Origin of the sequence: Bacteroides sp. An279 (genome assembly GCF_002159615.1) — a bacterium.
Classification (GTDB): domain Bacteria; phylum Bacteroidota; class Bacteroidia; order Bacteroidales; family Bacteroidaceae; genus Phocaeicola; species Phocaeicola intestinalis.
Genome location: NZ_NFJA01000016.1, coordinates 1 through 54949, shown reverse-complemented (window position 1 = coordinate 54949; position 54949 = coordinate 1). Strand labels below are relative to the sequence as shown.

43 protein-coding genes are annotated in these 54949 nt (G+C 43.9%); 17 read left to right on the top strand and 26 right to left on the bottom strand.

Features of this window, described 5'->3' with window-relative positions:
- Nucleotides 1-242: 242 nt before the first annotated feature.
- The 9 genes from B5F78_RS04810 to B5F78_RS04770 all read right to left on the bottom strand — a co-directional run bounded on the left by B5F78_RS04810 (nucleotide 243) and on the right by B5F78_RS04770 (nucleotide 11715).
- A complete protein-coding gene (locus tag B5F78_RS04810) occupies nucleotides 243-1283 on the bottom strand; it encodes a glycosyltransferase family 2 protein (RefSeq protein WP_087406165.1) in 1041 nt (346 codons plus the stop codon).
- A gap of 76 nt (nucleotides 1284-1359) precedes the next feature.
- Nucleotides 1360-2379 (bottom strand): glycosyltransferase family 2 protein, encoded by a 1020-nt coding sequence (locus B5F78_RS04805; protein ID WP_087406164.1) that lies wholly within the window; start codon nucleotides 2377-2379, stop codon nucleotides 1360-1362.
- Nucleotides 2380-2724: 345 nt separating this feature from the next.
- Nucleotides 2725-3285, bottom strand: coding sequence for a serine O-acetyltransferase (locus B5F78_RS04800; protein ID WP_087406163.1), 561 nt, complete (start codon nucleotides 3283-3285; stop codon nucleotides 2725-2727).
- Nucleotides 3286-3331: 46 nt separating this feature from the next.
- Nucleotides 3332-4870 carry a lipopolysaccharide biosynthesis protein gene (locus B5F78_RS04795; protein ID WP_087406162.1) on the bottom strand — a complete coding sequence of 513 codons (1539 nt, stop codon included), beginning with the start codon at nucleotides 4868-4870 and terminating at the stop codon, nucleotides 3332-3334.
- A 20-nt stretch (nucleotides 4871-4890) separates the two neighbouring features.
- On the bottom strand, nucleotides 4891-5859 hold the full coding sequence (locus tag B5F78_RS04790; protein WP_239473408.1) for a glycosyltransferase family 2 protein: 969 nt from the start codon (nucleotides 5857-5859) through the stop codon (nucleotides 4891-4893).
- Nucleotides 5831-8245: a GumC family protein gene (locus B5F78_RS04785; RefSeq protein ID WP_087406161.1), complete on the bottom strand. Its 2415-nt coding sequence runs from the start codon at nucleotides 8243-8245 to the stop codon at nucleotides 5831-5833. The genes B5F78_RS04790 and B5F78_RS04785 overlap by 29 nt, the downstream gene beginning before the upstream one ends.
- A gap of 48 nt (nucleotides 8246-8293) precedes the next feature.
- A complete protein-coding gene (locus B5F78_RS04780; protein WP_087406160.1) occupies nucleotides 8294-9088 on the bottom strand; it encodes a polysaccharide biosynthesis/export family protein in 795 nt (264 codons plus the stop codon).
- A gap of 30 nt (nucleotides 9089-9118) precedes the next feature.
- The gene (locus B5F78_RS04775) at nucleotides 9119-10120 is read right to left on the bottom strand and encodes a transcriptional regulator (RefSeq protein WP_140400035.1); all 1002 of its coding nucleotides are present in this window, start codon (nucleotides 10118-10120) and stop codon (nucleotides 9119-9121) included.
- A gap of 398 nt (nucleotides 10121-10518) precedes the next feature.
- Nucleotides 10519-11715 (bottom strand): tyrosine-type recombinase/integrase, encoded by a 1197-nt coding sequence (locus B5F78_RS04770; protein ID WP_087406158.1) that lies wholly within the window; start codon nucleotides 11713-11715, stop codon nucleotides 10519-10521.
- 155 nt (nucleotides 11716-11870) lie between these two features.
- Between B5F78_RS04770 and uvrA the strand changes: the two genes are divergently transcribed.
- From uvrA to purT, 4 genes are all read left to right on the top strand, one after another.
- Entirely contained in the window at nucleotides 11871-14651 is a 2781-nt protein-coding gene (uvrA, locus tag B5F78_RS04765) for an excinuclease ABC subunit UvrA (RefSeq protein WP_162608489.1), read from the top strand.
- A 127-nt stretch (nucleotides 14652-14778) separates the two neighbouring features.
- Nucleotides 14779-17343: a xylan 1,4-beta-xylosidase gene (xyl3A, locus tag B5F78_RS04760; protein WP_239473358.1), complete on the top strand. Its 2565-nt coding sequence runs from the start codon at nucleotides 14779-14781 to the stop codon at nucleotides 17341-17343.
- A 95-nt stretch (nucleotides 17344-17438) separates the two neighbouring features.
- Entirely contained in the window at nucleotides 17439-21683 is a 4245-nt protein-coding gene (locus B5F78_RS04755) for a hybrid sensor histidine kinase/response regulator transcription factor (RefSeq protein ID WP_087406156.1), read from the top strand.
- Between the two features lie 115 nt (nucleotides 21684-21798).
- Entirely contained in the window at nucleotides 21799-22968 is a 1170-nt protein-coding gene (purT, locus tag B5F78_RS04750; protein WP_022039361.1) for a formate-dependent phosphoribosylglycinamide formyltransferase, read from the top strand.
- A gap of 118 nt (nucleotides 22969-23086) precedes the next feature.
- Here purT and ccsA read toward each other — a convergent pair whose 3' ends face one another.
- From ccsA to B5F78_RS04730, 4 genes are all read right to left on the bottom strand, one after another.
- A complete protein-coding gene (gene ccsA, locus B5F78_RS17995; RefSeq protein WP_087406155.1) occupies nucleotides 23087-25297 on the bottom strand; it encodes a cytochrome c biogenesis protein CcsA in 2211 nt (736 codons plus the stop codon).
- A 122-nt stretch (nucleotides 25298-25419) separates the two neighbouring features.
- Complete coding sequence (locus tag B5F78_RS04740; protein WP_430746756.1) at nucleotides 25420-27096, bottom strand: di-heme oxidoredictase family protein; 1677 nt, start codon at nucleotides 27094-27096, stop codon at nucleotides 25420-25422.
- A 100-nt stretch (nucleotides 27097-27196) separates the two neighbouring features.
- Nucleotides 27197-28465 carry an imelysin family protein gene (locus B5F78_RS04735; RefSeq protein ID WP_239473357.1) on the bottom strand — a complete coding sequence of 423 codons (1269 nt, stop codon included), beginning with the start codon at nucleotides 28463-28465 and terminating at the stop codon, nucleotides 27197-27199.
- A 46-nt stretch (nucleotides 28466-28511) separates the two neighbouring features.
- Nucleotides 28512-29858, bottom strand: coding sequence for a hypothetical protein (locus B5F78_RS04730; protein ID WP_087406153.1), 1347 nt, complete (start codon nucleotides 29856-29858; stop codon nucleotides 28512-28514).
- A gap of 157 nt (nucleotides 29859-30015) precedes the next feature.
- On the opposite strand from B5F78_RS04730, the gene B5F78_RS04725 reads away from it, so the two are divergent.
- Nucleotides 30016-30726, top strand: coding sequence for a DNA alkylation repair protein (locus B5F78_RS04725; protein WP_087406152.1), 711 nt, complete (start codon nucleotides 30016-30018; stop codon nucleotides 30724-30726).
- A 224-nt stretch (nucleotides 30727-30950) separates the two neighbouring features.
- On the opposite strand, the gene rlmH is transcribed toward B5F78_RS04725, so the two are convergent.
- Nucleotides 30951-31421, bottom strand: coding sequence for a 23S rRNA (pseudouridine(1915)-N(3))-methyltransferase RlmH (gene rlmH / locus B5F78_RS04720; protein WP_087406151.1), 471 nt, complete (start codon nucleotides 31419-31421; stop codon nucleotides 30951-30953).
- 99 nt (nucleotides 31422-31520) lie between these two features.
- Between rlmH and nadC the strand changes: the two genes are divergently transcribed.
- The 3 genes from nadC (at nucleotide 31521) to B5F78_RS04705 (ending at nucleotide 34987) form a co-directional block, all read left to right on the top strand.
- A complete protein-coding gene (nadC, locus tag B5F78_RS04715) occupies nucleotides 31521-32375 on the top strand; it encodes a carboxylating nicotinate-nucleotide diphosphorylase (RefSeq protein ID WP_022039369.1) in 855 nt (284 codons plus the stop codon).
- Between the two features lie 85 nt (nucleotides 32376-32460).
- The gene (locus tag B5F78_RS04710) at nucleotides 32461-33084 is read left to right on the top strand and encodes a DUF4923 family protein (RefSeq protein WP_087249659.1); all 624 of its coding nucleotides are present in this window, start codon (nucleotides 32461-32463) and stop codon (nucleotides 33082-33084) included.
- Between the two features lie 268 nt (nucleotides 33085-33352).
- Nucleotides 33353-34987, top strand: coding sequence for a glycoside hydrolase family protein (locus B5F78_RS04705; protein WP_204502351.1), 1635 nt, complete (start codon nucleotides 33353-33355; stop codon nucleotides 34985-34987).
- A gap of 27 nt (nucleotides 34988-35014) precedes the next feature.
- Here B5F78_RS04705 and B5F78_RS04700 read toward each other — a convergent pair whose 3' ends face one another.
- Both B5F78_RS04700 and B5F78_RS04695 read right to left on the bottom strand, forming a co-directional pair.
- A complete protein-coding gene (locus B5F78_RS04700) occupies nucleotides 35015-36082 on the bottom strand; it encodes a PspC domain-containing protein (RefSeq protein ID WP_022039373.1) in 1068 nt (355 codons plus the stop codon).
- A complete protein-coding gene (locus tag B5F78_RS04695; RefSeq protein WP_022039374.1) occupies nucleotides 36060-36425 on the bottom strand; it encodes a PadR family transcriptional regulator in 366 nt (121 codons plus the stop codon). Before B5F78_RS04695 ends, B5F78_RS04700 begins: the two co-directional genes overlap by 23 nt.
- 194 nt (nucleotides 36426-36619) lie before the next feature.
- Between B5F78_RS04695 and B5F78_RS04690 the strand changes: the two genes are divergently transcribed.
- Nucleotides 36620-37117, top strand: coding sequence for a GNAT family N-acetyltransferase (locus tag B5F78_RS04690; RefSeq protein WP_087249633.1), 498 nt, complete (start codon nucleotides 36620-36622; stop codon nucleotides 37115-37117).
- On the opposite strand, the gene B5F78_RS04685 is transcribed toward B5F78_RS04690, so the two are convergent.
- Both B5F78_RS04685 and B5F78_RS04680 read right to left on the bottom strand, forming a co-directional pair.
- The gene (locus B5F78_RS04685) at nucleotides 37107-38195 is read right to left on the bottom strand and encodes an endonuclease/exonuclease/phosphatase family protein (RefSeq protein ID WP_443104468.1); all 1089 of its coding nucleotides are present in this window, start codon (nucleotides 38193-38195) and stop codon (nucleotides 37107-37109) included. The two genes, B5F78_RS04690 and B5F78_RS04685, sit on opposite strands and share 11 nt — an antisense overlap.
- Before the next feature lie 20 nt (nucleotides 38196-38215).
- The gene (locus B5F78_RS04680; protein ID WP_087398209.1) at nucleotides 38216-39673 is read right to left on the bottom strand and encodes an aminoacyl-histidine dipeptidase; all 1458 of its coding nucleotides are present in this window, start codon (nucleotides 39671-39673) and stop codon (nucleotides 38216-38218) included.
- 139 nt (nucleotides 39674-39812) lie between these two features.
- Here B5F78_RS04680 and B5F78_RS04675 point away from each other — a divergent pair, with 139 nt between their 5' ends.
- The 3 genes from B5F78_RS04675 to trxA all read left to right on the top strand — a co-directional run bounded on the left by B5F78_RS04675 (nucleotide 39813) and on the right by trxA (nucleotide 41149).
- Nucleotides 39813-40049, top strand: coding sequence for a hypothetical protein (locus tag B5F78_RS04675; protein WP_087398208.1), 237 nt, complete (start codon nucleotides 39813-39815; stop codon nucleotides 40047-40049).
- Between the two features lie 25 nt (nucleotides 40050-40074).
- On the top strand, nucleotides 40075-40674 hold the full coding sequence (locus B5F78_RS04670; RefSeq protein ID WP_022039379.1) for an OmpH family outer membrane protein: 600 nt from the start codon (nucleotides 40075-40077) through the stop codon (nucleotides 40672-40674).
- 178 nt (nucleotides 40675-40852) lie between these two features.
- The gene (trxA, locus tag B5F78_RS04665) at nucleotides 40853-41149 is read left to right on the top strand and encodes a thioredoxin (RefSeq protein ID WP_022039380.1); all 297 of its coding nucleotides are present in this window, start codon (nucleotides 40853-40855) and stop codon (nucleotides 41147-41149) included.
- A gap of 3 nt (nucleotides 41150-41152) precedes the next feature.
- Here the strand turns inward: trxA and B5F78_RS04660 are convergent, their stop codons facing one another.
- Nucleotides 41153-42532 carry a transglycosylase SLT domain-containing protein gene (locus tag B5F78_RS04660; protein ID WP_087406150.1) on the bottom strand — a complete coding sequence of 460 codons (1380 nt, stop codon included), beginning with the start codon at nucleotides 42530-42532 and terminating at the stop codon, nucleotides 41153-41155.
- Nucleotides 42529-43140: a uridine kinase gene (udk, locus tag B5F78_RS04655; RefSeq protein WP_087249625.1), complete on the bottom strand. Its 612-nt coding sequence runs from the start codon at nucleotides 43138-43140 to the stop codon at nucleotides 42529-42531. The genes B5F78_RS04660 and udk overlap by 4 nt, the downstream gene beginning before the upstream one ends.
- A gap of 257 nt (nucleotides 43141-43397) precedes the next feature.
- Here udk and B5F78_RS04650 point away from each other — a divergent pair, with 257 nt between their 5' ends.
- The 3 genes from B5F78_RS04650 to tpx all read left to right on the top strand — a co-directional run bounded on the left by B5F78_RS04650 (nucleotide 43398) and on the right by tpx (nucleotide 44799).
- Nucleotides 43398-43700, top strand: a complete 303-nt coding sequence (locus tag B5F78_RS04650; protein ID WP_022039383.1) for a Dabb family protein — start codon at nucleotides 43398-43400, stop codon at nucleotides 43698-43700.
- A gap of 7 nt (nucleotides 43701-43707) precedes the next feature.
- Nucleotides 43708-44181 carry a PaaI family thioesterase gene (locus B5F78_RS04645; RefSeq protein ID WP_022039384.1) on the top strand — a complete coding sequence of 158 codons (474 nt, stop codon included), beginning with the start codon at nucleotides 43708-43710 and terminating at the stop codon, nucleotides 44179-44181.
- 111 nt (nucleotides 44182-44292) lie between these two features.
- On the top strand, nucleotides 44293-44799 hold the full coding sequence (gene tpx / locus B5F78_RS04640; protein ID WP_022039385.1) for a thiol peroxidase: 507 nt from the start codon (nucleotides 44293-44295) through the stop codon (nucleotides 44797-44799).
- Between the two features lie 72 nt (nucleotides 44800-44871).
- On the opposite strand, the gene B5F78_RS04635 is transcribed toward tpx, so the two are convergent.
- The 5 genes from B5F78_RS04635 to B5F78_RS04615 all read right to left on the bottom strand — a co-directional run bounded on the left by B5F78_RS04635 (nucleotide 44872) and on the right by B5F78_RS04615 (nucleotide 51601).
- Nucleotides 44872-45936: a mannose-1-phosphate guanylyltransferase gene (locus tag B5F78_RS04635; RefSeq protein ID WP_022039386.1), complete on the bottom strand. Its 1065-nt coding sequence runs from the start codon at nucleotides 45934-45936 to the stop codon at nucleotides 44872-44874.
- 252 nt (nucleotides 45937-46188) lie between these two features.
- Nucleotides 46189-47661, bottom strand: a complete 1473-nt coding sequence (gene xylE, locus B5F78_RS04630; protein WP_022039387.1) for a D-xylose transporter XylE — start codon at nucleotides 47659-47661, stop codon at nucleotides 46189-46191.
- Nucleotides 47662-47786: 125 nt separating this feature from the next.
- The gene (gene xylA / locus B5F78_RS04625; RefSeq protein ID WP_022039388.1) at nucleotides 47787-49103 is read right to left on the bottom strand and encodes a xylose isomerase; all 1317 of its coding nucleotides are present in this window, start codon (nucleotides 49101-49103) and stop codon (nucleotides 47787-47789) included.
- A gap of 260 nt (nucleotides 49104-49363) precedes the next feature.
- Nucleotides 49364-50851, bottom strand: a complete 1488-nt coding sequence (locus B5F78_RS04620) for a xylulokinase (protein WP_022039389.1) — start codon at nucleotides 50849-50851, stop codon at nucleotides 49364-49366.
- Nucleotides 50852-50863: 12 nt separating this feature from the next.
- Nucleotides 50864-51601, bottom strand: coding sequence for an NUDIX hydrolase (locus B5F78_RS04615; protein ID WP_087249623.1), 738 nt, complete (start codon nucleotides 51599-51601; stop codon nucleotides 50864-50866).
- A gap of 463 nt (nucleotides 51602-52064) precedes the next feature.
- On the opposite strand from B5F78_RS04615, the gene thiD reads away from it, so the two are divergent.
- Nucleotides 52065-52913 carry a bifunctional hydroxymethylpyrimidine kinase/phosphomethylpyrimidine kinase gene (gene thiD, locus B5F78_RS04605; protein WP_022039392.1) on the top strand — a complete coding sequence of 283 codons (849 nt, stop codon included), beginning with the start codon at nucleotides 52065-52067 and terminating at the stop codon, nucleotides 52911-52913.
- Nucleotides 52914-53064: 151 nt separating this feature from the next.
- On the top strand, nucleotides 53065-53949 hold the full coding sequence (fabD, locus tag B5F78_RS04600; protein ID WP_013618893.1) for an ACP S-malonyltransferase: 885 nt from the start codon (nucleotides 53065-53067) through the stop codon (nucleotides 53947-53949).
- Nucleotides 53950-54731: 782 nt separating this feature from the next.
- Here fabD and B5F78_RS17555 read toward each other — a convergent pair.
- Nucleotides 54732-54949 (bottom strand): hypothetical protein (locus tag B5F78_RS17555; RefSeq protein WP_206421919.1); only part of this gene is annotated, 218 nt, incomplete at its 5' end.

Below are 54949 nucleotides of genomic sequence, written 5' to 3'. Positions count from 1 at the left end.
TTATTGTTTGGTACCTTTAAAGATATAACATTTTTCCAATTGACCGGCTGATTTGAGATCTGAAGATGCTTATAACATTATTCTTGAATCAATTCAAAACAGTTTCTTACAAAATCAACAAAACTCTGATTTAAAATACAATCGATACATTTTTCTTATAATAAGACTCTACGTTGTATGCCAGAATTTGTTGCACCGCTTATACTTCTGCATATTAAACATCCACTAAAAATAATTCACTTTCATAACAAAACCAGATTTTTAATTCTTTTTCTCAATATACCAGCAAATCTTATCCATATAAATACCCATAGGAGGCTCTTATCTGATAAAAAACGACAAAAAATGAAATATTTGTGTATTCCCCACCAAATTGTTGGAACATAATACTTGTCTATTAACTTTTTTTGTGCCCTCACATCTGTAAGTATCGTCACATAATTTTTGTGATTCATATTTTTGCATGCCTTGAATAGAGGCACTAAAATTCTATGGAATACAATGCATCTCAATCGTTCATCAGGTATATTCTTTAAAAATCCACACTGCAGCAGTACCTTTAATCTTTCATACAAAGATTTTGAAAGGTATATCCATTCTTCAGAAGAATGAAACCTACGAACTAAAGAATCATTATTTCGCTGTATATAATGATAGGCCGCCGAAGATATTAACCGAACCTCTTTCACATAAAAAAGATAGGTCCACAAAAATAACACATCCTCTGCTATGGACAATTTTTCATCAAAATAAATCTGGTATTTCTTGATAAGTTGCACATTATAAAGTTTAGCAACAGGAGAGCTTCCTGGAATTAGCAAAGCAACATAAAAAGAATATTTATTTTTATAATCAACATCCAATACGGTGCAAAGATTAACTGACTTGCCTTTCTTATTTTCTTTATCAACCAATACTTTTTGAACTAAAAGAGTATTTTCGTTCAAGGAATCATCCATAAATGCAGACAAATAGTTTGTATCTACCCAATCGTCACTATCCACAAAACAAACCCATGGTGCCTGTGCATACTTCATACCTAAATTACGTGCTGCACTCACTCCTCGATTAAGCGTATGAAAGACCTTGATACGGGTATCCAAATCAGTATATTCATCACAAATCATTCCTGAACCATCTATACTTCCATCATCTACCAACAACAGTTCAAAATCAGTAAAACTCTGATCCAAAACACTATCAATACATTTTCTTAAATAAGGCTCAACGTTATATACCGGAATAATTACCGATATAGCAGGCTTCGTCACGTTACTATTCATTACAAACACTTAAATATTGATTATCAATACTTTAAAATCTATTCAATATAATTTGGCAAAATATGTTATAGGATTTTTATCCCAACACTCCTCGCAGCCTTTTCAGCCACAGATACCACTTGATAGTCAGCAAAATGAAACAGAAAGGAAATTTAAATAACAAAGTCAGAATTTTATATTTCAAGTTACATGGTCCACTTTTGTAAGGGAACAAGGATACAAATGTTTTTTGGGCTTGGGATAGTAGTCGAATTTTATCCGATTGACTAACTTGTTTGCTCTTAGCCAACGATAGGGCATAACCATATAGATTGTCCACACTATATGTAAACGGAATGATATGAATTCCAGCTTGATACTGCCTGAGGATGTATGTATATTTCTCTTGAAGAATAAACAACAGATCCTCAAGATCCTTTAATAACTTGCATTGGGTTGAGAGACTTCCGTCAGAACGAATCTTATAAATATATGTTTTTTCATAAACAGCAGCCATATAACGTGCTGTAGTAGCTATTTGGAATGAAAACAATATATCTTCTTGCAACAGCCCCTCTTTGAAAAATAGGTTGTTTTGCAACAGATATGCTTTTCTATATAAGTGATTCCATGGCATCACATACCATTTACCTGCAATGTAATCCTGCAATATATTCTCATTTCCTTTCACGCAAGAAGCGCAAGTCAAAAAATCAGGATTATTACCCTTACTGTTTGTTCCAAGTATTTTAAAGTTTCCTATCACAAAATCCACATCTGGATATTTTTCTATTTTAGCAACCAGTAATTCTATGCAGTTTGGAATTATTTCGTCATCAGAATCCAGAAAGTAAATCCAATCAGCCGTAGCCACCTCTATACCCGTATTGCGCGCAGCTGACACACCACGATTATACACATGGCTCACTACTTTAACCTCATAACGCTTTTGCAATTCCTCAATCCAAGGTTTTGCCTCTTCCATGGAATTATCAGGAGTTGCATCATTTACCAAAATAATTTCCAATTCAGAATATGTCTGATTTAACACACTCCGCAAACAATCTGCAATATAATCAGATACATTATAAATAGGAATTACAATTGATACTTTCATCTAAATCATTAAACATTATCATTAATGTCTCGTTAAAATAGGACAAGTTTAACAATTAATCAAATAGCCCCAGAATCAGGGGAATCACATAGATATTTGACATCATTGAAGCAACAATTTAGTAAGCACTCAATTTAGGGCATCCCTCTTTGAAAGGGCACTTTTCAGTGCCCTAAAACGAGTTTTTTGTTAATTAATTAGCTTTGAATTTAGCTGAGTCCACTTGAGAAAGTCATTCTTGACAGAAATTAACGCCCTACAGGTGCTTCTAAGAGGGGATAAAAATGAGAAAAGGGACTTTTTCAAGTAGACTCAGTAATAAACATTGAAGACATCCCAAATGATTTATCCACGTATCAGTGGTTCATTAGGATTCTTTCTTGATAGTATTTTGGCAGGAACACCACCAACAGTACAAAATTCTGTATCTATATCCTTCAAAACTAAAGCTCCAGCCCCAATAGTTACATTATTACATATATGGATTCCACCTAACACCTTACTTCCTAAACACATTGTAACATTATCTCCGATAGTTGGCACTTTATTCTTTGCATGCCCTATATTGCAACTCGCAGATATACCAAAATTCTTACCAATTGTTGCTCCACCATTAATTATGATGTTAAACCCATGCCATATACATAGTCCGGGGCCTATACAATTAAGGGGAATTTCACAACACCTTTTGGCACATCTTCTTTCATAGCTATAACGAAATAGACGTGAAAAAATCCTTTTAATGATATTTTTTCCTCTGGTGTTGTATATGTATTCCGCAAAACGCAAATGGATTTCCAATTTCCAAATATCATCGCCCAACAAACTAGGAAATGATTTTTTTACACCTAACGCTTTTTTATCACATTCCAAATAATACTTCAAATCTGACAGATTTTTTATCATTGCGTTTTTATTTAAACTTATAAGACAACTATTTACTTAATCTTAGTTAACGCCAAATCACTACTAACATCCTCTTAATAATATCTCGTGCTGCCTTATCGCAGCAACAGAACATACCCAAACTTATCAAAATGTAACTTCCAACTGTAATCAAAACAGAAAACGTCCATTTTCCAAAACTTAAACTTACCGTAGTCACATAAGCACCAACTAGCCATTTACAAAGCAACCAAGCTATCGCTATTAGGCACAACATTTTCGTATACCGCCACACATATTCCCCAACACTTTCCTTAAAACCATATCGATACAAGAAATAAGGTTTCCAGCCAACCACCATCACCAACAAACTAATCAATACACCAGAGAGAATACCTGTCAATCCATAAAAATAGCCCAATCCAACGGATAAGCCTAAATTCAATAACGTTTCGACTACTGGTGCCCCAATATCCTGAAAAATACCGTAAGCACTAATAAAGACCTCGTTTGTACGGGAAAGCTGGATAAAAGTAATACCTATCAACAGGATATATGCCGACTGTGGAAGTACATATTCCGCACCCACCCACAACGTAATGAATGAATGTCCTAACATATACAGTCCAAAACAGGCCACCGAAGCCAACCATAAGCGAAATACTGTCAGCTCCCAAAACACAGACCTGATACGCTCTTTATTGCCTTCTGCCACCAAATTACCCACACCGGACCAAATACCATTGAGCAACGCACCCATCAGTTGAGTGATACCATTAATAATCAACAGATAGTTTCCATACACCGCCACCAAAGTTAGCGAAGCGTATGCATAGATAATAAGCGGACTGGTCTGTGTCAAAACATAGGTGGCTATTTGATGGAAAAATATCTGCTTTGTTTTGGTGATAATGCTCGGATAGTGTTTCTGCAAGTCTGCCCCTTTACAGATCGCAGTCTGAAGCCAAGGATACACTTTCCTGACACAGCGGTCTAATACATAAGAGGAAAGGACAGCCATCAGCAATTCCAAGACTAACCACCACACATAACCGTGACTAAGGAAACGGACAGCCAGGATTTGCAGAATAACTTTGATGATGCGGACACTTTGAGTACTATAGGTAAGCCGGTATTGCTGCTGGTCTGCCGCAAGAACAATCTGACGGTAATTAACAAAATAGCCCAACAGCGAAGACACCAGCAAAACAGCAAAAGAACCGTAAGCATAGCCCAATGGCACCTGCGCCTTGGCAAAAATCCAAGGGAAAAAAAACATCAATACGCAAGCTCCAGCCAAGACCATATAAGCGACCCGCCGGTAGAGCCAACCCTGGATGGAAACAATTTCGTTGACGACTTGACGATTGCCCTCAAACAAGGGCTTATACAAATTATATGCCACTGCACTGCCAATGCCCAACTCAGCCAAGTTGAGAAACCCTAACAGATTCTGAGCCGTAGTGTTCAAGCCTAACACTTCGCTTCCCAAATAATCCAAAAAGATTTTACGGGAAAAGAACTGCAGCAGCAGGTTGAGGAAATAGAACAAGAGGGCAACCCAGGCATTCCGCAAGCTTTTGGCTGTCCGTGAATTGACAGGCATAAACAACTAACAGGATTTTATTACAACAGAGCCGAGTACGGACGAAATCGTCTCAATACCAGACTACTGAAACAGAATCTTTTCAGCCGGAATATATCACCGGACAAAACGAAATAGGGCCAATCCATCCAACTGAATTTTGTGAACGACATGTATAAAGCCTCCCATATTTTGATATTGTCCGTTTCTTTCCGTACCCTTCTGAGCACTTTCAGGTCAATATTTTCTCTCAGCAGTTTCATAGTTTCAGGACTCAGGTTCCTTTCCAGAAACAACCAGCGGGCTTTTTTTGTACTATCTGCCTGCACCTGATTTTCCGACCGTGTAATTTGTGTTGCAGAAAATCTATACATCAACAATTTTTCCGGAATATTATAAAAATCACCATAAGGAGCCAGATCCATCCAAAACTTATAATCCTCTGCACAAGGATAATCTGCATCATAACGAAGATGATATTTATCCAATATACTTTTACGCATCATAACAGCCGAATGTGCAAAACCTATTACTATAATCAAAATTTTCCGGAAAACATCCGGAGATGAAAAACATATATAACCGGCTCTAGCACGCTTTACTCTTTTTGGATCCCCAAAGAAACTAATATCCGTTCCACAAACAATAATATTCGGCGATTTTTCCATCACCTCCACCTGCTTTTCAAACCGTGTAGGCAATGAAATGTCATCCGCATCCATGCGGGCAATGTATTTACCCCGACATAAGTCAATGCCTCGGTTCAGCGTATAGACCAAGCCCTGATTGCCCTCGTTCTCGTAGTAACGAATTCGGTCATCGCGAACAGAGAGGATACGCTCACGTGTTGCATCTGTGGAACCATCGTTGATAACTACCAGTTCAAAGTGGGTATAAGTCTGAGCCAAAATGCTCTGGATAGCCTCAACAACAGTATCTTGTGCATTGTAAACCGGCAACAGGACACTGACTAAAGGCTTGTCATTTCTCGTTTCCGTATCCATATCCATAACCGTATTTTTTACCATAGCCGTATTTGCTATACTTTCCATAGCTATAATAATATCCGTTCTTACGCTTACTCATATCAATGCCATTGATAAGTACACACAGATTGGGCAGTTTCTTTTCCTGCTCTAACTCATTTATCAATTCGAAATCGTTTTTATGGGTATAACCGGCACGACATACGTACACACTCAAATCCGCTACACGGGCTATCAAACGAGTATCGGTTACCATGCCAATAGGAGCAGTATCAAGAATAACATAATCGAAATGTTGCTTCAAAAGGTCTATGGCTTGCTCTAACGATTTCCGAGCAACCAATTCGGTAGGATTGGGCGGAACAGCACCGCTCGGCAAGACATAGAGATTGGGCGAAACTGCCGTAGGCTGGCAAAGCGAAAGTAAATCGACCGATGAAGGAGAAGCCAAGAATTGAGTCATACCCGGAAGCTTACCCGAAAGACCGAAAATGTGATTCAGTTTCGGTTTGCGGATATCCATACCTACCACAACCGTCCGGCGGTCCATAAAAGCGAAACTGACAGCAAGGTTAGCGGCATTGAAACTCTTGCCTTCCCCCTGAACAGTAGATGTAAACAGAATCACTTTCTGCCCTTCCTGCAACATATACTGAATATTGGTCCGCACATTGCGGAACACTTCTTCCATCAAACCGTTCTCATTTTCCTTGATAACGACCGAATCAGTCTTCACATTATCAACTAACGGCACATCACCGATGACAGATACATTGGTAATCCGTTCCACATCCACACGGCTTTCTATCTTAAACCGTAACAAACGAACCAAATAAATACCCATAATAGGGAAAAACAATCCTAAAACTAAAGCTACAAAATAAATATTCAATGTATTCGGAGCCACCAAACCGCTTCGACGAGGTTCTTCGATGATACGTCCGTTATTGGCTGTAGCCGCTAGAGTTATGGCGTTTTCCTCACGTTTCTGCAACAACATCAGGTAAAGATTCGCCTTGATTTCCTGCTGGCGGGTAATACTGATAAGCTCCCGTTCCTGTTGCGGCGCACGGTTGATACGGCTTTGATACTTACCAGCTTGAAGGTCAAGGCTATTACGGGTAATCTGTAATCCTTTTTCTACATTTTCTACGGTCGTAAGTACCGTGTTTCGGGTAACCGCTATCGATGCGTCCAGATTAATCAGCATCGGATTATTTTCGTTAGAGCTACGAAGCAAACGTTTCCGTTCAACCAATAATTCATTGTACTGGGCTATCACATTCACCAACGCTCCGTCGGCCAACCCGACATTGGCTGGAATCACTTCGTAACGATTTTTAGGGTCATCAATATAGCTACGCAAAAAAGCGATAAGACGCAACTGATTGGTATTCTCGGCACGCTGTTTATCATATTCCGAACTTTCCTGCAACGCTAACTGGGCATCCGCACTCAGGTCTGTCAGTCCAGCCCGTTGCTTGTATTCAGCCAACTCACTTTCAGTAGAGCCTAACTCGGCATTAATGATGCGAATACGCTCATCAATAAATTGTGCCGTACGGGTAGCCACCTGATTCTTGTCTTCATTCGCCTCGTTATTATATTGGGTAACAAGCATACGGAGGAAATCTACCCCCCTACGTACACTGACATCTTCACAAGTCAACTTGACAATTGAAGTAAAATCCCCTACCGGCTCAGCCGTTAAATGCATTTTATACTTGTCTGCCGCAACAGAAGGTGATTCGATTGTAGCCGATAAAAACAAGGGGGAATTCAATCGCTTAGACACCGAATCTGTTCTCCACGAAAGATTCAGCGTACCTACAGGAGTAATAAATACGGCAGGCAACTTATCAAACGACTTTTCTAAAGAACAGGTTTCCTTACCTATCTGATAATGAAGTGCTGCATTCACTTTCCCTTGAGGCAAACACTCCATCTGTATCTGCAAAGCAGAAGGCAATCGGTCGGCTTCTTCAGGTGCCATCCAAACCTGTATAGGAGACGTTTGATACATTACCGGATCATAACCAAAACCTCCGTCTTCCGCATAATCGATATACAGCCCCAACGTAGTTACCACCTTTTTTATCAAGGTATATGACTGCAAAATCTCTAATTCATTTTCGAAATCGTTTGCTACAGAAAAAGAGCCAAAATCCTGAATAGAAGAAGCGAATGCAGAAGAACCCGATTTCGAATGATCGGCCTGCTTAATCAAAACCGTAGAACTTACACTATATACCGGCTCACAATAACGGAGGTAAATATACGCCCCCACGATAAAACAAACCAAAACTCCTACGATAACGGGCCAATAAAGAAGGTATTCGAAAAATATGGCTTTATAATCTACGCGTTTCCCTTCTTCTTGGTAAAAATCACTATATATATTTTCTTTCATAAGCAACTGTTTCTAAACAATTTCATGAGCTTTACAAAAGTATCGGTATTAATTAGTAATCACCATAATCAACGAGACAACTGTAGTAACCAAACTCAACATCGTAATCCATGCCGATGCATTTCCGGTAAATGTATTCGAATGGACTTTCGCCGGAGTAGGTTTCACATAAACCACATCATTTTGCTGCAGATAATAATAAGGAGAAAGGGCAATATTTGCTTCGGTCAAGTCCAGATGAATTACTTTACGCCTGCCTTGACCGTCTTCCCGAAGCAAATGAACGTCTTTACGGTCAGAAAAAAGCGTCATATCACCAGCTTCTGCCAAAGCCTGGAATATGGTAATCTTCTCATCATCCACCCGGTAAGTACCAGGACGGGCCACTTCCCCCAATACACTTACCTTATAGCTGGAAGAACGCACCGTAACATTGGGCACCTCATTCAGGTAAGCCTGCAATTTCTCACGAATGACCGCTTCACATTCACGAGTACTGAGTCCTGCTACGGATATCATACCTAATACCGGGAAATCAATATACCCTTCATTATCGACCAAATAGTCTAGTAACTTCGCATTATCCATCCCCTGTCCAATACCATTCTGCCCTTTAGTCATTCCGATTTTACGATAGAAAGGGGCTGATGCTTCGGGAGTTGTAGTACTTACTGTAATGGTCAACTCATCTTTAGGCATAATCCGATACTCGAAAAGAGAATATTTTTGCTTGACCGTATCAAGTATTTCGTCATTGCGTAAATACACCGAATCTTGATAAGAAGCACAATTACTCAACAACAAAATGACAAAAAGTAAAAACACATGTTTGATGAAATTCATAACTTATGATATTTATAATTTAAAGAAGATTCATTCATTCTTCAAAAATAAGAAAGGATAACAAACAGACAAATCCTGCCTCTCTGATACAATGCGTTGCTTTACATCAGCCGGTACTTCCAGATTTTCTGTCAATGCAGCTAATATCCGGTTAGCCTCCTGACATACAGACCAAATATCTTTTAATCGGCCCAGCTGAGAATTTGCATAATCAGAATGGAAATACAAACCTATCGTTTTCAGTATCAAACAGGCTACATCCATGGCATCCATATAATTTCCAGCATTCATCCAACGGTATGCTTCTGCTATCCAGCGATGAAGTCCATTTGCCATTACTATTACATCCAATTGGTTTTCAGGCTGGAAAAAATATTGCTTTATATTTTCACGCCAACAATCTGATGCATTTGCGGAGGAAGAAACGCTCATATTCTGTTCCTTCCTCCGCAACTGGGCATAAGTCTCTATATTCTCGAATGTCTCTTTATGGATACCACTGATAGCTACGGTAATATCGCCTACAGAAGTAACCAGGCACTTGTCGCGCGATATGCGGACTATATATCCTTCGAAACCGCTCAGAACTCCCGATGTAACCCGGACCAACGGATGACCTGTAGAATAATAACTTAAAGCATGAGGCATAAAACGGATACGGTTCTCATCCATTTGAGATACCTGAATGAAAGCCTGCATGACACGGTCGGGAATGACTGCCGTCCGATGAGTAGAACAATCGTTCATCAGATAAAGAGCCGGATCGATTTCGTGCAACATACGTTGGATGTCACAATTGTCGCCTTGTACAAAAAGCAAGCCTGAAATGGTAGGACGTTCTTCCTTTTTTACACGATTCTTGACTTGCTTATACACAATGCTCTTGTGTATAAACGTGTTAAACCTTTCTTTCAACTTTTCGTTCACCCGTTCCACCTTGGTATGATGAACAAAAAGATAGCACCATGTAACGATTGTACCGTTTGCTGAAGGCATAAATTCTCCCTTCCGGATTGACAGGTCGGTCTTCAATCCGTTCTCTACTTGCCCCTGGCATTAGAAAGAGTATCTGAACTATACAGTGACATCGATACCTCTATCTAAATATGTTCTGATTGGCATCCTCCTTCAAGCTCGAAAGAGGATGATTCCTTACTTCCGATGAACCCAAACAAAACTTTACACATAATAATATCTCTAATTTTATCTGTCTCTTAACAAGAGACGGACATTCATACCATTATAATATATAAATAAGGTATATAATATAAAAAGGTGTATTTTTTATCGGGCGGATTTCTATTTGCTTTTTTTATTCTACATATAAAATTAAATTACCAAAAATTCGTTATTTCATATCTTTTGTTTACATTTGCAGGCACAATCCGTCTCTTGTTAAGAGAACGGACATCCACTGAGCAGATGCCCTGCTACAAATCCCTTAATATTAACCGGTTTGCATGGTCAATAACTGCATTGTCCAACGAAGCCAAATAAATTTGCGTTGTGTTTTCAGAACTATGTCCCATCCCTTCACTGATTACAGCAAGAGGAATATGCTTGCTTTTGGCAACACTTGCCCAAGAATGGCGGGCTACGTACATGGTAAGCCTGATGGGAAGGCACGCCTGTAAAGAAACCTTTTTCAGATTATGATTTACCGCATGAAGCGCATTTTGATACTGTTTTCGCTCGTTTGCCTTTTCCTTGATTATCGGCAAAAGATAATCTGAATATGGCAAAGTATACTTGTCTACAATTTCCTGCATACATCTTTCCCATTTGATGAAAAGCAGTTGCCCGGTTTTCCGCCGCCGATATGTCAAGACACCATTCTGCAAATCTTTCTTTTTCAGATAAGCAATATCGACAAAAGACATGCCACGCGTATAAAAGCTAAACAAAAACATATCGCGGGCAAAATCCAAAGACGGATGAAGTGACAAATCCAATTGTTTGATACATTTTATAAACTTCAAAGGCAATGCACGCTTCAAAGTCTTTTCCACTCCCGTATAAACATACCGGAAAGGATAACACTGCCTGGCCAGCCCTTTCGCTACAGCCCGGTTATAAGTGGCACGCAAAATACGCATATAGAAAGAAACAGTATTCAATGATAATCCCCTGCCTTTTAAATGGCTTTCATACAACTCCATCAAATCCGAATCGATTTCATCCAGCCGGATATCGACTCCTTTCCTGAAACACATAAAATTACGGTATGCCATCGTATATGTTTCCGAAGTGCGTACCTTGCCCAACTCTTTCAGATGCACGATGACCTCTTCCATAAATCTTTCAAAAGAACCGGCGTATTCCCAAGCACGAAACCGAACCAGCACATCATCGGTAGTATAAATGCCTTGCCGGTCAAGACTGGCCACAATCTGAAACAACTGCTCCCGGTCTGTCTTTATACGACGGGCAACAGCCAACAACAACCTTCTTCTGGCTGAATCTGCCTTTTCCAACACCACCATTTCCGCCAGTTCATCCCACTCGGAAATCCACACCTTATAACCACTATCTATCTGACGGACGATACGATTATGAATCACTTGATACACCAGACTGCCTTCCATACCTTTCCCAGAAACCATAAGTTTGATTTTAATTGATGTCATTTGCTTTAACTTTAAAGTTACTTCTTAAATAAAACAGAATAAACGTACCACTATCTTGATTCAAAAATAGTTTCTTACTCAAATCTGTACGTTTCTTGCAATTATTTCATAGATTTTACCTAATTTTGTCCAGATAAACTTACGAAATCATTAGCATGTCTGAAACCAACTACATATCCATCAAAGGCGCCAGGGTGAATAACCTGAAAAACATCGACGTTAACATTCCGCGCAACAAGCTGGTAGTCATTACCGGTTTGTCGGGGTCGGGCAAGTCCTCACTTGCCTTCGACACGTTATATGCCGAAGGACAACGCCGTTACGTGGAAAGCCTTTCTGCATACGCCCGCCAATTCTTAGGGCGGATGAGCAAACCGGAATGTGATTTTATCAAAGGTATTCCTCCCGCCATTGCCATCGAACAGAAAGTCATCAGCCGCAACCCGCGCTCTACAGTAGGGACCTCTACTGAGATTTATGAATACTTACGCTTGCTTTTTGCCCGCATCGGAAAAACCTATTCGCCCATAAGCGGACAACTGGTGAAAAAGGATAGTCCAGAAGATATCGTGAACTGTATGCTCTCGTATCCTCAGGGTACACGCTATACAGTACTTACCCCCATTCTTCCCCGAGAAGGGCGCAATATGGCAGAGCAAATAGAGACGGATATGAAAGAAGGATTCACCCGTCTGGAAGTGAACGGAAAGACCATACGTATCGAAGAATACCAGTATAATCCCAAAGATACGGTTTACCTGCTGGTAGACCGTATGAGCTGTGACAACAGCAAAGATGCCATCAGCCGCCTGACCGACTCTGCCGAAACGGCTATGTACGAAGGCGACGGTGCATGCTTGCTCCGTTTTTATCAACCCGACGGTTCGACCAGCCTGTACCGCTTCAGTACCAAATTCGAAGCAGACGGCATCAAGTTTGAGGAACCAAGTGACCAGATGTTTTCTTTCAACTCTCCACTAGGGGCCTGTCCGACATGCGAAGGGTTCGGTAAAATCATTGGAATTGATGAACGCCTGGTCATTCCCAACCGCTCATTGAGCGTATATGATGGAGCTGTGATGTGCTGGCGAGGGGAAAAAATGAGTGAATGGCTGCAAGCATTCTTACGGGAAGCCCCAGAACACGATTTTCCCATATTTGCTCCCTACTATGAACTGACTCAAGCACAGAAAGACTATCTGTGGCATGGTCCGCGGGACAAAGTATGCATTGACTCTTTCTTCAGCATGCTGGAAGAGAATCAATACAAAATCCAATACCGCGTAATGCTTGCCCGCTATCGGGGAAAAACCACTTGCCCCGAATGCCACGGAAGCCGACTGAAGAAAGAAGCCCTTTACGTAAAAGTAGGAGGATATAACATTGCCGATCTAGTGGAAATGCCTGTCAGCAAGCTGAAAGAATTCTTCCGGAACCTGAAGCTAAACGAACACGATACACAGATAGCCAAAAGACTGTTGAGCGAAATCAACAGCCGCCTGACATTTCTGGAAGACGTAGGACTAGGCTATCTCACTTTAAACCGCCTGAGCAACTCGCTTTCGGGAGGAGAAAGCCAGCGTATCAACCTTGCCACTTCGCTAGGAAGCAGTCTGGTAGGCTCGCTCTATATCCTAGACGAACCAAGTATCGGACTACACAGCCGTGACACAGCAAAGCTGATTAAAGTGTTACGCCAACTCCAACAATTAGGCAACACCGTAGTGGTCGTAGAACACGATGAAGAAATCATCCGTGCAGCCGACTATATCATCGACATAGGTCCGAAAGCCGGACGGCTGGGAGGCGAAATCGTTTATTCAGGTGACCTGAAAGACCTGAAACGTGGAAGCAAAAGTTATACCGTAAGGTATCTGTTGGGTGAAGAAACCATCGAACGCCCCTTGCAACATCGCGCCTGGAACAATTACATCGAAATAAAAGGAGCACGTGAAAATAACCTGAAAGGGATTGATGTCCGTTTTCCGCTCAATGTCATGACGGTAGTAACAGGGGTCAGCGGTTCTGGTAAAAGTACGCTAGTGCGCGACATTTTCTATAAAGCCTTGAAACGGGAATACAGTGAAATAAGCGAACGCCCTGGCGAATTCGTATCATTGGAGGGTGACACATCAATGGTCAACGACATAGAATTTGTAGACCAGAACCCTATAGGCAAATCATCGCGCAGCAATCCTGTCACCTATGTGAAGGCATACGATGAAATACGAAAACTATTTGCCGACCAACCTCTTGCCAAGCAAATGGGATATACAGCCGGTTACTTCTCCTTCAATACTGACGGCGGACGCTGCGAGGAATGTAAAGGTGAAGGTACCGTCACCGTCGAAATGCAGTTTATGGCTGATTTGGTATTGGAATGCGAATCATGTCACGGAAAAAGATTCAAAAAAGAAATACTGGAAGTATATTATGAAGGAAAGAATATCTATGAGGTGCTGGAAATGACAGTCAACCAAGCCATTGAATTCTTTGATACACACGGACAAAAAAAGATTGTCAAGAAACTGCTTCCTCTTCAGGATGTAGGACTCGGATACATCAAATTGGGACAATCTTCCTCCACATTATCCGGAGGAGAGAACCAGCGTGTAAAACTTGCTTATTTCTTAAGCATAGAAAAATCGCAACCCACCATTTTCGTATTTGACGAGCCTACTACCGGACTGCATTTTCACGACATCAAGAAATTACTGGAAGCTTTTGACGCACTGATAGAACGAGGACACACCGTGGTTATCATCGAACACAACATGGATGTAATCAAATGTGCCGACTATATCATCGACCTGGGACCGGAAGGAGGAGAACAGGGAGGAAACATTGTAGTATGCGGTACACCAGAAGAAGTGGCGGCATGCGGGGCTTCATATACGGGACAATTCTTGAAAGAGAAACTACTCAATGAAAAATAAGAACCAAAGAATGAGGCTGTACGACACATTCCTTTATTCTTCATTTTTCATTAACAACAACAAAGGGTTAGTGTAATATTTAATGCTATTTGAAAACATGAAAAACAAAATGAAACAATGGGTGTGCATGGCAACATTTATCGCCGCACTTCCCATAATGGGACAAAAATATCCTTATCAGGACCAGACATTAACAGCCGAACAACGGGCAACCGATCTTGTCACCCGGCTGACACTGGAAGAGAAAGTCGCTTTGATGCAAAATGCCTCACCCGCCATTCCGCGCTTGGGCATTAAGGCTTATGACTGGTGGAATGAAGCTTTACATGGAGTGGGACGGGCAGGCACAGCCACCGTTTTTCCTCAAGCCATCGGCATGGCAGCTTCATTTGACGACAATCTGTTATACCAAGTCTTTACTGCCATATCGGAGGAAGCGCGGGCCAAATATGTAAAAGCACGAGAACAGGGAGAGCTGAAACGTTACCAAGGATTGACTTTTTGGACTCCAAACGTCAACATATTCAGAGACCCACGCTGGGGACGCGGACAAGAAACTTATGGAGAAGACCCTTATCTTACTTCACAAATGGGAATGGCTGTAGTGAGAGGCTTACAGGGTCCTGAAAACGCAAAATATAACAAGCTGCACGCCTGTGCCAAACACTTTGCCGTACATTCCGGACCAGAATGGAACCGGCATGAATTCAATGCAGAAAACATATCCCCGCGCGACTTATGGGAAACATATCTGCCCGCTTTCAAAGATTTGGTACAAAAAGCCCATGTCAAAGAGGTGATGTGTGCCTATAACCGGTTGGAAGGCGAACCCTGCTGCGGAAACAACCGTCTGCTAACCCAAATTCTACGGAATGAATGGGGATACCAGGGAATCATTGTATCCGACTGTGGAGCCATCAGCGACTTTTGGCGCAAAGGCGACCATGAAACACATCCCGATAAAGCACATGCCAGTGCTGGAGCCGTATTAAGTGGCACAGACCTGGAATGTGGGAACAATTATGCCTCTTTACCTGATGCCGTCCGTTCCGGCCTCATCAGTGAAGAACAGATAAATACTTCTGTAAAACGCTTGCTGAAAGCCCGTTTCGAATTGGGAGAAATGGACCAGAATGTATGTTGGGACAGTATTCCTTATTCGGTTGTCGACAGTGAAAAGCACAAAGCATTGGCCTTACAAATGGCACGTGAAAGCCTTGTATTGCTCCAAAACCGGAATAATGTCTTACCTTTAAAAAAAGACTTGAAAATTGCCCTTATCGGTCCCAATGCAGCAGATTCAGTCATGCACTGGGGCAATTACAACGGTTACCCTTCCCATACAGAGACCTTATATGAAGCAATGAAGAAACGTCTTCCCGCTGAACAACTGATTTACGATGCCGGCTGCGACCGTACAACTTCTGTTACACTGGAAAGCGTATTCAGCCAATGCTCCCTACAAGGAAAACAAGGATTCAAATCTACTTATTGGAACAACATCCGACAGGAAGGAACTCCTGCGGCAATAGTACAAACCACTACTCCGTTCCATTTTACGACTTTAGGTGCAACTGTATTTGCACCGGGAGTAAACATTACCGATTTTTCGGCACGCTATGAATCCGTATTCACAGCAGACAAGACAGAAAATATAGGTTTTCATTTCCAGACACAAGGCATCATACGCTTGTCGGTCAACGGCAAAGAAGTAGCCTCAGGCAAATATCTTCAAAATAATGCCAATCTTTATACCCTAAAAGCTGAAGCAGGAAAATCATACGATATCCGAATTGATTTCATCTTCAACAGCAAAGACCGTGCGGCTCAGCTGGATTTCGATATGGGACGAAATATCCCTGTAAACCTGCAGGCATCAGTAGAAAAAGTGAAAAATGCCGATGTAATTGTCTTTGCCGGTGGTATCTCTCCCACTTTGGAAGGAGAAGAAATGCCGGTCAATGTAGAAGGTTTCAAAGGTGGAGACCGTACCACCATCGAACTGCCTGCCATCCAAAGACAAATGATCCGAGAATTGAAAAAGCTTGGCAAACCTATTGTTTTCATCAATTTTTCAGGCTCTGCAATGGGGCTTGCTCCTGAAAGTGAAATCTGTGACGGTATCCTTCAGGCTTGGTATCCAGGACAAGCCGGAGGAACAGCCATCGCCGATGTCCTGCTAGGCGAATATAACCCTTCGGGCAAATTACCGATAACGTTCTATACCCGTACAGAGCAACTGCCCGACTTCGAAGATTATTCGATGAAAGGACGTACCTACCGTTATATGACCGAAGCTCCGTTGTTTTGTTTCGGACATGGACTTAGCTATACTCAGTTCGTTTATGGGAAAGCACGGATAAGCAGTCCGACATTCAGCAAAGGCAATACTTTGACACTGACTGTCCCTGTCACCAACAATGGGAATAAAGACGGAGAAGAAGTGGTACAAATATACCTGCGCCGTCCGGGAGACACCGATGCTCCTTCGCATACCCTACGCGCATTTCAACGTGTATATATTCCGAAAGGTGAAACCAAAGAAGTTGTCTTGACGCTTTCAGATGACAATTTCTTATGGTTCGATACTCAAACCAATGCGATGAATCTGATAGAAGGAAATTACGAACTTCTATATGGAGGAACATCGGACATCGACTCTCTGCACAAGATTCAGGTTAAAGTTTTATAACAACTCAAATGAACAGATGACAGCCAGCGGAGGAAAGTAATTTCCAATGCACACAATCCACTGGCTATCATTCATTATGACTATCATTTATACTTATGCTAAAAAAGATTCTATATACCGGTTTGTTTTACTGTTTTGTTGTAGCGGAAGCTTTTGCGCAAATTTCCGTTCTCTATTCAACTGATAATCAAATATCGAGTAGCCTTATCAACGACATCTATCAAGACAGAAGCGGGTTTATTTGGATATCAACAGAATATGGACTCAACCGTTTTGACGGAAACAAATTCAACACCTACAGACATCAGGACAATGATACTACCTCGCTAAATAATGACTACGTGCATCTGACTTTCGAAGACAGCAAAGGAAATATCTGGGTAGGCACTATGGGAGGACTGGTAAAATACAACCGGAACACCGATTCTTTCACAAACATACCGCTATATAAAGAAGAACGACAGATTTATACAGATGTAACCCACATCATCGAAGACCGAGAAGGCACTTTATGGGCATCGACTTCAGGAGAAGGTTTATTCCGTATTCATCCCGAAAAAGAACAGGGAGAATGCATCATGGCCATCAACCAATTAGGATTCCGGCATCTGAGCACAATACTGGATGACGGGAAAGGCAACTTATGGATTGGCGCAGAAAATGATGGACTTATCTGTTACAATATAATCAAAGAAACCATAAAGACATTCAAGACTCCTCTTATCAGCGAAAATAATATATCCAGCCTGGCTAAAGACCCGTACGGAAATATTTATATCGGCACTCTGACCGGCGGACTGAATATTTATAACAACTCGACCCGGAAATTCAGACAAATTCCCTATCAAGACAGATACAACCTGCCCGTAAAAGCTCTGACTTATGCCAACGGACAACTTTATATCGGTACTGATGGAGAAGGACTGAAAGTATATACGACGGAAAAACATGAAATAACAGACAAAGAATTAGAGGATACACAGTTCAATCTGAAAAACAAAAAGATACATACCATCCTTTTTGACCGTAACAATGACCTATGGTTAGGATTATTCCAGCAGGGAGTAGCTTTCATCCCGATGAGACATAATCCATTCCAATACCATGGATTCAAATCCATGCACGGAAGTCCTTTCGGCAAACAATGCGTCATGTCGATATTCCAAGACAATAAAAAGAATTTGCTTGTCGGGACCGACAACGACGGACTATACATCCTGGACAACCATTTTCATACGCTCCAACACCTGACACCGGACAAAGGACCGCATAGCGTAGCAAATACCATACTGAGCATATTCCAAGACTCGGACAATACGATATGGTTAGGCTCCTATACAAAAGGCGTTGCCCAACTAAATCCAAGCATGAATTCATGCACTTTCATACCCGAACTATATAACGAGCGGGTATTTGCCATTACCGAAGACCACGACCGGCACCTGTACTTCAGTTCATACGGCAACGGACTGTTTGTCTATCATAAAGAAACAAAACAGTTCACACAGTACAAGTCAACAGAAAAGAGTACATCTGCACATAGTTATGACGAATTGCCAAACAATTGGATTAACAGCCTCTATTGCGACAGTGAAGGACTGGTTTGGATTGGACACTTCAAAGGAGTGACTTGTTTCAACCCTAAAACTAAAAGTTTCATAAACTTCACACAAAAGAACTATATCCTGCAAGGATGTATCGGATATACCCTTACAGAAGACCATATGGGAAACATTTGGGCAGGTACCTCAAAGGGACTGTACAAATTCGATAAAAAAAACAAAAAACTGAAACGTTATTCCCAACAAGAAGGACTCAGCAACAACATCATATGCGGCATTTGCGAAGATAAACTGGGAAATATATGGGTAAGTACATTCAACGGCATCAACCGGCTTGACCAAAAAACGCAAACTTTTACAGTCTATCACTCTGGAGACGGACTGCAAGGCAACGAATTTACACGAGGCTCTTATTTCCACTCATCCGATGGTACCATCCATTTTGGCGGTATCAACGGAATCACCAGTTTCGTACCTGAACAAATCATCAACGAGCGTACTGTTCCACCCGTAGTCATCACAGATTTCAAGGTGTCCGGACAGTCTGTCAACACCAACACCTTATCGGGAGGACACCCCATCATCAATACTGCTGTAACGGATGCCAACCGTTTCAAGTTGAACTATACCGACAATACGTTCAGCATTTCGTTCTCTACCTTACAATTTGCACAGGCGGGACAGGTTATTTACAAATACCGCATCCATGAGCTGGATAAAGAATGGCAAACGACTGCACCCGGAACCAACTTTGTCACCTACAACAACTTGGCTTCCGGGAAATATACCTTCGAAGTCTATGCCATCGACCATGGATACCATTCGAACATAAAGACAATAAGCATTCTCATCACACCTCCCTGGTTCCAGTCATGGTGGGCATACTTGTTATATAGTGCATTGATTGTACTTATCGTGCTTGCCTTTATCGGCTATGCCCGCACACAGCTCAAACAACGGAAAGAAATGGTAGAACGCAAACATACAGAAGAAATCAATGAAGCCAAACTACAGTTCTTTATCAATATCTCACACGAAATACGCACACCGCTTACACTCATCATCAATCCGATGGAAAAGTTAATAGCCAACTGTGACAATCCGGAGTTAAATAAAACCTATTTAATGATCTATCGTAACTCGATACGCATCTTGCGGCTGATAAACCAACTGATGGACATACGCAAAATAGATAAAGGACAAATGAGTCTGAAATTCCGCGAAACAGACCTCGTCGGCTTCATCAATGATGTCGTCAACACATTCGGCTATCTGGCACAAAACAAACACATCACATTTACCTTTCATCATAACGATGAACGGCTTAAAGCATGGATAGATCTGAACAACTTCGACAAAGTACTGATGAATCTACTTTCAAATGCCTTCAAATATACTCCCGAAGGAGGAAGTGTAGACATTACCCTCACCGTAGGAGAAGATGCAGCTGCACCTGCTCCTCTAAAAAAATACATTGAGATAACAGTTTCTGATACAGGCATAGGATTGGATGATGCACAAATAGAACGTATCTTCGAACGGTTCTATCAGATAAACAATGACATTACCCGCAATCAGGCAGGTACTGGCGTAGGACTTCATCTGACCCGTTCGCTCGTAGAACTTCACCATGGAACTATCACTGCCTGCAATCGCACTGATTGCCAGGGCAGCAAGTTCATCGTACGCATTCCTCAAGGCAGTAATCATTTGAAGATGGAAGAACTGGATATCTCGCACAACAATCTTAATCTGAAAACCTTCAAACAGAACAAAGAAAAACAATATATCGGAAAGAATGACTCTGAAACATCTGAACCAGAAGCAGGAACAAAGAAAGCGAAAACGAAATGCAATCTTCACGTTCTAATAGTTGATGATGAAAAAGAAATACGCGAATATCTATGCAACGAATTGTCTGACGAATACAAAGTAGATACGTGCAGCAACGGATCCGAAGCATACGATTTCTTGCTAAACCATCCGGTAGACCTGCTCATCAGCGATGTAATGATGCCCGAAATGGATGGTATCACATTGTGCAAAAAGGTACGGTCGAATACGAATATCAACCACATCCCTATCATTCTGCTTACAGCCAAAGGAAGGAATGAAGAACAAGCGGAAGGCATCGAAACCGGAGCTGACAGCTACATCGTCAAACCTTTCAGCATCGAAGTGTTGCGGAGCACCATTACCAATCTGATAGAAACACGACGTTTACTGAAAAACAAATTCAGCGGAGCTCAAGAACAAAATGACAAGATGCAGGAAGTAAAAGTTCCATCATCCGATGAAATGCTGATGAGCCGCATTATGAAAATCATTAACGACAACTTAGCAGAGCCATCACTCAGCGTAGAAATGCTTGCCAACAGCATTGGTTTAAGCCGTGTCCATCTGTATCGGAAACTGAAAGAACTTACCAATCTTTCTACACGCGATTTCATTCGCAACATCCGTATGCAGCAGGCAGCCAAATTGCTGAAAGAGAAGAAACTGTCTATCTCGGATGTTGCCTATGCTGTAGGTTATAGCAACTTGTCTCATTTCTCGAATACTTTTAAAGATTTGTTTGGACAAACACCTAAAGAGTACATGCAGGCATTCCGTGATTTACCAGCAGAAGAGGAAGAAGAAAATGTAGACAACGAACTTTCAGAACCAGACGAAACCCAATCCGAACAGCCACAAAATGAACCGGATGAAAATGAAAATGATAAAAATAATGAAACATCATCTCAAAGCCAGACAGCCACACCAGAAGAAAGTGCATGACGCGATAACTAAGTCGGATACTCCATGAAAAGAATTGATACTGTTTTTTCATAGTTTCCATGCAAGCAAAGCAAAATTTGTGTTATCTTTGTCCACATAGAAAAAAGTTAATCGTATGACGAAGAAAATATTGTTGCTGGGTTCCGGCGAATTAGGAAAAGAGTTTGTGATTGCTGCCCAACGTTTGGGACAGTACATCATTGCGTGTGATTCGTATGCAGGAGCTCCTGCCATGCAGGTGGCAGATGCTTGTGAAGTATTCAATATGCTGGATGGCGATGCGCTCGACCGTGTAGTTGAAAAATATCATCCGGACATTATTGTGCCTGAGATTGAAGCCATCCGTACCGAACGGTTGTACCATTTGGAGAAAGAAGGCATTCAGGTGGTGCCCAGTGCGCGTGCCGTAAACTTTACGATGAACCGCAAGGCGATACGCGACCTTGCCGCAAAAGAATTAGGATTAAAGACCGCGAAATATTTCTATGCCAAATCATTCGACGAATTGAAGGAAGCGGCAGAAAAAATCGGTTTCCCCTGTGTCATCAAACCCTTGATGTCCTCATCGGGCAAAGGCCAGTCGGTAGCGAAAGGTCCGGAAGACCTGGAACACGCATGGCATTACGGTTGCGAAGGAAGCCGGGGCGATATCAAGGAACTGATAATCGAAGAGTTCATCCAGTTTGACAGTGAAATCACCTTGCTCACGGTGACGCAGAAGAACGGCCCTACCCTGTTCTGCCCGCCTATCGGACATGTACAGAAAGGCGGGGACTACCGCGAGAGCTTCCAGCCTGCACACATCGCTCCCGAACATCTTGCCGAAGCGCAACGCATGGCAGCAAAAGTAACCGAAGCATTGACCGGCTATGGTATTTGGGGAGTAGAGTTTTTCTTGAGTCACGAAAACGGCGTGTACTTCTCCGAACTTTCTCCACGTCCGCACGATACGGGTATGGTAACTTTGGCAAATACCCAGAACCTGAACGAATTTGAATTGCATTTATACGCTGTGCTGGGATTACCTATCCCAGGCATTACACAAGAGCATATCGGTGCCAGTGCCGTCATTCTTTCGCCCATAGCCAGCAAGGAAGCTCCGCGTTATCGGGGTGAAGAACTGGTCTGCTCACAACCCGATACGTACTTACGCATCTTCGGCAAACCGTTTACGAAGCTGAACCGCCGTATGGGCGTAGTGGTTTGCTACGACAAACCGGACGGCGACCTCGATGCCTTGCGCGACAAGTGCAAGTCGCTGGCTGCCAAGGTGGAAGTATATTGATATTGAATCCCCATCATACAAGACAATCTTTTATAGCAACAGAGGCCGGTGCTCGCGCATCAGCCTCTGTTTTCATTCTCAACAGAATGACAAGTAAAAACAAATGATGCTTTCTTTTTTAAGCATAGCTATGTATGCCGCCTAAGATGAAATTGACGCCAAAATAAGTAATCAATACGCTCAAAAACGCGACAACGGCAAACCAGTGAAAGAACATAGGCCGACGGAATGCGGGGAGCGACGAAGCATGCAAGGCTGCCGCATATATAAATAAGGTGATAAGCGCCCAAGTCTCTTTCGGGTCCCATCCCCAATAACGCCCCCATGAAACATTCGCCCACACGGCACCGATGAAAATGCCGAGCGCCAGGCAGAACACCGCCGGATAAAGAATAAGCCGGCTCATGACTTGCAGCCGGACAACGGCATCCTGATAATCCTTATGAATATAGCGCAACACAATTGCCATAATGCCGTTCAGCATGATAAATGCGGTAAGCGAATAGGCAATCATAATGGTCACCACATGAAGGCTAAGCAAGGGCGATGCCAATACCGGCATCAGTTGGGTAATAGGCGGATTTGCCTCGCCCAGCATCGCCACCAGCAATGCCAGCCCGCACAGCATATAGCCGAAAGCAATGACGGATTCGGACTTGCGGTAGAAAATAAAAGTGAGCAAGGTGGCGCACAATGCCAGAAACTGCATCGTCTCGTAGCCGTTCGACAGCGGGAGGTGTCCGCTGACGAATCCCCTCAGGCCGATAAGCGACAAGAGATAAACCGCAATGATACCCAATGCGGCAAGCAAAAAGACATTCACACGGGTCTTGCCGCATACCGGACGGTTCATCCGCCGGCAATAGAAAATAAAGGAAAGAATGCCGACGGTAAGGCAAGCCATCGCCAAAGACCGGGTATAGTCCAAACAGTTGTATAGTTTTTCTGCCCGGAAACAGGTGTCGGAGGGAAGCACTTCACCCGCAGTCTTTTGTTGGTATTTCCGTATCTTCCCCGTAAGTTCGAGTATGGCAGCATCGTTTTTCTTCATCACCTGTTCACTCAGCAATCCCAGACTCTTGCGGACGAACAGCCATTGCTCGTCGGGCAAGTCTTGAGGCAAGTCGTCTACGGGAGCGAACCAGCCTGTCCGGTTATGCTCCATCCGGCACGGATAGATTTTCAGGATGCTGCCCGTAGCGGTCATGCTAATCAGGTTGAACTTCTCGTTCGCCTCGTTCCATTCACGTTTGTATTGGGAACTGCCCGTTCCATTCTCTTTCAGCTTATACCCTTCCGTTCCGAAAAAATCGTTCAGGCAGGCATAATCCCCCTCGATACCCAGCCGACGTTGCACTTCCTTGCTTTTAATGCGGATGACAGGCTCGGCTTTCCAGTCATCGTAATAAAAGAACCAGCCCGTAAACACCTGTTCGGCAGTCAGTCCTTTGTAGGTCGTTTTGCCGTAAAGCTTTACGGTAAAGTCTTTCGCCAAGGTCTGCAAGGGACAGATGCGGTCGTGGTAATAGATGTAGAGATTGCCTACCACGGATGCTGCCTCACGGGATAAGTGCTTGGGTTGTCCCGAAGCCATGCCAGCGACGGATGAAAACAGCGCGATACCTAACAGAACGGTTTTATTACGCAACGCGGGATGACGGAGAAGCCGGCGGAACATGCTGTCTTTCTGAAAAAAGAAGCCCAAGACAGAGAGCAGCAATAAAGCATATCCGGTATAGGTAATGCCGATGCCCCACGGGTCGTAAGACACCGCAAGGGTAGTTCCTTGCCCGTCCTTGTCGTATGCCGACTGGTAGAAACGGTAATGGCGATAGGTGAATATCCGGTTCATCGACACTTCTCCCTCTGCCTGCATTCCGTTATCCTCAATTCGGATGCGGCTGGTAAAGTCCATGGGCGCAAAGCTTCCTTTGTAATAGTCGATGCGGAAATCGTGCAGCCGCACATCGAAAGGAAGCGGCTCTTCCTCCGTTCCTGAAGTGACGAAAGCCGAAACAGGCGTATCGTTCATCCGCAAATGGATGCTTCCTTGCTTTCCGCAAAGGCGCGTGGTGAGCGCTCCTGCCAGGATAACCAGAAACGCGATGTGCAGCAGGAACGTAAAAAAATCCCGTTGTATCCTCCGGCTTATCAGGTAAACCAAAGCGCATACCGCCAGGATTCCCCACAGTATGGTAAAGAACGGAGAGCCATAGATAGCCGTCCAAGCCGTACCGGTTCCTTGCAGTTTTTCTACAACGGTGGCGGCCATCATCAGCAAGACGAGCAGTCCTGCGCTCCCGAAAGCAATGCGTTTTATCAGTTTCATTTGTTTTTTATTAGGTGACTAGTTGATTAGGTACTAGTTGACTAGGTACCATGTTTTAAAAAGTCTTTAAAACGAGGTGTTTAATACCTAGTCACCTAGTCCCTAGTACCTAGTCTACTGATTTAAATAGAATCGATGAATTTCACGATGGCGTCACGGTCTTCCTTCGAGAGGTTGCGGAAAGCTTCGATTTGTTCGTAAGCGTCGCTCTCGGTGCTGGTGCCGTGCCACATGATGGCTTCCAGCGTGGTGCGTGCGCGGCAATCGTGCAAGCGGTCGGCATACTCGGCTCCGGTGCAACGCTGGTGCAAGCCGCGTCCCCAAAGCGGAGTGGTGCGGCACCAGCCCGTGCGGATATCGTTCTGCATGTGCAGCTTGTGCTGTATCATGTCGGTATAGGGCCAAATCTTCTGGTGCGGATAACGGGGCAACTGGTTTGCCTTGTCTCCTGTGAAGAAGCGTGCCGGGTCGCGTATCTCGTCATCGCCCGTCGTCCAGCTCGGCTTGTGGCAATACGTACAACCGATTTGTTCGAAGAGTTCCTTGCCTTTCAATACTTCTTCATCGTCTACGTTGCGTGCGGCGGGCACGGCAAGTCCGCGGTGCCATACCATGAGGTCGATGTAGTCTTGGTCGGACACTTCCACATCCAGTTCCTTCGAAGTCAGGTAGTTGTAGATGTTCTGCTGCTCGTCGTACGTGCCGTCCTCGTTCTGGATGTGCCAGTCAGGATGGTTCTTGTCGGGGTCTGCCTGCTCGATGTAGTCACGGAAGCCTGCCTGCACTTCGGGGTCTTCCGAAGAATACTGGGCATACGTACCTGCCGCATCCAGGTAATGGAACCGGCGGTCGCTACGTGTGGCGTTGGTGATGTTCCAGAAAGCGTTGGCTCCGGCTGCATCCTGCAACGGACCACGGCTCAGAGCATACGTATAACGGAAAGGATATTTCGTCCCGTCACCTCCCTGTGCCGTATTGGCATATTGCCCCGTCCAGTCTCCGTTGGCAAAGATGTTGGGGTTCAGCCCGTTCTTCAGATAACCGTCTTTTTCTTCCTGCACGTATTGCGCCTTCAGGTCTTCATCCGAAATGGCATCCAGCAAGCCCGTACCGTAAATGCCGATGGTGGATTCGAGGCGGACTTCGTATGTACCCACATCATACCCCTTGTTGGCTACATAAATGGCACTCTTGGGAATCGTTATTTCCGGATAGCGCAACGAATAGGTCTCACCGTCGGGGAACTTGTTCCCGTTCTGGTCGGTATATTCATGCCAGGTCAGCATAATCTGGCTTTCGTCCAGCGGAGCCTTGAAAGGGGCTACGGCATGGGTCTGCGGCATACCTGCAAGCCAAGAAACGTAGGCATTGGTTGCAGGGTTGTATACAACTAATAAGTAACCGTTGCCTATTGTGTTTGTATTAAAAGAACCGGCAGGTTGGCTTTGTCCGTGTCCGTATCCCGGATGGCAATGCTGGCAAGAGGTGCGGATATAGACAGGTCCCAAACCGTGACGCATACCAGAGAAATTAGATGTATAAGGTTTCTCGAAGAATTGTTCTCCTCGGTTAAAAGAGGCGGTCATGTCGGCATCGCCGTCTACTACAGGAGTCGGGTCTTCGAAAGCGGTAGAAGAAGAATTGAATGTTGTACCCAGTTCTCCACCTGTATAATACCAATCAGGAAGTTCTGACGGTTCTGGATTCGGTGACGGATTGTCTGTTTTCACTTCATCGTCACTACAAGCCGTTATCATGCCTATTGACAAGAATGCAGCTAAATAATAATGTTTTTTCATCATCCAAAAGTAATATAAAGTTAGTAGTATGTTATGTTCAAAAAGCATAGGCATTCTTCCGAAGATGGACACCTATGCCTTTGTGTTAGCACAAAGTGGATTAATGGTTTGCTTGTAGCAAAGCTTTCACTTCGTCGAAGATGTCATTCATTACGTTGCAGGCATCGATTGCGTCTTGGTTAACGGTATCATACTCAGATGCTCCGCACGTATATGCAAACGGTTCACCCATCAACGAAATTTTATCGTATGCATCTTGGATGGCTGCTTTCACACGGTTGTCCAGGTCGGCATCAAGTGTAGCGATATATGTGCTAAGCGTATTCGTTGGCACTTGGATGGTTCCGTCTACCGAAGGAGAACCCTGGTAGGCGTTGCGGATGCTTTGGATATTGCCCAGGAAGTCGCGGATGGAGTTCAGGCTATAAGGCGATTCAATATAGTTCGGGTCGTATTCCATACCTCCCGAAGGAAGTCCTTTACCTGTCGGGTTCCCGATTTTGATATTACCTACTTCGTTTGCGATGTTTTGGATTCCGGCGGTGATGATGTCGTACATCACATCAAGATAGTTTACGTATTCACTGCCTGCGTTGCCTGCATTTTTGATACGTTCACCGAAGTTGATGCCTTTGTCCAATTCGGTATCGGTCAGAATCTGTTGTTTTTCAGCCGTTACATTTTCGGTGCCTGCCCAGCATGCTTCCAATAAGATGCATTGATTACGCAAGTCCGCAGCTAAACCTACTAAATAGTTTAATTCCTCGGTGGTATAATTCAGATTATGAGCTACACTTTCAGAATTAGCAGTAGCATTGCCGTTAGCGTTTGTATTTGTCAATTCGAATAAAAGATATTCGATGGCATGGAATCCTTGTAATGCATATCCTAAATAGTTACCTACGTATACACCTTCATCATCCATTTGTGCCATTTGTGCAGGATTGCTCAACAGGGCATCCATCCCTGTTTTATCAAGCGGCCACGAATCAATGTGTGGGTCTATATAATAGTCTCCGGCGGGACCAAACAACCAAGCTTCACTTTTTTCCCAATAATCACGTGCGGTTTTCCAAGCTTCACCGGCAGCTTCCACATCGGCGGTAGATAACGTTCCATCTGATTTTTTGGTACGAATATCAATACATAGGCTATGCAGTTCCATAGCGGCATCTGCCATTCCTTTGTAAGTAGGTATCACAGTTTGGTCTGTATAATCAGTTATTACATCTTTCAGAGCCTGTTCCTGTGCAGAGAGAGTTCCAGATTCTTCCTGATTAACAGGGTCGTCATCACTACAAGCCGTAACATTCATGCCTACCATGGCAGACAATGCCACGTAAATCGGAAATTTCAAATACTTTTTCATTGTCTTATTTTTAAATTAGTGTTTTGTTTGTATCTTGTTTTTGATTTTACAAATTGAAGAAACCGGAATATGCTACTCCCAATGAGACGGCAGGTTCATTATTAAATTTGCTTTTAAGGATACCCAATGAATATTCCCCCTTCAGTACAATGTCTTTCATCGGATAGTAGTTGACACCGAAAGCGATGCGTTGCCGTCCATATTCTTCATAATCAGTCACTGCATCTTCCGTTTTATACATTGAATCATAATATTCATAACGACCGAAAAGATAGAATTTGCGTCCTTTTTCTTGCTGTTTTTTGCCAAGCCAGCCAAATAAGTCGTAGCCCACTTCTACCCCTGTAGAAATTGCTGATGTAGCTACGGGTCTCTTTTTCGCAGGCGAGTCATTGGAGAAACTTTGGTTATAACGGGTTATCAAAGCAGCATCCGACAAGTGTCCATAATCGAAATTTCCACGTGCCACCCAGTTATGGTCGTTGTAATGAAAATCAAATGAACCGATTAATACTGTTCCCTTTACATTGTCGTATATGGCATTGGTCGCTTTCTTCAGCGTATTGCTGAATGTGTTTCCGGCATATCCGCTTACAGAAAGTCGAAGGCCTTTTACCGAATAATTATCTACACGGACAGCACCAGCCATAGCATTGGCTATCTTGAATTCGTAAGGACTTCCGGCACCGCCTTTTATCCATTCCTTATCATTAAAGCGGTCAGAGTCAAGTCCAGGAAGCAACATAGCTTCATACCGCCAATCTCCTGCACGTCCCCAAATGCTTAATCCGGTTTCATGCCACGTACAAGGCATAATGGTATTTTCACCTTCCGGACGATATACACCAAAGAATTCGGTAGGAAGGTGATGGGCATTCGTAGCACCTACCGGGATGACCATGTGCCCTAATTTAATGTTGAACTCCGGACAGAAAGATTTCTGGATCCAAAATTGTTCGAGGGCAACTTCACCTCCACGTTCCACTTCGGTTTCGTATTCACCTCCTTCATGTTCTTCTATCTCAACGGCACTTTCTGTACCTCCGTGTTCAAATTCGATTTCCATCCCCATTGACCAGCCTTTGCCAAAATCATATCCTAACATCAGGACAACATGTGGCAGGTCAAAACGTCCGTGTTTATCGTCTTTATAATCCTGCGGACTGTCATAGCGCAAATAATTGTCGCTATAAAAGTTCCGGCTATACACCGCCTCACCATAACCGCCGATGGTGAAACGTGATTTCTTCTTTTCTGTCTTGACCGTTTCCGATGCGCTCTCTGCGGTTATGTCCGCATTGCCTTTACTTGTCTGTTCCGCTTCACCTGTAGCGAAAGCGTGCGGGGCAAGCATCGCCAGACAGAGTGAGAATAGGAGTTTCGTTGTTTTCATTTCTCTTTATCTTTTGTTGATTTTTAACTACCGCAAAGGTATGGAGCTTGCTTTATAGCGGCAATACCTACTTTTAGGTAAAAAAAGATGTTAAATACCTACTTATGGGGATAGCAATGCGTATTTTTGCAGGAAATATGACAACAAAGCAAAAGATATGGAAGAATACAGACTCGAAGGCTTGACCATCAAAGAGCATCTGCTCCGGTTGGCAGAGCAAGGGAACAAAAAGTTTACCGAAAGCCTGAATCCGGGCGTGGAACATGTGTTGGGTATCCGTGTGCCCCACTTGCGGAAACTGGCGGCACGCATCGCCAAAAGCGATTGGGAAACGTATCTCGACACCGCCGACACCTATTATATGGAAGAGCGGATGTTGCATGGAATGGTATTGGGCTGCATCCGTCCCGATGCCGACATCGAGGTGTACCTCCACCGAGTGACCCGTTTTGTATGGAACATCAACAGCTGGTCGGTATGCGACACGTTCAAGTTCGGAGGAGGAAAGCGGTTCGTCGAAACGAACAAAGAACGGCTGTGGGAGTACCTGAAGACTTGGATGCAAGCCGAGGGCGAGTATGAAATCCGCTTCGGAGTGGTGATGGCGATGCAGCTCTTCATCGACGAGGAGCACATCGGCGAACTTCTCTCCTTATATAATGCTATCCGTCACGAAGGCTATTACGTACGGATGGGAGTGGCATGGGCACTCTCTGTCTGCTTCGTGAAATTCCCCCAACAGACGATGGCATACCTGCAACAAAATTCGTTGGACAACTTCACTTACAACAAGGCATTACAGAAAATCGTAGAGTCGTACCGGGTAGATGCCGCCACAAAAGACGTGATACGGGGAATGAAGAGGTAATTCGGATACAGTAGGCTGCGTTGCAGGATGCGGCAAACTGCATAATTAAAGCCATTGGATTGCGTAAAAAGTCCCGTGCAGTCAGGACTGCTGTCCCGATAGGTCAGGACTCCAGTCCTAGTAAGCTTAGGACTGCAGTCCTAGCAATATGGGATTGAGGGAGGACTGGGATGTCCCAGACTGGGCAGCCGTTTGACTTTGTAAAAACAGTAATATGTATCCATCTATTCGTGGTGGTACGGACTGTTGTTCAGGATGCTCATCGCACGATATAATTGCTCGACAAAGATGAGACGTATCATCTGGTGCGAAAAAGTCATTTTCGAAAGTGAAAGTTTTTCTTGCGCCGCCTGATAGACGGCAGGCGAGAACCCGTACGGACCTCCGATAATGAACACCAACCGCTTGACGGAATGCATCTTGCGTTCTATCCAAGCGGCAAATTCTGTCGAGCGGAACTCCTTGCCGTGTTCATCAAGCAAGACTGGCACGTCTCCAGGCTGGAGTGCTTTCAGTATCAGTTCGCCCTCCTTTTCTTTTTGCTGGTCGGTACTAAGGCTCTTGGTATTCTTCAGTTCCGGAATCACTTCAATGTCGAACGGAATATAATGCTTTATCCGCTGCACATAATCACCTATGGCGGAAATGTAATGTTTCTCTACTGTCTTTCCTACAACCAATAGTACAAATTTCATAATCTTTAATCGGGTTTTAAACATTTTCTTTTTGCAAAGGTATGAATAAATCCGTACCTTTGCCCCGATTTGATAGTACAATAAAAAAACAGAACGAATATGGACGAGAAAATTGTAAAAGATTTGATTGACCGGCTTATCGACTTGTCGTTTGCCGAAGATATAGGTGATGGCGACCACACTACATTATCGTGCATTCCAGCCGATGCTATGGGAAAATCGAAGCTGCTGATAAAAGAAGAAGGCATACTGGCAGGCATTGAAGTGGCAAAGGAAGTATTCCGCCGTTTCGACCCGACATTGAAAGTGGAAGTGTTCATTCTGGACGGTGCTCATGTGAAACCGGGAGATGTACCCATGATAGTATCGGGAAAAGTGCAGTCGCTTCTGCAAACCGAACGTCTGATGCTGAATATCATGCAACGCATGAGCGGCATCGCTACAATGACCCATAAATACGTAGAGCGTCTGGAAGGCACAAAAACCCGCGTACTGGATACGCGTAAAACTACTCCGGGCATGCGCATTCTGGAAAAGATGGCAGTAAAAATCGGTGGCGGAGTGAATCACCGCATCGGTCTCTTCGATATGATTCTGCTGAAAGACAACCATGTAGATTTCGCCGGAGGAATCGACAAGGCCATTTTGCGTGCAAAAGAATATTGCAAGGAGAAAGGAAAGGATTTGAAGATAGAAATCGAGGTACGGAACTTCGACGAACTGCAACAAGTGCTCGACTTGGGTGGTGTAGACCGCATTATGCTGGATAACTTTACGCCTGCCGACACACGCAAAGCTGTAGAAATGGTAGGAGGACGCTACGAAATCGAATCATCAGGAGGCATCACCTTTGATACTCTTCGTGATTATGCCGAATGTGGTGTCGACTTCATTTCGGTAGGTGCGTTGACCCATTCGGTAAAAGGATTGGATATGAGCTTCAAAGCTTGTTGATTTTCCTTTTCATCACAGAGTCACGGAGTCGTTTTGCTGTACACTGTGACTTCTGCCATACTAGAATAATGAAAGGATGAACAAAATGAAAAAGAACAATTTCATAAAAGGAATGTTGGTGTTTGCCTTATGCTTTGTATTTTGCAGCACAGCCAAGGCACAAGACTGGAAATCGATTCTTTCCGGAGTAGCCAATGCGATAACGGAAGGAAAAGGAAGCGACCTTGCTTCGTGGTCGATAGAAGGCACGTGGAATTATACGGGACCCGATTGCAAGTTTACCAGTGACAATCTGTTGGCAAAAGCGGGAGGCGAAGTAGCGTCAAAGAAAGTAGAAGAGAAGATGACTGGCATTCTGGAAAAGCTGGGCTTTACAGAAGGATGTTCATACACCTTCAATTCCGATGGTACCTACACCTCGACAGTAAAAGGGCGTACCACATCTGGAACCTATACGTATGACAGTGAAACGAAAGAATTGCAACTGAAGACAAAACTGGGATTGAAATTTAACGCCATCGTTTCGCAGAATGTACTGGCTCCCAAGAAGATGAGCCTGCTTTTTAAGGCAGACAAAGTCATGTCGCTGATGCAGACAATAGGCAGTGCCTTAAGCAGCAATTCCTCCAATTCGGTGGTAAGCACCGCCAATTCCTTGCTGGACGAATACGACGGCCTGCAGCTAGGCTTCGCACTGGAAAAACAATAACAAGACAGACTTGTAAACCAATGCAGAAGCCGATTGGATACATACAAACAGCGTAAATTCCGCGACACAAACAGTGTCGATGAAATCAGCCAAAAAAGGTCGTATCATTACTCAAAGCAGTGATTGATATGACCTTTTTAAGTATTAAGAAACTGCTTACACGTTCCAATAACATTATCAACGGAATCTTTCATGCCGGAAAGAATTATCTGATATCGAAAAGACAGAATACTTTAAACTAATATACTAAAACCAAACACAGAAGAATATGAAGAAAAACATCGCAACCAAAATACTCCTGGGACTGTCTGTACTAGCATACAGCACCAGCACCTATGCACAAACCGTCGAACGCGAACGTCCTGCCGAATGGCAACAACTGGTTCCCGGAGCCAGGTTTATGGACCGCTTCCTTGCCATGCCTGAAGGAACCCAAGGAAAACAGACATGGGGAACAGACAGCGTGCAGAACCGATATACAGACAACGGCATCGAACTGCCAGACATCTCTTTTTGGGGAGGCAATATCCTCCAGACTCCCGACAAACGGTATCATCTATATGTATGCGGATGGCCGGAAAACTCACCCAAAGGACACATGTTCTGGTCTAATTCGACCGTCTTTCACGCCACCTCCGATAAACTGACCGGTCCCTATCACATCCAGAACTCTATCGGGAAAGGGCATAACCCTGAAGCCTTCCGACTGGACGACGGACGTATCGTAGTCTATGTTATCGACGGATACTACATCGCAACAAATGAAGATAGCCCGATATGGTATTACCAGAAATTTGATTTCGACCCACGCGACCGACCAATCATCGAAGGATTGTCCAACCTCACCTTTGCCCGCCGGCAAGACGGCTCACGCCTGATGGTATGCCGTGGTGGAGGTGTATGGATTAGCCGCGACGGCATCTCCCCTTACCGGCAACTGACAGGCAAACGGGTCTATCCTGCTGTAGAAGGCAAATTCGAAGACCCAGTGGTATGGAAAGACAGCCTACAGTATCACCTGATTGTCAACGATTGGCTAGGACGCATAGCCTATTACCAACGTTCGAAAGACGGCATACACTGGGTAACGGAACAAGGCGAAGCCTACATGCCCGGCGTATCTTTCCATCGCGATGGAAAAATAGAGCATTGGTTCAAATACGAACGACCGAAAGTTTTCCAAGACCACAACGGACGAGCCATACAAATGAATTTTGCAGTCATCGATACCATTAAATGGAATGATCTTCCAGGTGACCGGCATTCATCGAAAAACATCTGTATCCCACTCAACAAAGGAATACTGCTTTCGGTACTCAACACCCGACCCATTGATGACTCTACCCGACGTATTGAAGTACGGATACAGGCCGAACCGGGATTCAATCCTCAAACAGACATAGACATTCAGTCCCTCCGTTTCGGTGCATACACAGAAGTCAATTACGGACGAGGTTGCCTGCCAGTAAAGACACGCAAAGACGGAAAAGACCTGATAGTGACCTTTGACGGAAAAGGAAGCGGTATCACTCCCGACGAATTTGCGCCCAAACTTATTGGACACACAACAAAAGGTGAGTTACTGTTCGGCTATGCCTACCTGCCCTATGTCAACTATACTCCTGCCCTTCTCTCGGCACGCCGCCCACAATACGACTCCTCGCAAGGAACCCTGAAAGTAAAAGTGGAAAACTTCGGACTTTCTACCTCACAACCAGCTGAAGTTGAAGTGCGCCTGAACGATAAAACCATAGCACGAGGTACTGTAGAAAGCCTGGAACCTTACGGAGTATCCGAACTTATACTGCCTCTCTCATTCCACCCAGACGGTGACAACCTGCCATACGAAGTAATCATCCGTTCGGGTGGAATAGAAATGGAACGTCATACTTTTCTACAATAGGAAACTGTATACAGACTGGCACAAAGTTCAAACCCAGTCGGTGACACTATGGATAACAAAGGGAAGCTGGAACACAAAGAATGAACCTACTGCTACCGCTATAATCCATAACAATATCAGAGTCACCTTGACTCCCGTAGCCATCGGACGCCAGACCTTGAAACTCTGCAAGATAACCTGCAACAAACCGACTACGGGAATGCCTATTACCAACAGTGCACAGACTGCGAGCCCGATAACAGGAGCAGGGCTCGTAGTCAGCATGCTCCAATCCACTTCTGGCAATGCATAATAAAGCAGGGCAGGCGTACTTGCCAATACTCCCGTGGCAGCCATCAACAATGCAAAGGCTACAGCCAGCCCGACAAGCAATGCCGGCACACAACAAATGGCAACCAATACCAGCACTACCTTGATGAGGAAACCTGCCACTTGTATCACAGCATCGCAAAAACGTGCCAGCAACGAACGAGACCCGGCAGAACGTATCTTATCGCCTTCCCGTTCGAACCCGTCGGTCACTGTCCGCCCGATATTCTCCATATTGATGGGTTCACCTCGCATCTGAAGTTTCTCGGTGGCGGTGCGTGCCTGGGGAATAATAATCCACATGATAATATATGCCAACATCAACGGGAAAAATCCTCCCACACTGAGCAGGATAAAGCCTAATATCAGCAACAAAATACGTAAAGGAGTAGAATCGATGCCGAAATAAGCAGCCAATCCCGAAAGTACACCGCCCAGAATACGGTCGTCCGGATTACGGAACAAGCGCCGTTGCACTCCTTGCAACGATTCATCGGTCTTTCTCTCGGCCGTTTCTTCCTCATCCGGACTCAGGTCTTCAGGTTTTCCCATACGGGCGATAACCTCTTCCACTTGCACGACGGTAATGACTTGAATGCCTCCGGCAAGGTATTCATTAAACAACTCCGAAATGCGGATTTCCATATCACGTACAATCTCGTCGGCACTTTCTTCTTTCCGGAAATGATAGCGAAGATTATTCAAGTAATTGTCAAGCAAAATATAGGCGTCCTCGTCTATATGATAAACGGTTCCACCCAAATTAACAGTCAGTGTCTTTTTCATTGTCTTTACAGGTTATTAGTTTCGTTCTTAAATGATTTACCGTAGCCGCCAGTTCGTCCCATGCCGTTTCCAGCCCTTTCAAGAACTCTTCCCCTTCGGAAGTGAGGCGATAATATTTCCGTGGAGGTCCTTGCGTGGATTCCACCCATTCATACGACAACAAATTATCATTTTTCAGGCGTGTAAGCAACGGATACAAAGTACCCTCCACCACAATCAGTTTTGCTTCTTTCAGGTTCTGGATGATATCCGATGCATACAGAGGCTCCCGATGAAGCAGCAATAAGATGCAATACTCAAGCATCCCTTTGCGCATTTGAGATTTCACATTATCAACATTCATCTGTCATTCCTCCTTAATTCTTTGTATGGCACAAATATATGTATTATATAAATACCTTGTATTACATAGTACTTTTATTTTATCTCTTTTAACAAAACAAAGTATGCAATCATACTTTTTGAAACAGAATTTATCCTGTCTTTATTCTTCTTTTTCAAGCAAAAACAATAACTTTGTAAGAAAAATCAAGAACAATGTTTACAATCAGAAAAGCTACACTCGAAGACATTCACTTAATCAACCAATTGGCAAAAGAGGTCTTCCCCGCCACTTACAAAGATATCCTGACTCCGGAACAAATCGACTATATGATGGACTGGATGTATTCGCCCGAAAATCTGAAAAAACAAATGACAGAAGAAGGGCACATCTACTATATTGCCTACGAAGAATGCGAGCCTGCAGGTTACGTATCCATCCAACCCGAAGGGGAAGACCTGTATCACTTACAGAAAATCTATGTGATTCCCTATTACCAAAAAAGTCATCTAGGCAAACTCCTGTTCCAACAGGCCATCAAGGGTATCAAGGAACTGCATCCGGCTCCCTGCCGAATGGAATTGAACGTAAACCGGGAAAATCCGGCTCTTGGATTTTACCAACACATGGGAATGGAAAAAGTACGTGAAGAAGACACGCACATCGGCAACGGCTTTTATATGAACGACTATATTATGGGAATCAGTATCTGATTCGGATATCCAGACATACGGGCAGATGATCGCTGTATCCGCCTTGATACCTCATCCCCTTGTAAGTGCGAAAAGGAGTAATACCTCCATATCGTTCGTCTTCTTCAAGCAAAAAAGGAAAGTCAAGCACATGGGCTTCCGCAGTACCGGTATGAAGTGAGGCTGAAGGAAGAAGCATACTGCCATTAACGATGAACTGGTCGAGTACTCCCCATTCTCCACGGTAACGATAAGTTCCGGGTTCTTTTCCCGCCATTAAATTATAAAGAAGAAAAGATGAGACATCATTCTCCTCTTCTGGCGTTTGTGCCCCCAGCACTTGGGATATTGAACGGCTGGACGGTTCATCATTGAAATCGCCCATTATAATAAGGTAAGGGGATTGACGTACGGAGAGCAACGAATCGACCGTATGACGCAATACATCCGCAACAAACAAACGGTATGGTTCGCTTTGCCTTGTTCCGCCAGAACGGGAAGGAAAATGACAAACAAATACATCAAGGGTATCGCCTGAAATGACACGCCCGCTTACATGCAACAAGTCACGGGTAGGCTTTCGCCCGATACGGAAAGAAGGAATACGGATGCACTGCATACCAAGCAACCGGAACGTAGCAGGCTGATAAAGCAAAGCTACATCAATGCCACGTTCATCAGGCGAATCAGTCATCACATACCGATAAGCGGCATCACGCAAAGGCGAATACCTGGTCAGTCCATCCAGGCAATAGGCATTTTCCACCTCACACAGTCCTACCAAATCAGGAACCTGATTACTCGAAGCAGCCAACACCACCTTGGCTATCTTATTCATCTTTGCATGATAACGGTTCCAGTTCCATCCACGGACGGCATGTGGTAAGAATTCTTCGTCTTGTTTCAAGGAATCATCACGGCAATCGAAGAAATTCTCTACATTATAGTGCATCACCCGAAAAGATTCCTGTGCACTGACCCGCAAACAGAAAAAGCACACACCTAACACAGACAAACATAAAAAGCCCCTGATTCTATTTACTTTCCTGCCGATACGGCATCCGGTAAACCTATATGAACTTACGTGTGCCTGTGCCATGGGTGTGCAATCATTTTTTATCAAGATTTCGCAGGAATATGTGCCAAAACATCCAGCAGATGACGCCAGAACTTATCTACTGTAGGAATCAGCATGCGCTCATCGGGCGAATGCACGCCACGCAAAGTAGGTCCGAACGATACCATATCCAACGAAGGATACTTCTCCAAAAACAATCCGCACTCTAATCCGGCATGAATGGCTTTTACTTTCGGTTCTGTTCCAAACAAGCGCTTGTAACTCTCTACGGCAATGTGCAATATTTCTGAAGAAGGATTGGGTTTCCAACCCGGATATCCGTCACCTGTTGAAACAGAAGCACCACCCAGCAAAAATGCTGCACTTACCATCATCGACATATCCTCACGCGAAGAAAGGATGGAACTGCGCTGACTGGTCACCACTGTCAGTTCCCCTTTTCCTTGTTTCACCGAAGCCAGGTTAGACGAAGTCTCTACCAATCCTGCAATGTCCTGGCTCATGGCATACACTCCATTATGCACAGCATAAATAGAAAGCAAGAAACGCTTCATGTCAGCAACTTCCATCACTTCCGCACGAGGTGCTTCCGATTCCAGGTCCATCTGCAAATTAGGTTCAGTTACAGCATATTCGTTTTCCACTTCCGACAAATACACGTTCAGGTCCACACGCACCGACTCCTTGTTTTCCATCGGGACTGCACATACAGCATAAGCCTCGCGCGGAATGGCATTATGCAGATTCCCTCCGTCTATCTCGCACAGACGCAGGTCGTATTTCCACATCAGTTGCACCAAGTAACGGTTCAACAGTTTGTTAGCATTCGCACGGTTCTTATTTATATCATCCCCCGAATGGCCTCCAGTAAGTCCTTTTACAACTACACGGAAAAAGAAATATCCTTCGGGTGCATGCGTCATCGGGCAAGGAAATACCGCTGTTGTACCCGCCCCTCCGGCACAACCGATAAATAACTCCCCTTCATCCTCCGAGTCCAGGTTTATCAGGATATCCCCTTTCATAAAACCTTCTTTCAAAGCGAAAGCACCGGTCAGTCCTGTTTCTTCGTCCACCGTAAACAAGCATTGTACAGGTCCGTGTTCCACATCATCCGAAGCCAGCAAGGCAAGTTCGGCTGCCATTCCGATTCCATTATCGGCTCCCAACGTGGTTCCTCTGGCTCTCAACCATTCCCCGTCAATATATGTTTCTATCGGGTCGGTTTCGAAGTTATGCTGTGTATCCTTGTTTTTCTCACACACCATATCCATGTGCGACTGGAGAATTACCGTTTTCAAATTCTCCTTGCCCCGCGAAGCCGGCTTCTCTATCAATACATTTCCAGCATCATCGGTCCGGGCATGCAACCCGTGCTTCTGGGCAAAATCCAACAGATAAGCTCTTATTTTTTCTTCCTTCTTGGAAGGACGAGGCACCTGGCACACTTCTTCAAAATATTGGAAGACAATAACAGGTTTCAAATCTTTTTTCTCCATAAATCAAGTGTTTATTTTTCTACTTCCGTAAAAATAAGTTAAAAATACGAATTAATGAGGATACTCCCCGCTTTTTTCAAGGACAAACATCCAATTTCGATAACAAAAAGTATATCTTTGCAGCACAAAATTAATAGAAATGCTTAAGACTATCCTCTTTACTGTGTTAATAGTTGCTATCAGCATAGCACTATTCTCTGTAAAGATACTCTTTACAAAAAACGGAAAATTCCCTAATACCCACGTCAGCGGCAACAAGGCGTTGCGTAGGAAGGGTATCGGGTGCGTACAATCGCAAGATCGCGAGGCAAGGCAAACGAATCCGCATGCCATTGCCGAACGTATGCCTAACGGAAAAGAACAGGAAAACAATTAATAACTAAGATACTGAAAAAAACATGATGAAAAAAATGAAGTATGTCCTGAATGGATTTTTGGCATTGGCTCTTGCGCTGATGTTCACACAATGCACTGACAAGAAAGCAGAGAATGGAAACTCGACGGAAATTACAGCTACCGTACCGGGAAGTATGAAAATAGCATACGTCGAAATAGACTCATTGCTGACTAAATACAAGTTCTGGAACGACCTGAACGAACAGATGATTCAGAAGGAGGAAAATATCCGTACTACCTTGAACGAAAAAGCCAAAGACTTGGACAACGATATGCGCGAATTCCAACGCAAATTGGAAAACAATGGTTTTGTAAGTCAAGAGCGTGCCGAACAAGAAAGAGTACGTATTGTCCAAAAACAGCAGAAATTGCAAGAACTGCAAGAAAAATTAACCAACGAACTACAGACAGAAAACCAAAAGAACAGCTTGCAATTGCGCGACTCCATCAATTCATTCCTGAAAATCTATAACAAAGACAAAGGATATAGCCTGATTATCAGCAATACCGGATTCGACAATCTGCTGTATGCAGACGACGCATTCAACATCACCGATGAAATTGTTGAAGGACTGAACGCCCGTTACAATCCGAGCAAGAAATAAACCTTTTTATATACAAAGACGAGGCACGACTTGGAAAGAAGAACATTCTCTTTCCGGGTCGTGCCTCATCTTTATCAAAAAATCCCCGGTTCCTACCGAACAAAACAAGAACCGGAAATGTTATAATAACAGATACATTCGCCCAATCAGACTATGACCCACTAAAAGCATTACGATTATGGAAACGTTTGCAGATTTAGTTACATCATCCACTCCTGTACTGGTAGACATCTACGCAGAATGGTGTACACCTTGCAAGGCTATGACACCTATCTTGAAACAACTGAAAGCAATGCAAGGAGATGCCATCCGGATTATCCAAATAAACATCGACAAGAATCCTCAAATAGCCCAGCATTATGCAGTACACTCTGTGCCTACACTTATGATATTCAAAAACGGCAAACAGCTATGGAGACAAAGCGGATTTGTGAACATCCATGAACTAAACCAAATCATCGAACAATTCAAATGATGTTTACCTTTTGATTTTCTTTTTGTAAAGGTCGGCACGCCCCATTACATCACGCACAAAATTATAAGTTTCCGTACCACGGAAATAACCGTTTTTACAAACCGGATCCTGATAATATTCCTCATTGCTCTTCAGCAAGATATAATGGTCTACATGGTGCTCCCACCGATAAGGGTCTTTTCCATATTTCTTCGCCAAAGCCATGGCATCGGTTATGTGTCCTGCTCCTGCATTGTAAGCCGCCAATACGAACTTCACCTGCTCATCCTTGTCATCCACCTTCCGGAAAATATTCTGCAACTGGGCTATATACTTTACCCCTCCTTTGATACTCTCTTCCGGGTCTTGCTCCTTGCCCCTTGGAATCCCCATAGCATGAGCCGTAACAGGCATCAGCTGCATCAGTCCTTTAGCACCGGCCCACGACACTACATCCGGATTGAAATTCGATTCCGTATAAACCAATGCTGCAAGCAACCGCCAATCCCATCCGATTTCTTTAGCATACTTACGGAACAAATCATCGTAATGCGATATCTTTCCATCCTTCACCGAGAGGATAGAACCATGCACCGGCTGCTTGTTAAGTTCAAAATAACGGCGTGCACTTGCCTTGAATTCCGGTGAATTGATATTTTCCTTGTGCCATTTATCTGCTGCCTGGGCAAGCAAAGGCGATGTTTTACGTACTGCCCACGAAGCACGCTGGTCGAAACTGACCACCAGCCTGATATCCAAGTTAGAATAATATGTACGGTTTATCTTTGCCACTTCATTGGTAGCTACGGTATAATCTATCTTACCTTCAGCCACCTGCGTAATCAAATCCTCGGTCGACAAGCTGTCCTCATCTACCAAATGAATACGTATGCCTCCTCCCAGCTCTTCATTCAAATGAACCAGACGTTCATAGTACTTTCCGGGACTTACATACACATCTTTGTCAATTAACTGGGTCACATCTTTCACTGCATCTCTACCTCTGCGTTGTACTACGACCTGATGCGTAATATTCTCCTCACCACAATAAATCAGACTGTCTTTCCACGCCTGTGTAATATCCAGATTATAAGCTATAAGGTCGCCTTTACCTTCCAGCAGGCATCGCACCATTTCCGAAGGATTGTTCACCACCTTCAGCTTCATTTTCAATCCCAGCGACTGCACGAACTGCTGTGCCAACTCATATTGAAATCCCATCGGTTCGCCCCGATAATTGAAATAGGAAGTAGAACTGTTGGCAGTAAGCACCACCAGTTCTCCACGTTCTTTAATGACAGGCAAATCAACATTCGCCTCACCTCCTGCCGACTGCCTGCCACTACAAGCTACCGACAGCCAACATATCAGTCCTATCCAACTCCAGAAAACAACTGTTTTCATCGGCCAATGATTTTTTCTATATATAGCTTCAGTATCTCGATAGCCTTCCAGTTGTGTCCACCTTGTGGAACAATCAAGTCTGCATATTGCTTGGCTGGTTCAATAAACTCCTGATGCATCGGTTTCAGCACCTTTACATACCGGTCCATCACGGCTTCGGCTGTACGTCCGCGCTCAATCACGTCCCGCTGGATAACCCGGATCAACCGTTCATCCGAATCTGCATCCACAAACACCCGCAAATCCATCAAATCCCGCAAGCGCTTATCACTTAATGCCAGAATACCTTCGATTATCACCACTTTACGCGGTTCTATATGAATGGTTTCAGGTTGTCGTGTACAAGTCAGATAAGAATAAACCGGCTGTTCTATCGCTTTTCCCTGCCGGAGCATCTCCACCTGTTTCGACAAAAGTTCCCAATCGAATGCATCAGGATGGTCGAAATTTATGTTCTGGCGTTCCTCTACAGGTATATGGCTACTGTCCTTATAATACGAGTCCAAAGGCAATAATGCCACTTCGTTGGCAGGCAAACTATCGACTATACTTTTTACGACTGTTGTTTTTCCGGAGCCTGTTCCTCCGGCAATACCGATGATAATCATGCTTTACTGGTTTTTAGATGTGGATAATTTGCACAAATATACACATTTTTCTCCTGCCCGCATCAAAAAAACGTTTTTTCAGCATATTTTATACCTTGAATTTACAAGAATGAGACATTGGCTGAATGAGGACATCCATGAAAAATAAAATCCATAAATCCGAAATGAAAAAAGCCCCTTGAAACAATCGCCGTAATCCGGAAAATACTTACATTTGTAGCAATAGACACAAGCATAAATTTTAAAACTTTTACATCATGGTAAAACATATTGTATTATTCAAGCTGAAAGAGACACTGACACAAACCGAAAAACAAGACGTTATGCACCGCTTCAAAGAAGCCATCGAAGCCTTACCGGCCCGCATACCGACTATCCGGCACATCTTTGTAGGACTGAACATCAATCCGGATGAAAAATGGGACATCTGCCTGGAAAGTGAATTTGACACACTGGAAGATATGAAAGCCTATTCAATTCACCCCGACCACCTGGCTGCTGCCGGAATCCTGAATGGATACAGACAAGACCGCGCCTGCACAGATTATATCATCAATTGACAAAGTTATGAAAAAAATTATCAACCCATGGGAAGGCATGAAGGGATATAACTGTTTCGGATGTGCTCCGCAAAATCCTTCAGGACTGAAAATGGAATTTTATGAAGATGGAGACAGTATCGTCAGTTACTGGAAACCTGATGAAAAATACCAGGGATGGCTGGACACACTGCATGGAGGCATCCAGGCTTTATTGCTCGACGAAACATGCGGATGGGTCGTCATGCGTAAACTACAAACCGCAGGCGTCACTTCAAAAATGGAAACCCGTTACCTGAAACCAGTACATACCACTGACAAGCTGCTTACCATCCGCGCTTCCATCCGTGAGCAACGAAGAAACATTATCACCATCGAAGCAACCCTCACCAATGAAGCAGGCGAAGTATGCACACAAGCCGTCTGTACCTACTTTGCCTTTCCACGTGAAAAAGCCGAACACGAAATGCATTTTCATGAATGTAAAGTAGAAGGAGAATAAAAAGAACTATTCGAAAAACATAAAAATAGCAAAAAGCATAAACTTGCACAACCAAAATCGAGGTTCTTTTGTTAACTTTACATAGAAGTTTAATTGATATACAAAGTAAATATGGCAAAAACAGCATTTCAAGGAAACCCTGTCACCCTGGCAGGTGAATTTGTAAAAACAGGAACGCAAGCTCCTGATTTTTCACTGGTAAAAGGGGATTTAAGTAGTTTCACCCTGGCAGACACCAAAGGGAAATATGCCCTGCTGAACATCTTCCCCAGCATGGACACAGGAGTATGCGCAGCATCGGTACGTAAATTCAACCAACTGGCAGCCCAAATGAGTGATACCATTGTATTGGCAATCTCGAAAGACCTGCCTTTTGCCCAAGGACGGTTCTGCACGACAGAAGGCATTGAGAACGTCATTCCACTATCAGACTATCGCTATACGTCCGATTTCGGAGAAAAATATGGCGTACTGATGACTGACGGTGTATTGTGCGGACTACTGGCACGGGCGGTGGTTATCATCAATCCGGAAGGCAAAGTAGTTTATACCGAACTGGTACCTGAAATCACCCAAGAGCCTGATTACGAGGCAGCCCTTGCCGCTCTGAAAGGCTAAATCCATCACTGCGGATTACACGGATAAAATCTCATAAGCAGATTTTTTATCTGTGTAATCCGTAGTGTTTTTTTATTCTGCAGCAAATTCCTTGATGCGCTGTTCTTCACTCAAGCGGCAAATCAGCAGACGGTCATTTTTTTCAGCAACGATGTAACCGTCAAGTCCTTGTACCACCACTTTCTTTTCTTCGGTAGTATGTACAATGCAATTACGGCTTTCGTGCAAATGAATGTTTTCTCCGATGCATACATTATTATGAGCGTCTTTATGCAAGTTATCGTGCAACGATCCCCATGTACCCAAGTCACTCCAACCGAATGAAGCCGGGAACACATAAATTTCTTCTGCTTTTTCCATGATGGCATAGTCGATAGAAATGTTTTCGCACGTAGGGAAAAGCTTGTCTATTTTCTCCTGTTCCACCTCTGTATAATAATAAGGCAGCAATCCTTCGAAAATGTTCGACATAGTAGGCTGGTACACCCGAAAAGCATTGACGATGGTGCTGACATTCCAAATGAATATACCGGCATTCCAGAAATAATTTTTCCGCTGTAAGTATCGTTTGGCCGTTTCCAAATCCGGTTTTTCCTTGAATGCATCTACCCGGTAGATTTCTTTATTGGAAGGACATGCCATAGAAAGATCACCTTCAATATATCCATATCCTGTTTCAGGACGCGTAGCCTGCATACCCAGAGTGACAATGGCATCAGAGTCGGCCGTAAACTTCAAAGCAGAATTGACTACCCTTACAAACTCACGCAAATCCATCACTATGTGATCACTCGGAGTAACCACTATATTTGCCTTGGGATTCTTCGCTTTGATTTTCCAACTCACATACGCTATACATGGAGCCGTATTTCTACGGCAAGGTTCTAATAAAATATGCTCGGGATTAATATCTGGAAGCTGTCCTTTCACCAGCTCTGCATAAGCCGCCGATGTGACAATCCACATATTTTCCACTCCGCACACATCACGAAAACGTTCAACCGTAAGCTGAAGCAACGTCTTTCCACATCCTAAAACATCAATGAACTGCTTGGGGAAATCAGTAGTACTCATCGGCCAGAACCGACTTCCCACTCCTCCTGCCATAATGACGACATGATTGTTATTCGAATTCATACTGAATTTATTATTTTAAATCTCAGTTGCAAATATATGTATTTTAATTTCATTAAGGCCATATTCAACAATTTTTTATCTCTTTTTCCAACGCAAAGTGTTATCAAACATAAGAACCTGACTGCTCCTTCTTTATCATAACAGAAACGATGCCATAAAAGCATTTCACCTGAAAAAAAACAAAAGGAGTTAGAAGTAAAATGTAAAGACTTCTAACTCCTTGAGATTATTTCCTGTCCGGAAAAGCCGAAATCAGCGTTTCCGTTTCCAAAGATTACTCATATCTTCCAGTGTCTTTCCCTTGGTCTCCGGAACCAGCCTCCATACAAACAGCGCAGCTATAATACAGATAGCCCCATAAAGACCATAAGTAAACCAATGTCCGAAATCAGGGTCATTGCTTGTCTGCATATTGAACATGGGGACAAACGAAGCACTCACAATCCAATTGAATATCCATTGGAAAGCCACGGCAATGGCTACAGCAGCTCCCCGAATCGTATTAGGAAATATTTCTGAAATGAGCACCCAGCAAATAGGTCCCCATGACATCATGAATGAAGCGCTATAAACCATGATGCTCAACATCGTCACCAGCTCCACACCGGCATGTCCGAAAGTAAACGCTACCCCCAAGGCACCGATAGCCATCCCGATAGAACCTGTGATAAGCAAGGGTTTACGTCCCCATTTTTCAACCGTAAAGATAGCAATAAGCGTAAACAGAATATTGACAATACCCATGATAATGGTTTGCATCATAGGATTCGCCATACCCATGTCATCAAAAATTCGCGGAGCATAATAAAGCACAGCATTGATACCTACAGCCTGCTGGAACACACTCAACATAATACCGACGAAAATAACAAGTACACCGTAAGTAAATACTTTCTCGGTTTTTTCCGTAATGGTATTTCTTATCTCGTTCAGAATGTTATTCCCTTCCGTCTTTCCATTGATTTTACAAAGCACGGAAAGTGCTTTGTCATCTTCTCCAGCCATGACGAGGTAACGCGGAGTCTCGGGCACAAAACAAATCAGTAAGGCAAATAACCCTGCCGGTACAGCTTCACTACCAAACATATAACGCCATCCGGTAGATATGGTCCACGGATCACTTCCTGGAGCCACAGCATTGATGCCCTGACCGATAGATTCTATAACAGGATTGGTATGATCGCCCAGAATAAAGAAATTCACCATATATACGACCAGCTGACCAAAAATAATGGCAAACTGATTCCACGATACCAATGTACCTCGGATATTAGACGGAGCCACTTCAGCGATGTACATCGGACAAATTGCAGAAGCAAGCCCTACCCCTACTCCTCCTATGACACGATAAATATTAAAAGCGATAAGCAACGGATAAGTCGGCACCCCATGCTCGAAAAACAAGAATTCAGGTACCATCGAGCCCAATGCAGAAATAAAAAACATGATACCGGCAAATATCAACGATTTTTTCCGGCCCCAATTCGAAGCCATATAACCAGAAACAGCACTGCCGATAATGCAGCCAATGAGCGCGCTGGCACATGTAAAGCCGTGCCATCCATCCGTATATACAAAATCTTCCGCTCCCAAGAAGAATGCCTGCAATCCTTTTTCCGCACCCGAAATGACTGCTGTATCATATCCGAACAGCAACCCTCCCAACACGGCTACAAGCACAATCGTAAAAAGATAAGTTTTACTTCCTTTTTCGGCGTAATCCATGATATAAAAACAAATAAGGTAAAGAATGAAGAACAAAAAAAATGAAGAACGAAGAACGAAGAATGAAGAACCGGGGGTACATCCGCCTATTCTTCACTCTTCATTCTTAATTCTTCATTCAACTATCAGCAATACATATTCACAATAGCTTCATACAATTCTTGCTTGCCGCTAGTCTGTTTCGGTTCGCCTACGGTCTTGGCGTATGCCACAACATCTTCCAGCGTCAGCTTGCCTTCTTCAAATTCTTTGCCCTTACCAGCATCGAACGAAGCGTAACGGTCTGCCAGCATCTTCTTGTATGGAGATTCTTCCAGCAATTTGGCTGCACTCAGCAGAGCACGTGCCATCACGTCCATACCTGCGATGTGGGCGATGAAGATATCTTCCAAGTCGGTAGAGTTGCGACGGGTCTTGGCGTCGAAGTTCGTACCGCCGTTGCCCAGACCGCCGTTTCGGATAATCTGCATCATGGCCTGGGTCAGTTCGTAGTTGTCAATCGGGAACTGGTCGGTATCCCATCCGTTCTGGTAATCACCGCGGTTAGCATCGATAGAACCCAGCATGCCGTTGTCTACAGCTACGCACAATTCATGTTCGAAGGTATGGCCGGCCAAGGTAGCGTGGTTTACTTCGATATTTACCTTGAAGTCCTTGTCCAGATTGTGGGCCTTCAAGAAACCTACTACGGTTTCAGTATCCACGTCATACTGGTGCTTGGTCGGTTCCATCGGTTTCGGCTCAATCAGGAATGTACCGGTAAAACCTTTAGCACGTGCATAGTCGCGGGCGATGGTCAGCATTTGTGCCAAGTGTTCTTTTTCACGTTTCTGGTCGGTGTTCAGCAACGACATATAGCCTTCACGTCCGCCCCAGAATACATAGTTACTACCGCCGAGTTCGATTGTTGCATCAATGGCATTCTTGATTTGAACACCAGCACGTGCTACAACATCAAAATCCGGATTGGTAGCAGCACCGTTCATATAACGTGCATGACCGAATACATTAGCCGTACCCCACAACAGCTTGATGCCAGTTTCAGCTTGTTTCTGCTTCAGATAAGCCACCACTTCTTTCAGGTTAGCTTCATATTCTTCAATTGTATCGGCTTCATCGCAAAGGTCTACATCGTGGAAGCAATAATACTCGATGCCCATTTTCTGCATGAATTCGAAACCGGCATCCACCTTGTCTTTGGCAGCTTGTACCTTATCAGGATTTCCTTTCCAAGGGAATTTCTTTGTTCCACCACCGAACTGGTCGCCACCTTCTGCACAAAGAGTGTGCCACCATGCCATAGAAAACTTCAACCAGTCTTTCATCTTCTTACCCATTACGACTTTTTCAGGATCATAATAACGGAAAGCCATCGGGTTCTTGCTTTCTACACCTTCGAATTTGATTTTGCCAATACCAGGAAAATACTCTTTTGTTGCCATAGTTTTATTTGTTTAAAAGTTAATGTATTGAGTTTGTGAGTTTTTAAGTTTTTAAGTTTTTAAGTTTTTAAGTTTTTAAGTTTTTAAGTTTTTAAGTTTGTGAGTTTTTAAGTTTGTGAGTTTTTAGCCTCCTTGCGTTTTCGCACCTTCTGTAGAGACGATGTGCACATCGTCTCTACGATGATGATACCAACGAATGCACACATAATGCCCAAAGAAGCATTAAACTAAGAAACTAAAAAACTAAAGAACTAAAAAACTCAAAAACCTACCTTATGCATGCATTCCAGCCAACGTTGGTAGGCATCTTCGTATGCCGATTTATTAGCCGCATCCGGTTCGATGACAGCCAGCTTATCCAAGGTAGCAAACGCCTCATCATTATTCTTATAAATGCCTGCGCCCATACCTGCACCTTTTGCTGCACCTACCGAACCATCGGTATCATAAAGTTCAATAGTCGCACCGGTCACTCCAGCCAGCGTATTGCGGAATATCGGGCTAAGGAACATATTGGCATGCCCGGCATGGATTTTTTGTACATCCATTCCCATATTCCTCATGATGTCGATGCCATACTTAAACGAGAAGACAATACCTTCCTGTGCCGCACGGATGATATGGTTGCGCGTATGCAGATTAAAGTTAATGCCATGGATAGAGCATCCTGTTTCCCGATTCTGAAGCATACGTTCCGCTCCGTTACCGAAAGGAAGGATACTGATACCACCTGCCCCAATCGGTGCCTGAGCAGCAAGGTCGTTCATTTCAGCATACGAAACACCTGCGGGTACTACCGTACGCTTCACCCATGAATTCAGTATACCCGTACCGTTAATGCAAAGCAATACACCCAAACGAGTCTGGTCTGCCGTATGATTTACATGAGCAAACGTGTTCACACGTGATTGAGGATCGTAATTAACCGAACCGTTTACACCATAAACGACTCCCGATGTACCTGCGGTAGAGGCAATCTCACCCGGATTGAAAACATTCAGAGAAAGTGCGTTATTCGGCTGGTCGCCCGCACGGTAGGTCACCGGAGTTCCTTCTTTCAATCCTAATTCGGCGGCGGCAACGGCGGTCACTCTTCCTTGTTCGGAAAAAGTAGGACGGATATCAGCTATCAACGAACGGTCGAAACCATAATAATCAAGCAGGAACTGAGCGACATCGTTTGCCTGGAAATCCCAAAACATACCTTCCGACAAACCAGAAACGGTAGTACAGATTTCACCAGTCAGACGCATGGCAATGTAATCGCCCGGCAGCATGATTTTATAAATCTGCGAGAAGACATCCGGTTCATTCTCCTTAATCCACGCCAATTTCGAAGCGGTAAAGTTACCCGGAGAGTTCAGCAAATGCGAAAGACACTTCTCTTCGCCCAATGTCTGAAAAGCTTTCTCCCCATAAGGAACAGCACGCGAATCGCACCAAATGATAGCCGGACGAAGCACTTGCTGCTGTTTGTCTACACAAACCAAGCCATGCATCTGATAAGAAATGCCGATAGCGGCAATTTCTTCTTTCTTTGCCCCGCTTTCATTCATAATAGCTTCTGTAGCCAACTTCAAGTTAGCCCACCACATTTCCGGCTTCTGCTCAGCCCATCCCGGATGAACGGCGATAATTTCCGCTTCCGTTTTCGGATAGAAAGCCGAAGCCACACATTTACCTGTCCCGGCGTTTACCAAACTGGCTTTCACCGAAGAACTACCAATATCATACCCTAACAAATACATAGTACAGTACGTTTATTTATGTTTATTATATATCTTCCTGTCAAAACGATAATACCGTGCGGCACGATGCGCAACTCCCTTTTCCTTTTCCTCCAATGGAACCACGTACGGCAACAAAGCGATTTTCTTATGGAAATTACGCACATCAAACTCTTTATCATACACCAGCTGATAAAGCACGCGCAACTGGGCTGCCGTAAATTTACGGGGAAGCAAGTCAAACATCACCGAAGGCGAACTTTCCACATAATGGCGGAGAACCACCAGCGCATCTTTGAGGACACGCAAATGATCAAAAGCCAAACCCTTCACCTCCGATACCGGCATCCAGCAAGCATCATAAGTAGCCGAAAGATTCGTGCTACGGCGGTCTATCTTCAACAACGACAAATAGGCAACGGTTACAATCCGTCCCACCTTATTTTTCGTTATCCGGTGAAAATGTTCCAGCCACAACACATCCCGTGGATCCGACGTACGGTCTTTCGAACCGTAAGCCTTGAATTGATTCATCCGGATATTCTTCAAACCCGTCAATTCCGTAAGCACCCGTTTGGCCGCATCGTCCAAATCCTCATCAGCATAAATCAGACTCCCCGGAAGCTTCATGTCGTTATATCCACTCCCTGCACCCTTGCCGATCTGCCGGACTAAAAGCACACGGAACTGCTCACCATCAAAACCTATCACCACGCAGTCGACCGACACGTGAACGTCTATTATCTGGTTATTTCCGGTTTGCTTTTCCATGAGTATTTTTCTTTGAACACTGCAAATATAAACACTTTTTGCATACGTTGTACACAAATACATAAATTATTTATCATGTTATTAAACATTATTCTTCAAACAAATAGTTTTCGTACATCATACAACAACCATGCATTGCTTTATCGTATCAGATACAAAAAGGGTAAAAGACCGCTTCCGGCTCCTTGCATTCTGCTTTTCAGCCGGCTCTGTTTATCCCCCAACAGGCTATATTTCCCGGCAAAGCCGTCTTGTTTTTATATTCCATGGGCTGGAATGTACGTTCCAGCCCATGGAACATACGTTCCAGCCCGTGGAATGTACGTTCCGGCTGGCGGAATATAAAACATACCTAACCGCATAAGACATATCACACACCCAGACAGACGTTTTAAAGCAGGTCCGAACAAGATAACGGGAAATTTCCTACCTTTGCAACCTGAATCATCCAGACACCAAAGACATGAAACACTACCCATGCATATTGACCATCGCCGGTTCCGATTGCAGCGGAGGAGCCGGCATACAGGCAGACATCAAGACCATTTCTGCCTTGGGAGCCTATGCGGCAAGCGCCATCACCGCCATCACCGTACAGAACACCTGCGGAGTAACAGGCATCCACGCCGTGCCTCCCACCTATATCCAAGGGCAAATCCAAGCGGTTATGACGGATATCCCACCTATATCCGTAAAGATAGGCATGCTGAATGACGCCGGAACCATCCGTGCCATAGCCGAATCCCTGCACAGGTTTACACCTTATTATAAATACATCGTGCTCGACCCCGTCATGGTCTCAACCAGCGGGTGCAAGCTCATAGAAGACGATGCCATCGAGGCACTGACCTCCTTGCTGATGCCCCTCGCCACCCTTATCACGCCCAATCTGAGCGAAGCGGAAGTGCTGACGGGAAAACGCATCGCCACGATACCCGACATGGAAAAAGCCGCAAAAGAATTGCTCGCCTTCGGAAGCCAGGCGGTCCTGGTCAAAGGCGGACACCTGAACGAGGCGGAGATGTGCGACGTGCTATATATAAAAGGAGAAGACCGGCCTCACCTGTTTTCTTCACCCAAAATCGAAAGCCGCAACACGCACGGCACCGGATGCACCCTTTCCTCTGCCATTGCCACGTATCTTGCCTTGGGAAAACCCTTGGAAGAAGCGGTCCGGAAAGCCAAGGCATACGTCTATCAAGGTATCTTGTCGGGAAAAGACGTGCATATCGGAGAAGGGCACGGACCGCTGAACCATTTCTTTGCACCGGTTCCCCTAAGGGTAAATGAAGAATTGAGAATGAAGAATTGAGAATGAAGAATTGAGAATGAAGAATTGGCTTATGTATTCCCTCTCCGCACGGAATTGGCTAACGCCGAACATTGTTTCTTCATTCTTCCTTCTTCATTCTTCATTAAAATCACTATCTTTGTCCCAAACATTAACTTAAAAAACAATCGATATGAAAGCATTTGTATTCCCCGGCCAGGGAGCACAATTCGTAGGTATGGGAAAAGACCTTTACGAGACCTCTCCACTGGCGAAAGAATTATTCGAGAAAGCGAATGAAATCTTAGGATACCGCATTACGGATATCATGTTCAACGGCACTGACGAAGATTTGCGCCAGACCAAGGTGACCCAGCCTGCCGTATTCCTGCACTCGGTTATCTCGGCATTGTGTTTAGGCGATGAGTTCAAGCCCGAAATGACCGCCGGACACTCATTAGGCGAATTCTCGGCACTGGTAGCTGCCGGAGCCTTGTCGTTCGAAGACGGATTGAAACTGGTTTACGCCCGTGCCATGGCGATGCAGAAGGCTTGCGAAATGCAACCCTCTACCATGGCGGCTATCATCGCTTTGCCCGACGAGAAAGTGGAAGAAATCTGTGCACAGGTAAGCCAGGAGGGCGAAGTATGTGTAGCGGCCAACTTCAATTGCCCGGGACAAATCGTCATCTCAGGTTCTATCGAAGGCATCAACAAGGCTTGCGAACTGATGAAAGCAGCCGGAGCGAAACGTGCCCTTCCGCTGAAGGTAGGCGGTGCTTTCCATTCTCCGTTGATGAACCCGGCTAAAGTAGAACTGGAAGCGGCTATCAACGCCACGGAATTCCATGCGCCGAAATGCCCCATCTACCAGAACGTAGATGCCAGACCGCATACAGACCCGGCTGAAATCAAAGCCAACTTAGTAGCCCAATTGACCGCATCGGTACGCTGGACGCAAACCGTACAAAACATGATTGCCGACGGAGCCACCGAATTCGTAGAATGCGGACCGGGTGCCGTATTGCAGGGATTGATTAAGAAAATCAACAAAGAAGCGAACGCACACGGGATTTGAGAAAAATAAGGAAGAATCTTGCATACATCACAAAACCCGTATGCAAGATTCTTCCATTTTATGATTACATCTAACAATCTTCTTATTTTATGAAGAAAATCTCTCATCCCACCATTACTTTCTTCGCAATAACCACTCTTGCTTTAACCATCACCGGATGGTGCTGGAATCAATTATCCCCTTTCTTAAGCGGCATTTTTGTATTTGACATCAAAGAATATTTCAAGACATCATTCTATGGAATCATTTTATGCACCATTTGGTTATATACTACACGAAAAAGACATAAAGAAACAATAAAACTTTTTCACGCGAAAAAAGAAAGGATGAACCAGGGTTATCAATCCCTTCAAAAAGAATTAAAACAAAAAGAAATCCAAATCGAACAATTACAGTATAAACTCACCTGCCAACAATCTGATATTAACAAAAAAGCAACTTTACAAAAAGAGTTAAGAAACTTAAACGCCCAGCGTGACATTCTTTTACAAGAAATCATACAACATTCAGATACCCGCACTAAAATAGAACATATCCTTATAGATTATAAACAAAAAGGACATTCCAAAGAAACACTATCCGAAAAAGATTGGAGAAGCCTTGCCAACGAATTAGACCAAAAAGACATCATACTACAATATAGCAACCAATTTTGTTTCACTCCAAGTGAACAAAATTATTGTTATCTATTATTGACCGACTATTCAGCTACCGATAGAGGAAAACTCCTACAATTAACCAGACAAACAGTATACCGTAGAGAACATGATATTCTAACCAAATTAGGTGAAAATTATGAAGCTGGAAAATTGAAAAACATTGTCCGGAAATGGGTAAGAAGCTGTTTTGAATTTCTCCAAAAAGTTTTTCTTGACTTGATGTATCCGTTTCCGTGTGTGCTTTGGGCGATTTTTTGGTTCTTTTCGCTCCTGTTCTTCGTCAGATAGCCCGCTATCTTCCTCATCACAGAAGCGAAAATGCCTCAAAAACTCATCCCAAA

What these genes read in the sequence shown, in the direction of transcription:
- B5F78_RS04810 (WP_087406165.1), bottom strand. Translation starts at nt 1,283, where the DNA reads ATGAATAGTAACGTGACGAAGCCTGCTATATCGGTAATTATTCCGGTA.
- B5F78_RS04805 (WP_087406164.1), bottom strand. Translation starts at nt 2,379, where the DNA reads ATGAAAGTATCAATTGTAATTCCTATTTATAATGTATCTGATTATATT.
- B5F78_RS04800 (WP_087406163.1), bottom strand. Translation starts at nt 3,285, where the DNA reads ATGATAAAAAATCTGTCAGATTTGAAGTATTATTTGGAATGTGATAAA.
- B5F78_RS04795 (WP_087406162.1), bottom strand. Translation starts at nt 4,870, where the DNA reads ATGCCTGTCAATTCACGGACAGCCAAAAGCTTGCGGAATGCCTGGGTT.
- B5F78_RS04790 (WP_239473408.1), bottom strand. Translation starts at nt 5,859, where the DNA reads ATGGATATGGATACGGAAACGAGAAATGACAAGCCTTTAGTCAGTGTC.
- B5F78_RS04785 (WP_087406161.1), bottom strand. Translation starts at nt 8,245, where the DNA reads ATGAAAGAAAATATATATAGTGATTTTTACCAAGAAGAAGGGAAACGC.
- B5F78_RS04780 (WP_087406160.1), bottom strand. Translation starts at nt 9,088, where the DNA reads ATGAATTTCATCAAACATGTGTTTTTACTTTTTGTCATTTTGTTGTTG.
- B5F78_RS04770 (WP_087406158.1), bottom strand. Translation starts at nt 11,715, where the DNA reads ATGACATCAATTAAAATCAAACTTATGGTTTCTGGGAAAGGTATGGAA.
- uvrA (WP_162608489.1), top strand. Translation starts at nt 11,871, where the DNA reads ATGTCTGAAACCAACTACATATCCATCAAAGGCGCCAGGGTGAATAAC.
- xyl3A (WP_239473358.1), top strand. Translation starts at nt 14,779, where the DNA reads ATGGCAACATTTATCGCCGCACTTCCCATAATGGGACAAAAATATCCT.
- B5F78_RS04755 (WP_087406156.1), top strand. Translation starts at nt 17,439, where the DNA reads ATGCTAAAAAAGATTCTATATACCGGTTTGTTTTACTGTTTTGTTGTA.
- purT (WP_022039361.1), top strand. Translation starts at nt 21,799, where the DNA reads ATGACGAAGAAAATATTGTTGCTGGGTTCCGGCGAATTAGGAAAAGAG.
- ccsA (WP_087406155.1), bottom strand. Translation starts at nt 25,297, where the DNA reads ATGAAACTGATAAAACGCATTGCTTTCGGGAGCGCAGGACTGCTCGTC.
- B5F78_RS04740 (WP_430746756.1), bottom strand. Translation starts at nt 27,096, where the DNA reads ATGAAAAAACATTATTATTTAGCTGCATTCTTGTCAATAGGCATGATA.
- B5F78_RS04735 (WP_239473357.1), bottom strand. Translation starts at nt 28,465, where the DNA reads ATGAAAAAGTATTTGAAATTTCCGATTTACGTGGCATTGTCTGCCATG.
- B5F78_RS04730 (WP_087406153.1), bottom strand. Translation starts at nt 29,858, where the DNA reads ATGAAAACAACGAAACTCCTATTCTCACTCTGTCTGGCGATGCTTGCC.
- B5F78_RS04725 (WP_087406152.1), top strand. Translation starts at nt 30,016, where the DNA reads ATGGAAGAATACAGACTCGAAGGCTTGACCATCAAAGAGCATCTGCTC.
- rlmH (WP_087406151.1), bottom strand. Translation starts at nt 31,421, where the DNA reads ATGAAATTTGTACTATTGGTTGTAGGAAAGACAGTAGAGAAACATTAC.
- nadC (WP_022039369.1), top strand. Translation starts at nt 31,521, where the DNA reads ATGGACGAGAAAATTGTAAAAGATTTGATTGACCGGCTTATCGACTTG.
- B5F78_RS04710 (WP_087249659.1), top strand. Translation starts at nt 32,461, where the DNA reads ATGAAAAAGAACAATTTCATAAAAGGAATGTTGGTGTTTGCCTTATGC.
- B5F78_RS04705 (WP_204502351.1), top strand. Translation starts at nt 33,353, where the DNA reads ATGAAGAAAAACATCGCAACCAAAATACTCCTGGGACTGTCTGTACTA.
- B5F78_RS04700 (WP_022039373.1), bottom strand. Translation starts at nt 36,082, where the DNA reads ATGAAAAAGACACTGACTGTTAATTTGGGTGGAACCGTTTATCATATA.
- B5F78_RS04695 (WP_022039374.1), bottom strand. Translation starts at nt 36,425, where the DNA reads ATGAATGTTGATAATGTGAAATCTCAAATGCGCAAAGGGATGCTTGAG.
- B5F78_RS04690 (WP_087249633.1), top strand. Translation starts at nt 36,620, where the DNA reads ATGTTTACAATCAGAAAAGCTACACTCGAAGACATTCACTTAATCAAC.
- B5F78_RS04685 (WP_443104468.1), bottom strand. Translation starts at nt 38,195, where the DNA reads ATGGCACAGGCACACGTAAGTTCATATAGGTTTACCGGATGCCGTATC.
- B5F78_RS04680 (WP_087398209.1), bottom strand. Translation starts at nt 39,673, where the DNA reads ATGGAGAAAAAAGATTTGAAACCTGTTATTGTCTTCCAATATTTTGAA.
- B5F78_RS04675 (WP_087398208.1), top strand. Translation starts at nt 39,813, where the DNA reads ATGCTTAAGACTATCCTCTTTACTGTGTTAATAGTTGCTATCAGCATA.
- B5F78_RS04670 (WP_022039379.1), top strand. Translation starts at nt 40,075, where the DNA reads ATGAAAAAAATGAAGTATGTCCTGAATGGATTTTTGGCATTGGCTCTT.
- trxA (WP_022039380.1), top strand. Translation starts at nt 40,853, where the DNA reads ATGGAAACGTTTGCAGATTTAGTTACATCATCCACTCCTGTACTGGTA.
- B5F78_RS04660 (WP_087406150.1), bottom strand. Translation starts at nt 42,532, where the DNA reads ATGAAAACAGTTGTTTTCTGGAGTTGGATAGGACTGATATGTTGGCTG.
- udk (WP_087249625.1), bottom strand. Translation starts at nt 43,140, where the DNA reads ATGATTATCATCGGTATTGCCGGAGGAACAGGCTCCGGAAAAACAACA.
- B5F78_RS04650 (WP_022039383.1), top strand. Translation starts at nt 43,398, where the DNA reads ATGGTAAAACATATTGTATTATTCAAGCTGAAAGAGACACTGACACAA.
- B5F78_RS04645 (WP_022039384.1), top strand. Translation starts at nt 43,708, where the DNA reads ATGAAAAAAATTATCAACCCATGGGAAGGCATGAAGGGATATAACTGT.
- tpx (WP_022039385.1), top strand. Translation starts at nt 44,293, where the DNA reads ATGGCAAAAACAGCATTTCAAGGAAACCCTGTCACCCTGGCAGGTGAA.
- B5F78_RS04635 (WP_022039386.1), bottom strand. Translation starts at nt 45,936, where the DNA reads ATGAATTCGAATAACAATCATGTCGTCATTATGGCAGGAGGAGTGGGA.
- xylE (WP_022039387.1), bottom strand. Translation starts at nt 47,661, where the DNA reads ATGGATTACGCCGAAAAAGGAAGTAAAACTTATCTTTTTACGATTGTG.
- xylA (WP_022039388.1), bottom strand. Translation starts at nt 49,103, where the DNA reads ATGGCAACAAAAGAGTATTTTCCTGGTATTGGCAAAATCAAATTCGAA.
- B5F78_RS04620 (WP_022039389.1), bottom strand. Translation starts at nt 50,851, where the DNA reads ATGTATTTGTTAGGGTATGATATTGGTAGTTCTTCGGTGAAAGCCAGT.
- B5F78_RS04615 (WP_087249623.1), bottom strand. Translation starts at nt 51,601, where the DNA reads ATGGAAAAGCAAACCGGAAATAACCAGATAATAGACGTTCACGTGTCG.
- thiD (WP_022039392.1), top strand. Translation starts at nt 52,065, where the DNA reads ATGAAACACTACCCATGCATATTGACCATCGCCGGTTCCGATTGCAGC.
- fabD (WP_013618893.1), top strand. Translation starts at nt 53,065, where the DNA reads ATGAAAGCATTTGTATTCCCCGGCCAGGGAGCACAATTCGTAGGTATG.